The organism is Psychroflexus sp. S27 (assembly GCF_002810405.1).
Taxonomy (GTDB): domain Bacteria; phylum Bacteroidota; class Bacteroidia; order Flavobacteriales; family Flavobacteriaceae; genus Psychroflexus; species Psychroflexus halocasei_A.
Genome location: NZ_NEXQ01000024.1, coordinates 461,372 through 519,042, shown reverse-complemented (window position 1 = coordinate 519,042; position 57,671 = coordinate 461,372). Strand labels below are relative to the sequence as shown.

Here is a 57,671-nt window from a genome sequence, read left to right as displayed (position 1 = left end):
GTCCTTCCTCTAAATCATCACCAGTTGAAACCAAAACTTTTTCAATTGTTCCTGATACAGTTGCATAAATTGGAAAGCGTTTAATTGGATCATTGTTTTCTTCAATACGACGAATTTGTCTTTCACTGAGTTTTCGATTTTTCAGTTTTTGATAGATAGCCTCGTAAGATTCAGGTTTTAGTTTTTTTAAAGCAGCCGCACTTTTCAATTCCTTTTGAATTTCAATCAAATCAGACGAATAGATATAAGCGATTAAATCACCTTTTCTAATGTTTTTTCCTTTAAAATCAGCTATCAATTTTTCTAAGTGACCTTTAAAATAACTGACTTGTGTATTTTGATTTTCTCTATTAAAAACGATTTTACCAGAAAGATTCATTTCCGACTTTTCACTTGACAATGATTTTCCGACAACTATGGTTTGAATATTAGCAAGAGTCATTTCATTTTGCGAAAAGCGGAATTCATTTGTTGACGGAGTTTCATCGGCTTGATCAGCATGTGAATTTGATGCAGTTTTTTGCGAATCATCTCCAGTAGATGAGAAAATAAAATAGCCAACACCAATACCAATTAAAAGAGCGATGATGATATATATTTTGCTTTTATTCATAAGTTGTATACTCTATTAGGCTTTCAAAATTGAATATCTCTAAAGAAAAAAATCTCAAGTAACTTTTTGCTAGCTGAGTATATGAAAATTAAAATTTATTTTGAACCTCTCCACATTTCAACATTTTACTTCCAAAATATGGATTTTTAACTTCTTCATTTAAACTCAACCAAGTTGCACCACGATCATTATCATACATTGGGCAATATTGCTCATAAATTGGTTCTTTCGTTCCAACTGTCATCACATATTTTGTCATGATTTCGCTTAGATGATAAAAATGCTTTCTTTTTTCTTCAAGATTTTTACCGCTATCTATTTTCATTGCTACTTCTTTAGCATCACCCATGATAGCTTTTGTAAAATCTTTGTGTTCTTCAGCGACTTTATCGTAATCATAGTTATTGATATCAGTGATTAATCTTTCAGTGTTTTTACCAACACCATCCATATTATCATTAACGAGTTCGTCTTTAACAATCATGTAATCTTTCAAAATCGGATCAATATCTAATCGAGCCCAGTCAGTTTCGCTCATCTCGTTTCCTTTTTTATCAGATTTTTTCTTTTCTGTTTTGTCAGCTTTCTTCTCTAAGCTTTCTTCTTTTTTATCTGAGTTTTGGCAGGCAACAAGCGTTGAACCAATCATAAGCGCGCCTAAAATAAAATTTACTTTTTTCATGTGTTTTTGTTTTTTGTTAAGGTTTTGAATTAGTGCTTTTTATAAAATCTAAATTTACAAAGTAATTTAGGAAAGCGATTGCTTTATGGTAAAAAGACTTCAACTCTATTTTGATTTTGTATAGTCCACATTTAATTTGTAGCCTTAAAAAACAGTAAATTTATTTAAAAATGAAATGAACTTTATCAAATACATCATGTTTTTTATTGAATAATACATAAAAAAAACTTGGCTTCCACTTTGAGAATGCCAAGTTGATAAAATTTATAAGTCGAAAAATAGTTTAATAGTTGTGATTTAATATCTCACTTTACATGTTGACACTTGTTTTTCAGAATGTGCTTGATTATAGTTTCCTCCTAAATATTGACAAGTTTGAAGGTCTCGCATTGATTTGAAGTCAACTTGTTGCTTATCATATTTATAAGCATCGGCTAATGTTTTTGTAAAATCTTGATCACTCAAATTAATGTTAGCATCTTCCATTGTAAATTGGCATGGATGTTCATAGCCTGCAGCATGCGTAATTTCTAGCAATTCTTTCCTGAAATTTTTAAAATAAAAAAGAGCTCTGATCGATTTCTCTTCAACGTTGATTCCTTTTTCAAGCCATTTATTTTGCGTTGTAATACCTGTTGGGCAAGTGTTATTATGGCAAGATTGCGCTTGAATACAACCGATGCTCATCATCGCTTCTCTTGCAACGTTAATACAATCAACTCCCATTGAAAAAGCCATTGCTGCTTCTGATGGGAAACCCAGTTTACCACTACCGATAAAAACAACATCATCAGTTAATTCATTAGCACTAAAAATTTTATAAATATTCTTAAAGGCTTGCATCCAAGGAACAGAAACATGGTCAGCAAAACTAGGTGGTGCTGCACCTGTTCCTCCTTCACCTCCATCAATAGTGATAAAATCTGGTCCTTGTCCTGTCTCTTTCATTTGTTGAGCAAGCAGCTTCCACTGATCAATTTTACCAATTGCAGCTTTCACTCCAACAGGTAAACCCGTTTGTTCCGCAACATCTTCAATAAATTGAATCAAACTTTTAATGTCGTTAAAAGCTGTATGATAAGGCGGAGAAATCACATCTTCACCCATAGGTACATGACGAATCTCAGAAATCTCTTTCGTTATTTTAGAAGCAGGAAGGACGCCTCCTTTACCAGGCTTGGCACCTTGTGATAATTTCACTTCAATCGCTTTAATGGTCGGTGTGTTATTCACCAAATCGACAAGCTTGTCCATCGAGAAATTTCCATCTTCATCTCTGATACCAAAGTAAGCCGTCCCGATTTGCATAATTAAATCACCACCATTTTTGTGGTAAGGCGAAATACCTCCTTCACCTGTATTATGGTATGCGTTTGACAATTTCACCCCTTTATTTAATGAAGCAATAGCGCGACCAGATAAACTGCCAAAACTCATTGCTGAGACATTTATAACAGAAGCCGGACGATACGGGTAACGACGACCACGCGCGAGACCCATCACTTTTGCACATGGCACGAAGTAAGGGTCTTTTTGGTTAGGATGATGCTCAGGCAATCTGTAAGGCATCATCGCGTTATTGATAAAAATATAATTAGTTCCATCAAAATCTCTGTCAGAACCAAAACCTTCATAGTTATTTATGTTTTTGGCTGATGTATAAATCCAGTCACGCTGAATTCTATCAAAAGGAAGTTCTTCTCTATTATTAGCAACAATATATTGACGTAATTCTGGACCAATACTTTCTAACATGTATCTAAAATGTCCAACAACAGGAAAGTTTCTTGTTATAATATGGTGTTTATTAAAAAAGACATCTCTAATAGCAACAATTACAACAATTCCCAAAATCCATTGCCACCATGCAATATTTGCTATAAAGTTTAGTACTGATTCCATGTTATAGTTTTGGCGAAAAGTTAATTAAATATATTTTACAAATAAGGCTCAGGTATTAAAATTTAATAAAGCCTTGTGCTTTATGCAAGAATTAGGCCTTCATTAATTCTGAAAAAATCTCAAAAGACCTTAACCTAGCACTTTGATCATAAATGTAAGATGTTAAAATAACCTCATCCACTTGAAAGCGATTAACGAAATCTTGAGTTTGCTCTTTAACTTCATTTTTGTTACCTACAAATGCATATTTCAACATTTGATTTACACTTGGGTGATTTCGTAGTTTCTCAATTTCTGGAGTCATACCTGTTGCTTTCTGGAGGTAATCCATGTTTTGCGTCAGAACACCCAATATCATTTTATACATGCTAGTTGACAAATACTGTGCTTCTTCAGTGGTATCTGCAGCAATGACATTAATGCCTGCAATTGTATATGGTTGACTTAAAAATTGAGATGGCTGAAAGTTTTGATGGTAAATCTGAAGTGCATTTTGTAATTGTGCTGGCGCAAAATGACTTGCAAAAACATAAGGCAATCCCTTTTTAGCGGCTAAATAAGCACTGTTTGTGCTTGATCCAAGAATATAGATTGGTACATCAATACCTTCGGAAAGGTATGATCTAACTGAACTTTCTTTGTTGTTTTTTGAAAAGTAATTTTGAATTTCTTGAATATCATTAGGAAAACTATGGACTGCTGAGACGCGATCGCTTCTTATTGCATGCGCTGTTTTTTGATCGGTACCTGGCGCTCTTCCAAGTCCTAAATCTATTCTATCAGGATATAGATGTCCCAAAGTACCAAATTGTTCAGCAACAATTAAAGGTGAGTGATTTGGCAACATTATTCCGCCCGAACCTACTCTTATTTTATGTGTGCCTTGCGCTATGTAACCGATTAAAACTGAGGTTGCAGAACTTGCAATACTCTTCATATTATGATGCTCGGCTAACCAAAAGCGCTTATAGCCTAATGACTCTGCATGCTGAGCTAAACTTAAACTATTTTGAAAAACATCTGATGCTTTTAAACCTTCTCCAATTGCCGCTAATTCTAAAATAGAAAAAGCAACTTCTTTTAATTTCTTTGACATAGAATCTACTCTATTTTAACTGCGAAATTATAAAGAAGTTGCCTTAATATTGAAAATATTTTGTTAACTCACAATTTATCAGAAAGTCTTTAATTTATGAATTTGAAAGATCCTCTATTTTCTGAATTGTTTCAGAATCATCTTCGCCTAAACCTTCTTTTTGATACTTTAAAACTCCTTCTTGATCAAAAACGCTGATGATATTAGAGTGAGAAAAATCAACAGGAGATATTTGTTTGTAACTCACAGCAAGTATTGCTGCAAACTCTCGTGTATCTTCCTCTGTTCCTCTTAGAAAAACCCATTGATCAGAATCCATTTCATTCTCTTTTGCAAAAGATTTTAAACGTTTTGGTGTATCAGTTTCTGGATCAATACTCACAAAAACATATTTAACATTTTTGTTTTTTTCATCAGAGACTTTTTTCTGAATATTTCGCATATCAGCAACCAATCTCGGGCAAGCTGCTTTGCATGAAGTATAAATCATAACCACAGCAAGCACATCGCCTTTAAGATGTTCAAGCGTTATATTTTCGTTATTTTGCGTTGTCCATTCTGAAGGCAAATGATAAATAGAAAGATCTGGTAATTCTTGACTTTCAGCAGTTGCTTCTTCATTATTATTCTCAGACGATTTTTCATCTGAACTATTTTGACAAGCTGTTAAACTGACAACTATAGCGAGGATTAAATATTTATAAATTTTCATTGTTCTGATTTTTATTATCTAATGTTTGAGCACATCTAAATCCTAAAGTTCTGATATTGAAATTTGCTTTTACACTTCCTCTAAAAGCGTAACGCATAAAGGCTGCATAATTCATTAAATCTGAAGAACCAATAGCTGCACTTCCACAAAAAAGATTGTTATCTTCTGTATTATCACGACGAGACTCACCTGAAATCAACACTGAGTTAAAATCTGAAGTCCATTCCCAGACCAAACCATGCATATCATAAACACCCCAATAGTTTTTAAAAGTGCTACCGACTTCTTGATTAAAAGCTGCTGGCTTTTCATACCAACCCAAAATGAATTTATTATACGAATCTTTTTCTCTCGCATCAGGAGAAGTTTTATCAGCCATCGCTGCATATTCCCATTCATCTAAAGTTGGCAACCTTTTGCCATCACATTCGCAGTATTTTTTAGCGGCAAAATAAGAGACATTCGTCACGGGAGAATTAGGCTTTTCTCCCTTCTTGAGTTCATGATTTGCATCCCAATGTCTTAGGTAACTTTCATCAGCAAACAAAGCTTTCACATTTTCTTTCTTCCATTCTGGATGTGCTTCAACGAATTTCTGAAATTCAGCATTAGTAACAGGATAGACATCTAAAGCGAACTTTTCAACATTAACTTTAATAGAATCGCTTCCATACAAAGGCACATAAGTTCCTTTTCCAATAATTGCCATTCCGTCAATATCTTGCGCCATTGAAAACAGCGGTAGAAGAAATAATGAAAGTTTTGCTATGAATTTTATCATGATGATTTTGGATTATTTTTTATCTCAAAAATTATTTACGCAATTTTTTCACTTGGCTTTCGCTAATTTCTGTTTCATTATTATCCCAACTGTTGTAAACGTAAGTCATCACACTAGCAACTTCTTTATCAGTCAAGTTTTGAGCCGTCATCACACTGTTGTAAGTTTCACCGTTGACAACAATTTCACCTGTTTTACCATGCAAAACAATATCAATAGCACGCTTAACATCTTCATTTAAATAATCAGAATTTGCTAGAGGAGGAAAAGCTCCTGCGATACCTTGCCCTTCAGATTGGTGACAAGCAAAACATGTTTCTCCATAAACTCTTTTACCCATTTGCATTTTTTCATCAAAAGAAAGTTTTCCTTTGGGTGGTTTTGAAGCTTCAGCACGCTCTTCATCTGAAATGGGCATTTCCTGAATTGTACCACCTTCAGGTAAATAAATCCCTTCTTGGATAGTTCCTTTATAAACATCTTTCTGTTCTTTACCGCCAGCGTTAATCATACCTAAAGCGCCTTTATTAAAAGCTCTAAAGATTGAGTGATCCACTAAAATATATTCACCTGGTGCATCGATTTTAAATTCTATCATAGCTGCACCACCAGCAGGAATAAGTGTTGTTTGAACATTTTCGTTAACTAATTCTCCACCTTCTAAATTCACTTTGTCAAAAATTTCTCCAATCACGTGAAAACTAGAAACTAAATTTGGTCCACCGTTACCAACATAAAGTCTAACTGTTTCGCCAACTTCGGCAGTTAAAGCATTATCTCCAGTTAATGCGCCTACGCTACCGTTAAAGACGACGTAATCGGCATCTTCATCAATCGCTTTTTTCATATCAAAAGCTTGTAAACCTGGATCACCATAGTCTCCTTTTGTATAAAAGTCACCTTGCATGATGTAATATTCTTTATCTACTGGCTCAAGACCTTCTTCTGGCTCAACCAAAATAAGTCCATACATTCCGTTAGCAATGTGCATCCCAACTGGCGCAGTGGCGCAGTGATAAACATACAAACCTGGATTAAGTGTTTTGAAAGAAAAAACGATTTCACGACCTGGTGCTACAAAAGATGAAACTGCTCCACCGCCTGGCCCGTTAACTGCATGAAGGTCTATATTATGGGGTAATTTATTATCTGGATGATTTTTTAAGTGAAATTCGATTTCGTCACCCACTTTAGTTCTGATAAAACTTCCAGGAACTGTTCCGTCAAACGTCCAATAAACATATTCAACTCCGTCAGTCATTGTACCAACTTCTTCCAAAATTTCCATATCGACAGTCAGTCTTTTCGCTGCTCTATCTCTTGTTGATGGTGGAACATGCGGTGGCGCTGTAAGTTCAGCATCCATTCTGCCATCAACTTTTATTTTTTTGGGATTAACATAAGCTTCATCTTTCGAGTTTTTGTTATCTGAACATGAAACAATTGCAGCTGCACATAACAACAATAAAGATGTTTTGAATAAATTTTGAAATTTAGATACATTGAACATAGTATGACATTTTAGGGTTATAATTTCATCTCAAAAATAACAAGACAATCTTGTCTTAATTATGATAATTATCATAAGTTGTCAATAAAGCAAAAAATATATGCTTTAAAAAACATTTACACTAAAAAGTGCATAATATCTAAGAATTCAATATTAAAAATCCCAGCCAAAAGTTGTTTGAAAAACGTAGTCTGTTTTGCTTGCAGTTTCAACAGGTTTGTTGTCATAATTGAGCGTGATACCAAAATTGACGAAGAAATCTAAAGGCAGGTCATATTTAACATCGAGTTTATAATCAAAACGCCAACGCTCAGATTCTGTTAAACTGGGATAAACTGTAGCTGTTGTCATAAGGCTTAAATCACCGATATCATAAAGATCAAGACCGGTTCCTAAAAAAGCTTCAGCACTATTTTTTTCTTTTTTAATCCCCTCAACCTCAAAGTTTTCATTGTTATATGACGCTCCAACTTGCATTGCCCAATATGAACTATTGGTTTGAATTAAAAACTTACCAATACCTAGCTTTCCAAGTGTTCGCAAGTTGATATTTTGCTCAGTATTTGAAAGCCATGAGACCTCGGTATGTGTAAACCAGTTTTTTTTGAGATAAAACTGATAAGCTAAAGAAGCATCAAGACGTTTAACAGATTCAGCATTATCTTGACTTGATCGAATATCATTATAATTTGCATTAAGTGACCAACGTTTAGCGCGATAGCCAATCGTGCTTCTGACACTAAATTGAGAAAGGTTGTCTGCTTTTGTAAAATTATAACCAACCCCTAAACTCACTTTTATATTACTTAAAAAGTCAGTTTTTACGACGTTTAAAAAAACAACATTATTTTTTAGAACAGAAGCTAAAGTGTCTTCAGCATTTAAAATGTGAACTTTGTCACCATCAAAACTTTTAAGAGAACCATTGAAGCGTTCGCCTGATTTGATTGTAATTAAAAATTCACTTTGTGTATGAATCGTCTTCACCTCTTCCCAATCAATTTTAAAGTCACTATCACTGTAATCAGTTTCTATGGCAGCTACACCTTGCTTCATTGATTTCAGCTCGCCCACAATCACATCATTATTTGACAGTACCAAAGAATCATTTTGTGAAAATGAAAATTGTGACAGAAATAAAGTGATAAATAAAATTAGGACTTTAGGTTTGATCAAAAATTGAAGCATGATTGTGTTTTAATTTGATCGGCAAAACTAAGTAAACATTGATAACATTATTTAAAATTAAAGGTTAATATTAACTCTAAATTGAGCAAAATTTGAACAAAAAAACCCCGTGTTCTCACACAGGATTTCATTAATTATATTTTTTTGAATTATAATGAAGGGTCTAGCTTAGCATCAAACTTCATTCTTAATTTTAAATCTAAATTATAAGCGTCCTCAACACTTTTAAGTTTGATGACCAACTTCATATTTTCGGATTTTGCATAATCATCTACATATAAATCATCAGTTGTTTCTAGATCCAAAATACTTACTCCAGAAGGAATATTCTCTAAAGTTGCAACTTCTTTGTAAGGCAATTCATCAGTTCTAACACCTAAAGTCACTGACTCTATAAAATCAAAATTTTCTTGATCATCAGCACTTAAAAGTTCTATAGACATGTCTTCAAGCTCTACTTCTTTAACTTGATCTAAAGCTTCGTCACTACCCAATTCATCATCAATTAATTGGCGTAAATTTAAATTTTGCTCAATAGGAATTTCAAATAAATTGATTGGTAGATAGTCAATTGATAAATCAGCATTTGCAGGAATATCAGTGATTTTGGTTAATCGATCAATCACATCGTCATCACTACTACAAGAACTCACTAAAACTGTCAATAAAATAAACGGTAGAAATAATAAACTTTTTTTCATGATAATATATTTAGGTTTACACAAATCAACAAAAGTCTATTGATTATTTTCTGAAATGCGAGTTAAAATATAAATAGCAAACTACAATCAATCAGATTTCACATAAGAATCGTATGCTTTTTCGTGTACTCTTATTAAAATCAAGAAAAAATAAAATATATAGAAACGTATTACTTATGATCAGTCTTGTTATAAGCTTAACTCAAATATAAAAATAGAGGCTTTGCTATTAACGGGAATTAGACTAGAAGCGTCGAGGAAGCCAGGAAATCTTTTAAATAAAAAAAAGGCCTCACATTTTTGTGAAGCCTTGTCTATTCTAGTAGCGGGAACTGCCCCGAAGCGTCAGGGAAACCAAAAACTCTTCTAAATAAAAAAAGCTCCACATTTCTGTGAAGCCTTGTTTTTGCTAGTAGCGGGAACTGGACTCGAACCAGTGACCTTCGGGTTATGAGTATTTTACCATACTAAACTAATCAAGCTTAATAACACTGAAAATCAATGAATTAGTTAATACTTCATAATGATTATAGTCAAATAATATCAATTAAAAGCATAAAATGTTGTACCTATGTTGTACCTATTTTTATTATCTTCATAATCTAAAGCAATTATTATGGCAACAGTTAGAGCAGTACTCCGCAAGAAAAAGAATCCAGAAGGTTGTTATCCGATAGCTATCAGGATCACCAAAGACAGAAAAAGTTCTTATTTGGGAACTGGTCAAAATATTAAAGAAAAGTACTGGGATAAGAAAAATAGATGTGTTCGAAAATCGCATCCCAATGCCAACATCATTAATAACTTTATACTTACTAAAATTGCTGAGGCAAATAAAAAAGTTTTAGAGGCTGAAAACAATGCTGACTATCAAACCGTCGATGCGATCAAGAAAAAAATTAGGCAAAATAAAAATATTAATTTCTTTGCCGTAGCAGATGTGCATCTTGATAACCTAAAAAACAGGGAAAAGTATCATCAATACGATACTGAACTAGGTCGTCTTAAAAAGTTTAAGAGTTTTCTTAGAAAAAGTGAGTTATCGTTTAATGAGCTTAATGTTCCACTACTCAAAAAGTTCGAGACTTTCTTGCTTCACGATAAAAAACTTTCGCCGAGAACGGTAGTGAACTATCTGATTCTAATACGAACTATTTACAACCTTGCTGTATCTGAATCTTTTGTTGACCGGGGCAGATATCCATTTGGAAAAGGGAAAATTCAGATAAGAATCCCTGAATCACAAAAGATTGGACTGAACCGCAAAGAAATTCAGAAATTAGAGAATGTCAAAGACTTAACCGACGCTCAACAAAATGCAGTTCACGTATGGCTTATTAGTTTTTATTTCGCTGGTATAAGGGTAGGCGATGTTTTAAAATTAAAGTGGTCTGATTTTAATGATGGCAGATTAGTTTACCGTATGAACAAAAACAGTAAATTGGTTACACTTAAAATTCCCGACAAGGCAAGTGCGATACTTAATAGGTATCGAAGTGAATATAGTCTTGATAACGATTTAATTTTTCATTACCTTAAAGAAATCGATTTAGACGATTCGCAGAAGGTCTCTATAAGAACACAGACGATAACACGAAACCTAAACAGACACTTGAAGAAAGTTGCTACAAAACTAGACATAACCAAAAAAATGAGTATGCACATTGCTAGACATAGTTTTGGTAATATCTCTGGGGATAAAATCCCCATTCAAATGCTTCAAAAGCTTTACCGTCACTCTTCAATCACTACAACTATAAATTATCAAGCAAACTTTATACACAAAGATGCTGATGATGCTTTGGATAGTGTGGTTAATTTTTGATCATCTTTTATTTTAATAATTATTCTGGTAGCACATCTCTAAATTTATCTACAAGCAAATCCATTGGAAATTTATACTCATCCATCCTAAAACTTATTGGCGATAATTGCTTAAACATACCTTTACTTGCTTGTATTTTTGCCTCTTCAATATTTGGGTTGTTTATAACCACACGGGTTTTCATTGCCTTATGGTGTCGGTCTAGCAAATCCCTAAAATTTCTATCCTTAGCTTTAAGATGTGGTGCTAAAAAAATAAAAGTATCAATATCAATAAACGTAAGTGGTTTAATTAAGTTCGGTTTGTATTTGTCCCCTAGCCGTTCTTGCACCAATTCATTATACCTATTATTCAAAAGATAATTCATTCCTGGAATCTCAAAAATCCTATCACTAACTAAAAGTATTGGATAAATTGATAAGTTGTTTTTACTATTTACATAATCATCATAGGGAAACTGCTTATTCACTATCTGTTCAATGGAATTGATTAATTGGCCAATACCGACGTGACGGTCGCCATCGTGTATAAATTTTTTGTCTAGTAATTTTTTAATCTTCTCAATATCTGATGAGCTTTTAATGTCTGCTCTCACGAGTACATCCTTATTTTCAAATAGGTAAATTTTATTGTTATGGCGAACGTAGTAGTCTGGTTCATTATCTTTTGTTGCAGCTTCTTGACGCTTTACCAAATACTTCCAATGAAATATGTCATCGAGAACTTTCTTCATTACAACTTCTTCTGAAAACTCTGTGTTGTAGAATGCAAAAAACGACGTATCTTTTTTCTTCAACCCGTGATGCTCAATAAAAGCATCCTTCAATATGAACCTAACACTTTTAAAAAATTTATCTAATAAATAAAAGTAATCTACTATTGAGAATTGCGTATCATTTATTTTATAGAGCGGAAATTTTTTGAGATTGGTAAAATCATCCGAAACATCTATTTCAGCATTTGTAAGCGTGTTTAAGAAATTGATATGGTCGTCTCTTTCTGGTGTTAAAATATAACTATCAAGATGTTTCTTTCGCAATAACGTAGCTACTAAAAGCTTCACTTGGTATTTCAGGTCCTCCAGATTGTCTTGCCCAAATTCTTCAGCTAGAGCTATGCCCAAGAATTTATTGTCATCTTCAAAGACAAATTCCAGTAAAAATTCAAACTTAACAACCGTGGCGTAAAGTAGTTTAGCGAACTCTAAGTCATTATCTTCAAAAAGGCCTGTATCTGCTGATGAAAACGACATTGCAATGAACATCTCAGCCATACGGTCTATATTATCTAGAGCATCGCCAAAATTTTGCTTTTCATTTGCCTGAAGATTTATCAACAAGTAGGCTTTAAACAAATTCATTTCATCCTTATCCACACCCTCATTGTCATTGTCTTCTAATAAAGTTGTCCTGTTAGCAAGAATTATCTCGCTAAGCATTAGACTACTCTCGCGTGAAATAAGAACAGGTCTTTCAGGAATTTGATTTGCTCTGCCATATTCAGCTACCCTTTTATTTATATCGTTTTGAGTTTCTGAGTTACTAAAAACTCTATCATAATTTGGTTGGTTTTTAGTAGTACTAAAACCAATAATTTTTAAGAGTGTTTCTCGTGAAATATTTGATAGATATTCAAGTATTTCTTGAGGTTCTTCTTCTGGAAAAACATTTGCAAATTCAAGTCTTTGTACTGCTCTAATCATATTGAAAATTCATTAAAATGATAATGTAATAAAATTTATCAACTGAATTGAAATTTTCATCAGTTTTTGAAAAATCTATTTAAAGTCAAATAATAGCCCTATTTATTTATGCTAACTTTATATTCTCAAAAATCTAAGCCTTAATATCATAAATGAATTTTAAAATAGAACAAAACTTAAAAAAGTTAGAGCAACTATCAAAACACTATAAAAAGCAGCCATATTTTCATAAAAATCAAATTGCTGAAGATGCTGATAAACTTTGGAATGCATCGCTATTTTTTGCGAATTTACTTTTAAAAAGCAATTATTCTGAACCTGAAATTTCTGAAACAGAACTAAACAAGTTTGCAAAAGCCTACGAAAAACATAATAAAGAGTCTGTTGATTTAAAAGCATTGTTTTCAAAGTTTTGGTTGCGTAATATCTTCGGAAGCATCTATATTCCGAGTGTTGTAAGAAAGACTGCAAGTGATTATGAAGATAAAAATGAAAAGTATAATGAGCTACTTTTTATAAGGTATCTCACAGAAAATTTAAAGATTACCAAAACACCTTCCAATGAACTTGATGAGTATATAAAAATTTATCAATCTACACATAATGTTATTTTAGATAGCGAATGGCTCTATGAAGCCAAATACTTTAAAGAGACAAAAGAAGATGCTGTATTTAAAATTAATGGCGTTGACTACTATAAAAAACTGCTAGATAATTGGACGGTTTTCAAGTTTATTAATGAACTTAGGAAACACAAAGACAAACATTACAAAAAGAAGGTACTTGTCAAGAAAGTAGATTTTGATAATATTCTAATTCAACACAAATCGATCTATCCCAAAGTACCTGAAACCGATGAGCTAATTGAGAACGAAGTAATTACACAATCATTTAACGGGTATATTCTATCTCTACGTTCAGCAAATCCAAATTACCTCTTTGATTTGGCTGACAGAATTAAAGCCATCATTTGGCAAAAACTACTAGATGACAATAATTTTAAAAACGATGAGCAACGAATTTTAAATTTCCTATCGTATTCCAAATTTGATGAACATAGACACGATATTGTTCCCCACCTTTCTGCGGAAGCTAAAAAAAGATTTCAAGAAACCGCTTTAGAAATGGTGCTCAAAGAGCCAGACCTAAATATTCTTAATCAAGAATTTGATAAAGTTTTATTAGAAGATGACATTACTTCTCGAAGTTATTGGAATAATAATATTGAACAGCCAGAAAATAGCTTAAAGCAGACAGATGACGTTTATGACCTTTATAAACAGATGATTAAGGTTTCTGACAATTTCAATGGAAATCTATTTTTTAAACAACGAAGCCGAACAGACTTATCTTATCTAGTGGATGAATTACTCAATTTGGATGCTAAATATTCAAATAACAACGACTCACAAAATTTCAATTATCCACATTACCCAATTACAAAACAGCTATTATTTGAAGGTCTTCAGAAACCATACCTACTTTGGAAATCTGCCTATTTTTTGAGAAATAGAGGTCTTACTCGATTGCCTTTTTTACTTATTGAGGAAAAATTTGCAACATTATCATTTAGATTGCTTGACAATGCTTCAATTGAAGTCTTGCCTGATGAAACTGTATCGCAAGTAAGAACGAAAATGCTGAAAATCGCAATTCAGCTTGTTTTCGACCAAATCAATTCTTCTCATAGTCATGATAAAGACAAGTTTACGAACATTGTTTTCCAATTATTCAAGGAAATTAATAGAGATAAATTTCAATTAGTAAGAAACTCACGAACTATCGAAATTTATGACCAGACCATCGCCGATAAAAAAGAAAGGGAAAACATTTTATTACAGACCGTCGAGGATTATACGCAGGATGTAAACAGTTTTTCAAATAGAACTAAGCCAGCAATAATATCGAAACATCTACTATTACTTTTAGAGCACGTCCATACATATCTTCCTGTCAGAGAATTATCAAACGGCAGTTGGCATTTACCATTACAAAAACTAGATTATCTAAGTTGGCTGTCTGAGGTTGTGGTAAAATGCCAATTGAAAAATGAAAAAATCGATAGCAATATTGAACAAAAAATAGCAAAATTATTTTTAGACATTTATCTTTCTGCCATTGAGAAAACTTCGATTACAAAAACGGATTATCCAAGTTTAGAATCAAAAGATACGATACCTTCTTGGTATTTAGACAATGAACATTTGGACAATATTAATTGGATTTATCCACTTATAGTGTTGAACAGAAACAATCTATTTTCAAAATTTATTAATCCCACTATAACATTTAATTCAGACGAAAATATATACGACGATTTCAACCAATATTCAGCAAGACGTCTGCGCTCACATTTGTTTATATTGTTATCTACACAAAGTTTCATAAATAATAGAAGTTCAAATCTTTTCAGGCTACAAAAAGAAACTACGAACATTAAGAATAAACTAGAAGCGTCAATAGTTGAAATTCTAAGAGAAAATGCTGTTCAGCACAATAAAAATAGGATTGATATTCTTGATGAGTTTTTTGAAAGAAGTTATAAAAGCTCAAACAAAAGTGAATTAATACTGCAAATAGCCAATAGCATTAACTGGTTTTCCGATAAAAAAGAGATAATAAATGTCCTTACTAAAACCAGCGATTTAACAAGGCTTCTTATAATAGTAGATTGGATTACAGCTGAAGGACTAAAAAAGGAACTAATTAAAAAAATAAAGAAATCAAAAATCACAGAATTTATAAAATCAAGAAGATGGAATCCAGAAATTGAATTAATAATAAGAAAACTTACGTACCATCCTAAACTGGTTGAACAAACCAAAGAAGCTCTTGATTATTGGAAAAAGAACGCAACAGCCCATAGTAAAAAAGACCTAGAAAAGGTAAGCTATCTTGTAGCATTAATGTTAGCTTACAACAATAAGGATGAAAATGCTCTCGACGCTACCAAAATCCCAGAACATAAATCTTACAAAGTACATAAGGAATTTGATGTAGATAGTTATAAACAATTCTTTAGAGCCTTAATTCGTTTTGAAACGAATGCTAAATCCGCGTATCAAATTTTTGATAATCTGCACCATCAGTTTCCCAAGCATTCCACTATCGCTTTAAATCGTTTTGCAGCAAAAGTAAACTGGGCATCAAAAAGTAAGGATAATACGCTTTTTGAAGAAGCGTTGGACGAGTGGAAAACTATGGAAATGAGCCTGCCAGAATCTTATGTAGAACCTATAAAGGATAAAATTTGGACCAACCAACTTACAGCATATTATCATCTGGAAAATAAACACGAATTCGATAAACTTTACCTTTCCATTCCTTTTCCATATAATATGAAGGAAGATATTGTGGAATTAAGAATAGGTATACTGCTAAAATTTCAACTGCGAGAAGAAGCTAAAAAAGTATTATTTCGCGCAACTGAGTACCATAAAGATTCCGATGCAAAAATTCCAAAATTTGTTAGAAAACTTAAAACGAAACTAGATGATAAAACGGATATAAAGTTTTTACAAAACAATTTCAATGAAATATTTGCAGCTGCACCAAGAACCCTTATCCAAATATTTCCAGATAGATTAAATGCAGAAAATAGTTTAGGAAATTTTATTACTAAAGAAGTTGCACTTGCCAGCAGTAAAATGTTGGATAAAATTAATGCGATTAGAGAGGTTGGGCACGAAGATAAATATAATGATCTTATACAATTAGCGTTAGAGGCTAGGATGGCACAATGGGGATGGCTAATTCAAGGTCAAGATAGAGGCGGTTTTTCAGAAAATAAAGACAAGTACAATCCAGGGGAAAGAGATATAATGATCTGTGATGGTAATGGCGAACCATTAATCGTTTGCGAAGCATTTATTTGGTCGGATAAGCGTAAGGCTGAAAGTCACATCAAAAAGATTTTTAATTATTATCATAAACGTAAAAACTTCATAATGTTAATTTATGATAAGAGACAGCACAAGAATTTTGATTCTAGTTGGAAAAAGTACAAAGAAAATGTCTTACCAAATTTATCCTATCAATCAGGTTTCGGTTTAAAAAAATCGAAATGGAAAGAACTTACAAAAAGGTTTGACTATCAATCATCGGCCATTAAAGTCGGTTCTTCCAACCACGGAAAAGGAAAAAAAATTTTCCACATAATGGTAAATCTAAATTATAGGGTAAAATAGAATAAAGGCAATCAAAAATCAGGTTAAAAGTCAAAATGTTAATCCTTTTGCGCTGGTTTTTCATCAAAACCATCCAAAATTTATTATAATTGTGTAGCGAATTCAAATGAGGAAAAACCTTTTAACGATCGATTATAATTTCTGGCTTCGTAAGAAGCCTTTTTTTTTGGACTGAATTCTGGTATAAAACACCCAAATATCAATGATTGAAATTTTAAAAAACCATTGTAATGCAGAAAACGGATTACTTTTGTTCGACCCACCTATTATTAATTATATAATAAGCTTATAAGTTAAGTTCTCGCTTTAGGTGTTTTTCTCAAGAGTTTGATAAGATGCAACATTTCATATAAAAATTATACAGGCAATACATCATTGTATTTGTCTATAAACACATTGGGAATTTATTCTCACTCAAACAGAAGCTTATTAGCGATAACTGCTTAATCATACTTTTCTCATTTTTATCAATCTTATTTAATTATCTTTATAAGAGCAATCTTTAATGACATGTGAATATGATATACATTCTCACAACAGGCGGTACTATCGAAGGATTGGATAATACTGATAATAAAAGTGCAAAATCATCTTGCACAATTATTCAGGACTTCATAAGAAGTCCAAATGTTGAGTTTGCTTATACCATTGAAAGTGTTTTCAAAAAAGACAGTCGCGATATTACCGATAAGGATAGAGAGTTGTTAGCACGAAAGATCAAAAAATCTAATGCAGATAAATTTTTGATTACGCACGGTACTTTCACAATGGAAAACACAGCAAAATATTTGGGAAGGCTTAATTTAAATGTAACTATTGTTTTGGTTGGATCATTTATATTAGGCTCATCCTCTAATACAGATGCACCTTTTAATTTAGGATATGCAATTAGCTCATTACAATTTCTGAAACCCGATGTTTATATTACAATGAATGGACAAATTTTTCATTGGAACAATGTTTTCAAAAATTTAGAAACCAACAAATTTGAACACAGTGAATAATTTTAAAAATGTTTGGCACATCAATACATTGGACGACTTTTTTCTATCTATTAATAGATACATTCATTGTATTGCTTACGCTATACTTTTCTCGAAAGAAAACTCAAAGCAGTCTTAAACGTTTTCTATATTTAGGGTTGTTATTCATTATCTACAATGCAACAGGTGGTTTTTTACCTACTGATAGTTTTCCTGGTCCAATTATATTCCAATATATCATTACGTATGGAGTCGCAATAGCCTTATGCATTTTTATAGTTTACTATCTTTATAAAGAATACGATATTGTTGTTTTAAAGTTCAACTCATCCATTAAAAACCTTAGCATACTAGCGAGCTCTAGTTTTGTTATTCTATTTTTAGTTCCATATTTTCTAACAAATTCTCTCAAATCAGCACGATTCCTATTCACTATACCTGTATCTATTTTTGCATTTGCTTTTCTTTTTGTTTTTTATCGTCGTATTTCAAATCCAAGTAATCCAAACGCTCTTATACTAAGACGAAACAAGCTATCATTGATTAGTATGACAAGCATTACTTTGTTACCAATTTGCACAGTCATAGGTGATTATCAATGGTTAACTTTTACGGTAATGAACTCAGCTTTCTTTGCTATAACCATTATTGAAGTAGATAGATATATTTACTTTATCAAAAACAGTACTCGGATGTATGAAGTTTTTGCTCTGAAAGAAAAACAAAAAGACCAATTGATAGAACGTCAAATATTTTATAAAGATTTGACCAGAAGGGAAATTGAAATCGCTTTGTCAATCCTTAGTGATTTGAGTTATCGAAATATTTCAAAAGATTTGTTCATTGCTGAAAGTACTGTATCAAAACACGCTTCGAATATCTTCAAAAAAACAGGCGTGAAAAATAGAACTGAATTTCTAAAACAGTTTCGAAGAAAAAACAAGTAAATATTATTTCATTCAAAAAGTATATATTTAGGCTATTTTACTGTTAATCCGTAGAAAAATACGGATTATTCCGTAAACATATACGGCTGATTTCACCTCCTACAATTATCAAGTAAAGTTACTTTAACGAGAGTTCCTCAAAATAGACTAATAAGCTATAAGTCTTATGATTTTAGAAGTCATTTAATTTATTTTACAGAACTGCGATATTCCCTAATCAACTAAATTTCAAATCTATGGCACACAACTTAAAAGTATCTGATTATGAATTCGCAAAAATTATCAAAAAAACTACTCAAAGACCTAGACAAAATAAAAAATCAGAGTAACAATATTTTAGAATGCGCTTTGCACTCTATAAAAGCATGTCAAAAACTATTAAGCATCTACAAAAAAGAAATCCTCTCTAAAAAATTTCAAACTATACAAGATGAAATTAAATTCTTCAAAGAGACCAAACAGATTCCATTAACAGAACTTATTTATTATTCTGAAATATATTCTTTTGAAATTCAGCTCCCAAGAAGCGACAAAGACTCTCAACTAGAATCCATCAAAAGGAAAATCAATAAGATAAATCGGTTTTTTCTTTACAATATGGATTTTGTACGATATGTCAACTCAGGAGCAACTCATTTTGATAAAGAATATTATACTCGAGATTATCCAGATACATTTCACATAACTACCTCGAAATTTTACTTTCAGGATCCAGAATTTTGCACACCAAGAGATATGCTTTTAGGTAAAAACAAAGCCTTCGATTCTCTATTAATCTATTTCGATCAAAAAAAGTTTAGAATTACAAATGGCCTAAATGATAAATTAAACAGCTTTAAACCAATTGAAAAAATACACTGGCCATTTTCTAATACAGATTATGTAGAAATGCTTTACGCTCTCTGCTCCAAAGGTTTGGGCAAACAAGATAATCAGGGCATAAAGCAAATTTCTCGAAAATTAGAGCAATTGTTTGATATTGAACCAAAAGATGTTTATAAAACTTATCACGAAATCAAGAACAGAAAAAATAGCAGAACTCTTTTCCTCGATGAACTCTCCAAATCACTTCTGATCGAAATGAATAAAAGTGATGAATAAATCCTGAACCATTTTATTTAATTTTTCATATTTAAGATGCTTAAAAAGACCGTAGTAAGGTTGACCTACGGAAACTAACTTGCGTTTCCTTTTTTTCATAAATTTCAGTGTGATTTGATACTTTGTTTCTAAAGAAGCAGATTCAAAACTCATTAAAACACACCAGATTTTAAAACGTTAAATTTTAACCGTAGTACGGTAGTGATGGGGAATAAAACACAGTAATTCTATTCAAATTTGTAGAACGAAAGTTAAACCAAGTCAAGGACTATCAACTTAAAAGTTTAACCTTTTGATAGTCCTTTTCTTTAAAACCACATTATTATGCCAACAAGTATTATTACCACAGACGATCTTCGGGATTTCAAAATGGAATTGCTCGACGACATTAAAAACCTGTTAGCCAAACAAGCTTCAGGTAAAATTAAAAAATACCTCAAGTCTTCAGAGGTTATGGACTTATTGCAAGTAAGTCCAGGGACACTTCAAAATTTAAGAATTAATGGTACGCTTCCTTACACAAAAGTAGGTGGTATTATTTATTATGATGTTGAAGAAATTCAAAATGTGATGGATGCCAACCGTGTAAAACACGGATTAAAATCTTAGGTTATGAATTATATCAAACTCCTTAATGCGGCTTTCGAAAAATTTTTCTTCGACGATCGCTTAAACCCAACCCATATTAGCCTATACATGGCTTTGTTCCAAGAGTGGAATAGTAGTCGCTTTGCGGTTGGGTTTTACGTTAATCGCAGGGATTTAATGATGGCTTCCAAAATTGGCTCAAAATCCACTTACCATCGATGCATCACTGATCTCGATACTTGGAGATATCTTTCTTATTTCCCGTCCAATAATCCTTACAAAGGAAGTAAAATTAAGATGTCCATTTTTAGTACAAGTGAAGAGCCAGATATGGAAGGGTACGATCCTGAATTAGAACAACTTGCGGAACACTACCATCCCACCAATGGACAAGTTGAAAACCCAAACCGTCCCTTTAGTGGACAAGCGTTGGTATCAAATATAAACAATACTAAACAGGTAAAAAGTAATAAAAAGCCAAAGGGCTGGCAGGCTGTTTTTAATTTTTTTAAAGAAAAAGGTTATGATACTGTTGAAGGGAAAAAGTTCTACACGTATTATGAAACAAATGGTTGGAAAACAAGCGATGAAAAACCAATTAGAGACTGGAAAGCTTTAGCCAAAAATTGGATTGATAGAACCGAATTATTTGCTAAAAAAAATAAATCAAACAAAAATCCACAGTCCTATAAACAGGACAACTTGCGAACTACTAAAAACAAAGATTATGGACAACCCCTCTAAAATAATTGAAGACGACGTAGAATATTCGCTAGGCCAATTTGATGGAAAAAACGTGTTATACGATTTTCCTAAAATCCTGATCTATTTAAACATCAAAGGGAAATTACTTTTCGGAAATAAGTTTCGTATATATGAAGAAGATAAACCGATTATAAGAAAGCTCTGCTACTATTTTATCAAGGATAAAGTTAATTGTAAAAAATATAAAATCGATATCGAGAAAGGGATTTTACTATCTGGACCAATTGGCTGTGGAAAAACCAGTTTAATGAAACTTCTAAAACATTTAGTTCCCTTCCGACGGCCTTACGAAATGATTCCCTGTCGGAATGTTATTTTTAGTTTTAACCATCTAGGTTTTAAAACTGTAGAAGATTATGGTAACTCAAGATTCTATTGTTTTGATGATCTAGGCGTTGAACCCACTGGAAGATTTTACGGCAAGGATTTAAACGTCATGGGAGAAGTACTATTATCTCGATATGAATTATATCAGCAAACCAATAAAAAGATCAAAACTCACGCCACTACCAATCTCAATGCCGAAGAACTGGAAGAACGCTATGGCAACCGTGTACGTAGCCGGATGCGGGAATTGTTTAATTTAGTTGCTTTTGATAAAAATGCTGGAGATAAGCGGAAGTAGTAAATACTAAAAAGGTTTAAAGCATTATGCTTTAAATTAAAAGCTAGGTTATTAAGTCCATCGCTTCATTCAATGCATTTCTCAAATGACTGTGTTTTAGCATATCGTCAAAAACATCAAGGGACTTTTTTATATGTTTCCTATTTTTATTTAAGTCCATATTCAGTTTAGAGTAAATAGCTAAAATTAGTTGTACAGGTTCTTTATCGTAATAACCTCTTCGCTGTACATTAGGAACTAGACTATAATTTAGGTTTCTAATTAATTCTAAGCATTTTACAGGATTATCTTTAACACAAGTGAGAAGTAATTGCAGGAAATATATAGGTTGCGCAATGCATAATTTACTTTTAGAATATTTAAACAGAAAGCCATATGATTCCTCGAAGTTGTGAGACTTAAATTTTCTTAGCACTATACCTGAATACATTGTAGCGAAATCTTCACCACTTCTCCCTAAAAATTGATATAAAATACCGAAAGCTCTATTTGCGGTTATCTCATTGGAATTAAATAGATTCGCCTCAGCAATCCGAAGAGCACAAAGTTTAGCTTCATCACTTGATTTAATAAAATCAGTATACAATTTTTTATTAGAAATTTTATCGTTGAGCCAACTTAAAACTATAACATTCCCATCCTTGTGCAAATCTTCATTTTGAATAATCATATTAAAATAAGGAAGCATTTCCGAATGAAATTTCACATTGAAATATTGAGATGTTCTGAAAGAATTTTTTAGAACTTCAGTATCACTTTCATTTATCAATTTCATAAAAATTTTAAAACTTCTGTCCAAATTGAAATAGTTTAGGTATCCTAGTTCTTGCATTATTGCTACTCTAACTGATATTTGCGGGTCTTTTATAGCTTTTTCTACGGTACTAAAAATTATTTCTTCAGATCGCTTATGTTCATAACATTGTATCAACTTATGAATCGCAGCACCTCTAATTGTATTCAGACTATCAAATGAAGGGTCATTTTCATTCATTGGTTTACTTGGGTTAGGGTGATTCAATGCATGATTACTTAAAAATTCGACTAACTCTGTATCTATTAAATTATTCTTTATCAAATACCCTATGTTCCAAATAGCGTACATCAAGTTATTTTGGTTTAAATCTAGCTTAATAAATTTCTGATGCAGAAATTTCACTTTCTCAGGCTCATATTTTGCTTGAATTAACCCATCTATCCCTTTAGACAAATATTCTAGAGAGACTTTTTTCTCTTCAAATAGTTCTATAATAAATTCGTAATATTTATCAGGATTACCTCTCACAATATCCCCGAAAGCTCTGGAATGCTCTAGCTTGCCTCCTCTTGGCCCGTGTCCTTCTCGATAGTCATCATCAAATTTTGTCAAGCTATTTTTCCAATTCCTTAAATCCATTTTGGCATATGCTCCCTGAGAAAGGGGCGCTCCAACCGAATATGCGCCAGAAGATGATGAAGTATGAAGTGCTTTATTCGCATCTATATCCCCAAATTTTCTATAATACTCTTGATAAGCTTTTTTTAATACAGGAATACACCAAATTTCAATCTCAGGAAGTTGTTTGATAAATAGAAATTGCTTCTTGTCCTGACCATAAAAGGATATGATTTCTTTTCCCTCCGAGTCTTTATACCTATCATATTTAAAATCATACGGACTCTTAATTGACAATAAGATTTTGGAAATAGTATTCTTCCTTTCGGCTGAAAAAAAAGAAAAAGAGAAGCCTATCATTTGGCGTAGATATAGTTGTAATCTATCATCATAACTATTAAATCCATTTTTATCATTAACGATAGAAACAAGTTCAAAAATCTCATCTACATATCTCGGTTTTTCTTCTTTTAATACTAAACTTACTAAACGCAAAAGAGCGACCGAATTTGTATTTTTAAAATCGTTAAAAAAATCATCTATATATTCCTTATTACTTATTTGCGATTTTAAATGTTTGACAAAAAACTCCTCTAAAACAATATGAGCATCTTGTGAAGAGCCAAAACCATCAATGAATTTTGTGCATTCATAGAAAGGACTATCAACCTCCTCAAAATTTGAGTTGTCTTTATTTTCATTAATTATACTCTTATAAATATCCAGAGTAAATTTGAAAGTTTTTTCAGGGTTATCATCATACATCTTCTTCAATAATTCCTCTTGTTCGTGAGAGAATTCATTATAATGCCAGGAACCTCCAGAATTAAAAACATTCTTAAATATTGGTTTTACCAAACCAAAAACATAATCATTATTATGTTGAAAAATTTTTGCTAAGAATTCATAATACCAAAAGTTATCTCTTCCGTTAGATCCTTTATTAAACTTTATGTACTTTTCAAAGTATGGTAAAAGTCTTTTATCTTGCCAGTCATCGAGTCCCATTAAGACTCTCTCATTAAAGTTTTGTTTATCTGTAAAGCATTCTAATTCATCCAAATACTCCATTATTATTAGTGGAGTGAGATTAATATTATTTCTTAAGAACCTCCAAATGAGATTCCTTTGGTAATCAACAGAGGTTTTTAAATCGTATTTTTCAATAAAACCGAATCGAAATATAGACTGTTTTTGGTAAACCCTATGTACCTTATTAGCGAAGGTTTCTTTGTTGAATAAAAACTTATCAAATACTTTTTGTTGAATCAAATATTCAGTCCATTCTTTAGATACAATAGAGTGTATGAATACATCTTCGAAAAGCCTATTTCTTGATATTCTATTATAAAATATCTCTTTTTCTTGATTTGAAGGATCTTCTATAATACCAAGGTTGCTTATCACCAGAGACTTTATATGAAAACGATACTTAGAAGATTTAAGGATAGAATTTACACTCAAAATATACCGCTTATGGTCATACTCACGTAGATACTCAAAAACCATTTTGATTACAGACCTAACCTCTAGGTTCTGTTCATTTTCGGTAAGATATTTAAATATATCTTTTCCTTTCTCCACAAATTGTCTCGAAAAGCAATAATCATAGAAGGTTTGATGAAAAAATTGAATATTAAACTCCTCTTTAATTATTAATTGATTACTTAATAAATATTGAACTTCGTGATAATACTTATCTGAAAACTTATTACTAACAACTATCTGCTGATTCTCATACATTTCAACAGCAATAATATAAAGTAACTCACCTAATTTTAAGTTAGGATTAGGAGTAATTAAACTCTCCCATAGAGCATCATATAAATCTTTTAATGATGACAAAGTATCAAGATTAATTTTGTTTTTGTTGGGAAGTTTGCAAAACACTTCCAACTGATTTGGGGTTTTTAATAGCTTAAGAACTTTTTTTACGGAACAACAAACTCCAAATTTCTGAAGTGTACTTTTCACGTCCTTTTCCTTTAGAAGAGACGTTTTTATATTAGTGTACTTATTTGATTTGTAAGAACTTAAATCTGCATCATATTTTAAATCAAAACTTCTGGATGAAATAATTATTCTAATATTCTTTTCATCAATTAACTCGTTGATTAACCTGTTATATGTTTGAATGAACTCTCTATTTGACGATAATGTTTGTGACAAAGCATCTAACTGATCAATTATTACTACTAGTTGTTGTTTATGAGTATTAAGAGCCCCTATAATTCTCGAAAACGTTACATCATTATCTAAAAATATCTTACTTTCAAGTTCTTTGGGTTTATTAGCGTAGTATTTATCAGCTTTAATACCAAGCACAATGTGATTTTCCGCTAGTAGCCCTTCATAGACGTCTTTTAAAATTACAGATTTCCCCATCCCCTTATCTCCTTCTAAAACTAAAAGATTTTTTTGTCCATTTTTTAAATCGCTAGAGACCCAATCAACAATTTGCTTGGTTTCCTTTCTGGTGATATGACTCTCAGGTTTCTTTTCGAAAAAATTCTTTACTCCTAACAGGAAATGTGAGGCCTTGGTAAATGACCTTTGTAGCCTATCAAAATCTAGTGGATTGATCGTATTTATAAAAACCTCTTCTCCGCAGAATCTCTTACACCATTCAGAACCAAAAAAATCATATACTATTTGTGGGTGAGATTTAAGTATTCTATTTATAGCTGTAAAATCCCATTTTTCAACTCGTATTTCCTTCTTTTTATATTCTTTTTTCAGTTGCTCAAATCTTTTTTGCAAGTGTATATCATCAAAGTTAGCAGAGGTACAAATGAAAAATTTTTCAGATTTACTGTACCATTCTCCATTTTGGAATTCAGAGAAAATATTGTTCAAATTCGTAGTAGAAATGGACTTGTACCTTTTACATTGAAATGAATGGTACTTCCCGTTTTCTTTCAAGGCATAAATATCTATACCATCTTGCTTTTGACCTTTTCTTCCATAAATCTCACAATCTGACCTATCAAAACGTTCAACAAACTCAACCATTCTCAGACAAAGTTTTTCGAAATCTTCCCAAGACATTTGCTCTAAGGGTAAGGTTATATCATTACTTATTATAGGTGGTTCATAATTAATAAACGGTTTAGTTTTTAAATACTCAGGTCTCATAGGAATAATCTATTTTTTCGTTTGACTCACTTTTTTTCTAACCACTCTATTCAACTCCCTGACAATTTCTTGTACATTATTCTCATCTCCTATTTCTTCATAAATTTTCTCCACGTACCACATAGTTAAAAGTTTCGTGAAGTCAATTTCTAATGTTTTTGATAATTTTTTTAATTGCTCTTTCGTAGGTCTTCTATCACTATTTTCAATTTTACTTACAAGAGCGGTATCAACTTCTATCTCAGATGCGACCTCTCTTAATAAGAGACCTTTAGATTCTCGTTTTGATTTTAATAACTGAGATAATTGCTTCATTTGTCAAAAAATTTCTTGTCAAAATTTGTCTAATTCAAATATAAAAAAATTATTCATTTTTACCTTTAACCAAACAAATAACCTCTTTATAAATACTAATTAAAAACTCCCTCAAGCACTTAACAATCTCCAAATACAACTCTCTCATAACTGTCCTATTTTAGTAATTGATTCCAGTATCGCAGTCGCAATACCATTGTGTTTTTCTTTCTTAGCTAAATACTCGGTTTCATCATTTGATGATAAAAACCCCATTTCCAAAAGCACAGAAGGACAGTCGCTAATTGTGTCTCGCACCACCTGAAAATTGGCGAACTTCACACCTCTACTTTTAAAACCTAATTTCTTATTAAGCGCATCTTGCATTTGAAAAGCAAGCCAAACAGATTCGTCTAAATATTTAGATTGTGTCTCTGTCACATAGACTTCCACTCCCCTAGCATCAGGATTATCCGAATGATTACAATGCAATGAAACAAACAAATCGGCATTTAGCGTTTTGGCCAGCTTCGTTCTATCTGATAAAGAAATAAGCGTATCGCTATACCTAGTCAAATAAATATCAAGCGGCTTTTCTAACTCATTATTTTGCTTCAAAATAGCATTCGCAATATTCAAAACCACATCCTTTTCTTGAATGCCATTTATACCGATGGCACCAGTATCTTTTCCACCGTGCCCTACATCAATTACAATTCGTTTTTGGGCTGTGGTTTCCTGCCCAAAAATGAAACACATTTTTAGAAGTAAAATCACAAAACTGACGTTTTTGAGCACTTTTTTCATCTTCAAGTATTCGGTTATTCACAATTCAACTTCAAAAACTCATAAAATTTGATGCTAAATAATAGCAACGGAATTCAATTATATTTAAATAAAATTATATTCACAAATACTTGATTTTCAGTATTTTAAAAACAAATATATGTAAATTTATAGATATAAAAATCAGACAATATTTAAACTTTTACGTTATGAAAAAATCTATTTATTTAACATGTTTTTTCTTGCTGCTCTCCACTTCCCTATTTGCTCAAATTGGTGGTATTGAAAATTCTGTCGACGATGTCGCTAACACCATCAGAACAATCTTTCCTATTCTCTTAGGTGTAATATTCCTTGTTGGATTTCTATTTAACGCAGGACATTTCTTCGGTGAAAATGCTGATCTAAAAAAAGGGATTACCCGTGTTTTGGTCTTCGTACTCATTGCTGGTGCTGTAGTTGGAATCTTTACCTATTTAATCGGAATCGTAGTCTAAGTCTCTAAGAAATATTTAATCAATAAGTCGTATGAAAAAATTCGAAATCTATAGAAACATCAGGAAACGAGCGATCATTTTTGGTTTGCCCGTTTCTCTGTTTGCCTTAATGATGATTGTCGTACTGGTTTCCTTATTGGTTATCATATTCTCTTTCAGCTTTATCATTATTATTGGGCTTATTCTTGCTAACGCTGCACTATACATTGTTTTGACACGTATCTCAAACAATCCACAACTGTTTCAACTTGTCAATGCCTTTCCAAAAATTATTAGTAATAAAAGATATTCAAACCTCAATTATGAACAAGATTAACCTTTCGACATATCAACCTATCGTGAATATTCAAGGCAATATTGCCTTTGCCAATAATGGCAACGTAATACTATGCTACAAAGGCAACCTACCCGAAATCTATTCGTTATCTGAGAAAGATTTTGAGGATATGCATGGCGCTTGGTTTCAAGCCATAAAATCGCTCCCGATCGGAACCGTAGTGCATAAACAGGATATCTATCTTAAAAAATCTTATTCTGCGGAAGAGCTTCCGAATAAAAGCTTTTTAGAGAAAGCAACGCATGACTATTTTAAAGGGCGTGAATATATTGAGCATACATGTTACTTATTTTTTATTCTAACTAAGAATAAAACTTTGAATAATCCAAAGTATGTTAACCCGTTTAAAAAAGTTCCAAAAACTATTATAACAAAACTGGACGACAACATCAAAAACTTTGCGAGTTCAGTTAGTGACTCGGTTTCTTTTATCAACAACAGTCGTAAAATGAACTTTACTTCACTTAACGCTGAAGAAATTCAAAAACTGACCAATAATTATTTCAACGGTTTCAATGAAGGATTTGACACCGATATCATTTTAGATAAAAAAAGCGTCAATATTGGCGAAAACCATTTTGATGCCCTCGCTATCAACAGCGAACTGTGCTTTGGCGAAAGTGTACAAAGTAGCAAAACCAATGAGAAATTCACTTCTGACGACTTTGTATTTCATCAAGGGTTTGTTGATGGCTTAGGGCTTACGCTAAATGAAAACCACATTGTCAATCAGATTTTATATTTAGATGACAAACAGAAATGGCGAAAACTACTCGACAAGAAAGTTGAAGAGCTTAACAAAAGCTCGAATTTCGGCTCACAGAACAAAGTGGTACTTAAAAAGATTCAGCATATACTTGACCAAATTAATACCGATGATAATGCAAGAGTTATTCGTGGTCATTTGAACCTTATTTATTGGACGAAAGAAGCTGAAAAGCTCGATAAAATCACCTCAAAAATCAAAACTGAGTTTAAGGAATTAGATATTATCCCCTACTACCCACGAGGTGAAGAGCGTAAAAACTATATTTTGAATAGCTACTGTTGTTTTTCTTCTAATTTTTCAAATCAAGATTTATACGTAACAGATTTAAAGCATGCGCTGTGTTTATTCATTAACAACACCAACTACAAGTCCGATAATACTGGAATTATATTTAACGATCGTGAACATAACATACCTGTTTTAAAAGATGTTTGGGATGAAAAAAAGAAACGAATTAAGGCACGTAACTTTGCTATTTTTGCACCGACTGGTGAAGGAAAATCTTTCCTTGCCAATAATATTTTACGCCAATATTTTGAAAGTGGTGTGCGCTTAGTTATTATTGATTTAGGTGGTTCTTATACCAAATTCGCTAAACTCTATCCAGAAAAATATACTGTGCTTCGCTACGAAAGTGGAAAGAATTTGGGTATCAATCCATTTTATATAAGCGATGTAAGAGACTTGACACCTGAACGTTTGGAAGATTTATCAGTTTTCCTATTTGAACTTTTCGCTTCAGATTTAAAAGTTACCAAAGCTCAATCTGTTTCTGTCAAAAAGATATTACAGCATTATTATAATAGTGTTTCTCAAAATCATTCTTTGGATGGTTTTTATGACTTTATAGAAAAAAATCAGAATAGTCTTCTGGACACCTTAAAAATCCATCCTGATTACTTCAATATTACCAGCTTCTTGCACGTCATGTCAGAATATGTCGGTGATGGTCTATACAGTTTTCTATTTGAAGTAAGTGAGGATCAGACTTACAAAATTGAAGACAAGCGTCTCATTGTTTTTGAACTGGATGAAGTCAAAGACAATAAGGAAATCCTGTCAGTAATGTTGAAACTTATTAAATCTTCCATTCAAAGAACAATATGGAAGAACCGTGCAGAAAAAGGTATCATCCTTTTCGATGAGTTTGCCAAGCAACTGAAGTTTGACAATGTGTTGGAAAGCGTTGAATTTTACTATCAGGCCATTCGTAAACAGAATGGTGCTATTGGAATAATCCTTCAGTCCATCAATCAGCTTCCCAACAATTCTACTTCGGCAAGCATACTTGAAAACACACAGGTTATTTACAGCCTGAACAACGAGAAAGGCTACGATGAGTTAGTCAAAAGACTCAATCTATCAAGTCATGATCTTAATCAGTTAAAATCCATCAAGAATAATCTTACTGGCTCTCGAAAATACACCGAAATGTTCATCAAAATAGGTAGAGAGAGTAACATTTTTCGATTGGAAGTTCCAAAAGAAGTTTATGCAGCTTACTTAACTGATGGTAACGAAAACGAGAACATAATGGCCATTTATAAAAAGACCAATAATATGGAATTAGCAATAAAAAAATTCACCTCTAAAACATAATATTATGAAGACAAAAATCTTAATTATCGCAACTGCATTCATCTTTTTATTGCCTGCACGCGCTGCGTGCCAAGGAATGCCAACTTATGACAATACAAACTTTGTAAGTTTAGTCAAACAACTGGTAGAATCGGGTAAACAAACCGCTCAAATGATTAAGTCTGTAAAATTTCTAAAGGATGCTAAGGAAGCTATCGAGCAAGTTTCGAGCGTGGTACAACAACTGAATGCAGTGCAAAAAATTGCAGACAATAATCAACGTCTTATTCAAGTAATGCAGAACGATTTACAGGATATTTTAAATTCTCCTTATATCAAACCTAATGAAATTAATCGTGTTGCGGAATCATTTGACGCTATTGTCCAGAACTCATTAGAAACAGTAGATTTTATTGATGAAGTTCTGTCTAGTGACTACCTAAAAATGAGTGATGCCGAACGTGCTGAAATACTCAAACAAAAAGAAGAAGAATCAAAGCAAATGGTGTCCAACATCACGACCAAAACTAAACGTTATCGTGATATTATTTCCTTCAGAAAAATGCAGGACAAAGTTAATAACCGTGAAACTGAATATTAAATAGTAATGTCAATCGGATTAGAATATATCGATACGGTTTTTCAAACCGTGCAAAACAGCAGCTTTTCACAATATACAATTGCCGGTATGAAAACGCTTGCGGTTTTATTTTTCTTAATTAACGTCCTTAAAAAATATAATGAGGGTATTGCAGATAAAGATGGTTACACCTGGGGATTGAGTCCTGGTGAACTGGTAAAGAATTTTGCTATCGTCATATTAGTCATCTTCTCAACGCAAGTATTAGGGTTTTTCGATGGTATTTTAGTAGCTATTGAAGGACAATATACAAGCACAGCACCTGCATTACTTCCCTTGCAAATGCAGGACATCCCAATAGAAGAAGATGTTAACCTTATGGATGCTGCAAAAAATGCAATGACTTTACTTTACGAAGCTTTGATAACACCTCTTTATGGATTTAAAATTTTTGCCTTTATTATCAGCCTTTTCCTCTGGATTTTAGATCTGTTCATCTACCCATTATTTTTAGCAGAACGCTTCTTTCTTCTTGGTATTATGCAGGCATTTTTTCCACTGGTTATAAGTCTAGCAGTTTTCGAAAAGTTCCGATCACTGGCCTACACTTTCTTCAAATTATATGCTGCTGTTTATATGTTAGTCCCTGCATTTTTCTTGGTTAACATATTTGTAAATGCCCTTTACACAGAGCTCAATACTAATTTTTGGACTAATCTTTTTGGTGCAGATATCGGCGAAAGTTTCTTCTCACCTGTGGTTCAGTTGGGTTCCATCGGCTTTATTGTTTTTTTGAAATTTCAACTTTACAGGCGTGCCACCTCTTTTACACTGCGATTATTTACCAACTAACATAAAACATTATGAGAACACCCTATTCTAACATATACAAAATATTAAAGCTCAATCGTTTTATTGTTTTAGCGGTTATTGTTTTCGCTTTCCTCTCTAGCAGTTTTTCGATCTGGATGGCGTTTAATACGAATCAAAGAGCACTCAATAGTGCTTTTGCCATCAATACCGATGGAAGCATTATTCCCCTAAAACTCGTCACTCAAAAAGAAAACTTCAAAGTTGAAGCGCTGGCACATTTAGATTTATTTCACAGATATTTCTACAACACTGATGCGAGTAATTATGAAAGCAATCTAAAAAAGGCTCTTTGGTTAGGCAATAGTTCAGTAGACAATCTTTACCGCCAGAAAAAAGCAGACGGTGTTTACAACCGATTACTGCAATATTCCTTGGTTCAAAAGGTACTGAGCATTGATTCCGAAATCAATGAAAATGACGGCAAATATAGCTTTATCACAACAAGCATTTTTGAAATTAATCGCGGTTCCATCACTGACACTTATGAATTAGTATCCTCTGGGAAATTGATTCACGTGGACAGAAACTTTCCCAATAATCCGCACGGATTACTAATTACAGAATATTTTGAAAACACACTTAAAAAAATAAATGATGAAAATAGAAAAAAATAAAATTGTGTTTGCGACCGTATTAGTCGCAATATTCATTTTCCTAATTTCTTATTCTTTAATTGTATTGGGTGATGATGAAAGTAAAAATGATAGCCTTAAACAAACAGTCGTTCCTGAATTAAAGCAAGATCAAAAAGAATACGATTCTAAACTGGATGCCATTAATGATTTAAAAGAAGTGCGCGAAACCAATGCGCCCAGCATTTATGATGAGAAATTATTGGACTCCACGGGATTATATAATCCAAAATTACCTGAATTAGAAAAAGAACGTATTGTGGATAGCATTTATGATGCTAACAGGGTTCAATATTTTAATAAACGTTATAGTAATATTGGATCGAAGAAAATAATTCAGGAGAAAACTTCAAAAGTCGATTCATCTGAAATCAAAAAAGAACAGCAAATTCAAGTCAAGGAATTAGGTTTAGAACACCAACTCTTTTTTGCTGCTGAACCAAAAGTCAATGAATTAGCTATACTAGGAAGTACTGACAAGGCTATTTACGCAAAAGTTGATGGTGATCAAGTCGTCAAAGTAAATTCCCGATTGCGGATGCGACTTACCAAATCAGCCATTATTAACGGAAAAAAGATGTCAAAGAACAGTTTGTTATTTGGTTTTATCAGCTTTCAGCCTAACAGAGCTTTGATCGAGATTGAAAATATTCAGCATCATCCGACCAAATTAAAAGCTTTTGACCTACAAGACGGCAGCGAAGGTATTTATGTAGAAAATAACTTCCGAGCGGAAGCCACCAGTGAAGTTCTGGATGATATTATTGACGACATTAACATTCCAACAGTGCCTCAAGTAGGTGGAATAAGTAAGATTTTACGACGCAATAACCGCAATGTAAAAGTTACAGTTCTTAACAATTATGAACTCATTTTAAAACCAAAATTATGAAAACAATACTCTTAACATTAACCATTGTGGTTTCCTCTTTTATACCTAGACAAACCTTAGGGCAAATTAATAAGCTTCCACAGAAAGCATTAGATACAATTTATGCTAACGACACTAAAAATGTAGCTTTGTTTTTCCCAAAACCTATACGTCAAGGCTTAACAGGAGCTGATAATTTCGTATTTACCTTTAATCGTGAAAAAGAGCAGCATTTGGGCTTATTGCAGGCAAAACCAGGAAAAGAAAGTAATCTTTTGGTTATTAATAACAATGGCTCAGTTTTTTCGTATATTGTAATGTACAAGAAACATATTGACCGACTGAATTATTTCATTCCAACGACCAACAGTATAGGTAATGAAAGACCAAAAATAAAAGACTCTGTACGAATTAAAGCTATTGAAAAAAGGATTAACTTTAATACTTATTACCATCAAAAATTCTGTTCTTATCTTCTTGTCAGAAAGCAGCGATTAGGTCTGATTAAAAAACGAAACGAAGGTATCGTTATGAGTGTTGAGAATATTGTTTTTGATAAAAATGAACTCTACTTCGTTATCCAAATACAAAATAAATCTACCTTGGATTACGATTTAAATTTCTTGAAATTTTCGATTGAAACACGAAAAAAAGGAAAAAAGAAATCTTTACAACGCCTTTATCAAGAGCCAATTTTCACTTACAATTTACCCTCCAAAATAGCCGAAAATGAGACCATAAAATTGATTTATGTATTACCTAAATTCTCAATAAGTAATGACCGCAGAGCAATTTTAGAACTTAACGAAAAAAATGGAGAAAGAAATTTAAAATTAAAGATATCGCATAGATTTATTAATAACCCAAATTAACTTGTTATGAAAAAGCTCGTCATTTACTCCGTAATTTTAACGATTATCTCCTGCGCAGAAGTTAAGAATAATTCCCCCTCTGAAACTGCGAAGATTGTTGCAGAAAGTTTTTACTATGGTGATAAAGCCACCTTAAAAGAACATACAACAGCTTCAGGATATGCCAATTTATCAAGCATACAAGAAATGTTTACAGAGGATAAAAATTCTGAATCTAATTTTAAAGTGGTGGATAAAGTGATTAAAGGCGAAGTGGCTTGGATAAAATACTCCACAGCTTACGACTTTAAGCCTGGAGTTTTTAAGCTGGTTCAAGAAGATGGACAATGGAAAGTCACCCATAATGGGCCACGAGAAAAAGGTCCCTTTTAGTTTCTATAAGTTCAGGCCTGACTGTTGAAATTTTAAAGCGAAAACCTAGAAACGAAAACTTATTTTAATCTATCATCTCCCTATTAAATAATCTTAGTTTCACTTAGCTTTTCATTCAACTAATTTCTCAAGAAATCACTTGTTCATCTATTTATGTTCATTAAATTCGAACGTTCATTGTCACTGAACAGTTTAAAGCAATGAACAAAAAGAATTATGTATCGCAATAAGGATTTCATTTACGAAGCGACCTCTAAGTTGGAAGAACTTAGCAGAATGCAAATTCAAGTAGATAATAAAAAATCCAAAAATGATACCCTATTGAATCTAATTATCCCACAATCTATTATAGAGAGCAAATCTGCGCTTAGCACTTCTACTCAACTAATTGTATTTCTTTTAGAGAAATTAAAAAACAATGATAACTTACCTACTAGTTTAATAACCAAAAAATTTTCTAAAATTGCAGTTCTAAAACTTAAAAAACGGAATATTCACTTCTTGGATTCCGCAGATCATACTTATATAAAATACCTAAATTTAATGGTTTTTATGGAAGGTAAAAAAATACTCACGGATGAGTTACAAAATATCCAGTAAAAGTATAAATTGCTCGAATCAAATTATAGAAACACATAAATCCCTTTCCTATGAAGAAGTGCTGCAGAGCATTTAAGAAATAGTTAACGGATTAAACCAAAAATAAATGAATCAAAATTCCCACTCCAAACTTATATCTTTTATCTGGTCTATTGCAGACGACTGCCTGCGCGATGTCTATGTGCGCGGGAAATACCGTGATGTTATCCTACCAATGGTTGTTTTACGCCGCTTAGATGCCTTACTCGAACCTTCTAAAAAAGCGGTAATGGACGAAGTTCAGTTTCAGACGGTTGAAGCAGGCTTTACCGAACTAGAATCTGAAGGACTAAAAACGGCTTCTGGTTATGAGTTTTACAACACCAGTAAATGGACTTTACAGTTACTTAAAGATACCGCCTCAAATAACCAAAGTATCTTATTGGCTAACTTTGAAGATTACCTTTTAGGCTTTAGCGATAATGTGAAAGAAATTATTGCCAAGTTCACTTTGAAGCGTCAAATTAAACATATGGCAGACAAAGATGTGTTACTTGATGTTTTGGAAAAATTTACTTCGTCTAAGATTAATTTAACGCCCTTTGAAAAAGAAGATCCGGACGGCTACAAATTACCTGCACTATCCAATTTAGGAATGGGCTATGTTTTTGAAGAACTCATTCGTAAATTTAACGAAGAAAATAACGAGGAAGCCGGAGAGCATTTTACGCCACGTGAAGTGATTGAATTGATGACGCATTTGGTATTCAAATCCGTTAAAGACCAACTTCCTCCTGTAATGACTATTTACGACCCCGCTTGTGGAAGTGGTGGAATGTTGACCGAAAGTCAGAATTTTATTAAAGATGAAACTGGCGCTATTCAAGCCAAAGGAGATGTGTATTTATTCGGAAAAGAAATCAATGACGAGACTTATGCCATCTGTAAAAGTGATATGATGATTAAGGGTAACGATCCTCAAAATATACGTTTGGGATCAACGCTTTCTACTGATGAATTTTCTGGCAAAAACTTTGACTTTATGCTGTCCAATCCACCTTATGGAAAAAGTTGGGCCAGCGAACAGAAATACATCAAAGACGGGAAAGATATTATAGACCCGCGCTTTACCATTCCCCTATCCGATTATTGGGAGCAAACAGACACCGAAAAAGCCATTCCGCGAAGCAGCGATGGGCAGTTGCTGTTTCTGATGGAAATGGTGTCTAAAATGAAAAGCTTAAAGCAAAGTCCCTTGGGAACTCGTATTGCCAGTGTTCACAACGGAAGCAGTTTGTTTACAGGCGATGCTGGCAGTGGCGAAAGTAACATTAGGCGTTACTTGATTGAAAACGACTTACTGGAAGCCATTGTGCAACTGCCCAACAACCTGTTTTACAACACGGGCATTACCACCTATATTTGGTTGCTCAGCAATAACAAAACCAAAGAACGCCAAGGCAAAGTGCAACTTATTGATGCGCAACCCCTGCACCAAAAATTACGTAAAAATCTCGGGCAAAAAAATTGCGAGTTCACCCCAGCACATATTGCAGAAATCACGCAAACCTATCTCCATTCAGCGGCTTTAGAACGAGAGGAAGAAAACCAATTGGCCAGTAAGATTTTTAAGAATAGTAATTTTGGCTATTATAAAGTCACCATTGAACGTCCAAAACGTTTGCGATCTCAATTTACGGCAGAAGCCATTGAAACTTTGCGCTATCACAGCCAGTTGCAAGAGCCGATGGAATATGCCTACCAAACTTATGGCGACAAGGTTTATACAGAATTACCTAGCCTTAAAAAAGAAATCTTAGATTGGTGCGAGGCCAATGCCATTAGTTTAAGTGCTAAGAAAAAGACACAACTAACTTCTAAGAAAACTTGGGAAGACGCCAAGTTCTTGGTAGAAACCGCCACAAAATTACACCACACAATTGGAGACGATGTGTTTATGGATTTTAACCACTTTTCAAAACAAGTCAATAAAGCGCTTAAAAAACAAAACATCAAACTGAGCAGTTCTCAGAAAAAAGCCATTTTAGATGCGGTGAGCGTTTACGATGCCGAAGCGGAAAAAGTTATTAAAGCCACTAAAAAGATCACGGGTGAAAAATTGAAGAAGCTCTGTGAGCATCTCAACTGTACTCCTGCTCAACTCTATCATTATGGCTATTACCCAACTAAAAAAGAAAATACCTATATTGAATACGAAACCGAAAGCGATTTGCGCGATTATGAAAACATCCCGTTAAATGAAAACATTTACGCTTACTTTTTACGGGAGGTTGTACCACACGTAGAAGAAGCTTGGATAGATTTAGACAAGACCAAAATAGGCTATGAAATTAGCTTTAATAAATACTTTTACCAGCACAAAGCCCTACGCCCGCTAGATGAAATTGATCACGAGATACGCGAGTTAGAAAATAAAAACGAAGGTTTGATTATGGATATTTTAAACAGCGTGAACCAATGAAAAAATATCCAGCATATAAAGACAGTGGCGTAGATTGGTTGGGTGAAATTCCTGAGCATTGGGAAACCAAGAGATCTAAATTTTTGTGGTTCGAAACAACAAATTTGTCCGAAGACGGAAACGAGCAGCTTTTATCAGTATCGCAATATGACGGTGTAAAAACAAATAAAAATCAATCACGTAGTGAAAACTTGATTGGTTATAAAAAAGTTTGTAAGGACAATTTAGTTACTAATATTATGTTGGCTTGGTTAGGCGGTTTAGGCATTTCAAATTTTGACGGTGTTGTTAGTCCTGCTTATTCAATTTATCAAGCTTCAAATGAAATATTACCTCGATTTGCTCATTATTTGTATAGAACAAAGATATATTTAGATGAGTTTGCTCGCCGATCAAGTGGTGTAGTTCCTTCAAGATGGCGAATGTATACTGATGATTTTGGCGAAGTGCGTACAGTTCTCCCTCCAAAACCAGAACAAGAAGCCATCGCTCATTTTTTAGACGATACTTGCGAAAAGTTAGACAAAGTGGTCGCTCAAAAAGAAAAGATGATGGCCTTGCTCAAAGAACGCAAACAAGCCCTGATCCAAAAAGCAGTCACCCGCGGGTTGGATGAAAATGTTGACTTTAAAGATAGCGGAGTTGACTGGATTGGAGAGATTCCTGTGGGTTGGGAAGTGAAGCGGTTGAAGCACTTAACAACTAAAATAGGTAGTGGAGTTACACCTTCAGGAGGTGGTACAACTTATCTTAGTAAAGGAATTCCCTTATTAAGAAGTCAGAATATTTTATTTGATAAAATTGAATTATCAAACGTCGCCTATATTTCAAAAAAGATTCACAACTCAATGTCTAATAGCAAAGTTTATAAAGGTGACGTACTTCTTAATATTACTGGTGGATCGTTAGGTAGATGTTATTTTCATATGGGTGAAAATGAAATGAATGTGAATCAACACGTATGTATATTAAGGCCTTCTTTAAAAGTTACCACAGTTTATTTAAATGCTCTTATAGCTTCTGAAATTGGGCAAAAGCAAATTTGGTTTTTTCAACAAGGAGGAGGAAGAGAAGGTTTAAATTTTGCATCATTAAAGAATTTTTTATTTCCTGTGCCAGAAATAAAAGAACAAAATAAAATTTCGAAATATATACAAACCCAATCAAAAAAAATAGACCAAGCCGTTAGTCAGCAGGAACAAGCCATTGTAAAGTTAAGGGAATACAAGGCAAGCTTGATAGATAGTTGCGTGTTAGGGAAAATAAAGGTAACATAAGATTTAAAATGAAAAAATAAAATTAATAAAAATGGCAAATGAGATTAAATTAGAAGTTTACACCTGAAGAAAATTTTTGTTTACTTTGATTTTTATTTGACTGAGATTCGGAAAACCACTATAAACCCTTTAATTTAGGAGAGTTCTTATTTGACTGGAATTCGGAAACCAACAATATAACAGATTACCATGATTTTTTAAACTGAAAAGGACGATGAACGAACTAAATAATGATTTTTCAAGTGTGATTCAACTAATTAAAAAGTCACAGCAAAAAGCTATTCGGGCTGTCAATACAGAGCTGATAAGCTTGTATTGGGAAATTGGTTCATTCATCAGCCAAAAGGTAGAAAAAAGTGATTGGGGTAAATCGGTAGTTGAGGAATTAGCACTTTACATTCATAAAAATGAACCCAGCATTAAAGGTTTTTCAGATAAGAACCTTTGGCGTATGAAGCAGTTTTATGAGACTTATGAAGATTTTCCAAAACTCTCATCAGTGCTGAGAGAAATTAGTTGGACCCATAATTTGACCATTTTCTCACGTTGTAAAACTATGGAAGAAAGGGAGTTTTATATAAAAGTCACAAAAAAAGAAAACTACAGCACCCGAGAACTTAACCGACAAATTTCTGCGAGTCTCTTTGAGAGAACGATGATAGGGAAATCAAATCTCTCATCAACGCTGAGAGAAAATGAAGAAGTTTTTCCTGACACCATTAGGGATAGTTATGTTTTTGACTTTCTAAAGCTTCCTACAGCATATACAGAAAGTGATTTACAAAAAGGACTTGTTAAACAGATGAAAGCTTTTATTTTAGAACTAGGTAAAGATTTTCTTTTTATAAGTGAAGAATATCGCGTACAAGTTGGCAATACTGACTTTTTTATAGATCTACTTTTTTATCATCGTGGTCTTCAATGTTTGGTTGCGTTTGAGCTTAAAACCGATAAGTTTAAACCAGAACATTTAGGGCAGCTGAATTTTTATCTTGAAGCACTCGACAAAAATGTAAAAAAGGAAAACGAGAATCCAAGTATAGGTATTCTCATATGTAAAGATAAAGACCAAGAAGTTGTGGAATATGCTTTAAACAGGAGCCTCTCCCCTACAATGGTTTCAGAATACAAAACCAAATTACCTGACAAGAGATATTTGCAAGTGAAATTACAAGAACTATTTGATAATGAACCTGAAAATAAATAACAAAATTAAGACCGCTTGCGAGCTTAGCATCATCAAAATATAACTATGACAATCAAAAATAAAAAATAGGATAAAGAATAAACCCGTCTTAAGACCACATTATATGGTTTACAGATATTATTTAATGAGCATACTATTTTCAAAATAAAGTTACTTTATGAATACCCAAACCAACGAACAAGAACAAATTGTCGGATACAGCGAAACCAAATCCAAAAAAATAGATCGAGCCGTCAATCAGCAGGAACAAGCCATTGTAAAATTAAAAGAATCCAAGACAAGCTTGATAGATAGTTGTGTGTTGAGGAAAATAAAGGTAAATTGATCGCTAATTTGAAATAAGTAAATATGGAAATAAGTCTTAAAAATAATCAATCAATTATTTTGAATGCTGTTAAGAATCCATCCAATGATTCTGGAGATATTCTATTGAAAGACGAAAATGGCAAAGATTGGATAATCATTAAAGTAGAAAATAATGAAACCTCTATTATATTTCAAGATGAAGAAATCTTTGAGAAGAAAGAGGTCTTAAGAGAAAAAATAGATGCGACTTTCATTGACTTTATAGAATCTGAGCAGCAAGGAACCGAAAAAACCGATATTGACAATGAATCTGACATCCAGCCATTCGATCCAGAAGATATTAAAGTGCACGCCAAACAATTTAGTCTTCGTCTTGTTTACGATATGATTAAAGATGAGGATATTGATTTATCCCCTGATTTTCAAAGAAATGTGGTCTGGACATCTAACCAAAAATCAAGGCTCATTGAAAGTGTACTTCTAAGAATACCACTTCCAATGTTTTATTTTGCTGAAGAATCAGATGGTAGAATCACTATTGTAGATGGGCTACAGCGACTTACGACAATTAAAGAATTTATGGAAAATAAATTCCCTCTAAAAGGACTTGAATATTTAGATGAAACTTGTGGGGGTAAATATTTCACGAACGAAAGGGGCAAAAAAGGTTTAGATAAAAAATATTTTAGATGGTTTAATCAAACGCAATTTTCTGTCAATGTAATTGACCCTTCTTCTCCCCCAAAAGTAAAATATGATATATTCAGGAGAATAAATACTGGTGGAAAACCCCTGAACAACCAAGAAATTCGAAATTGTTTGGCAGGAAAAGGACTAAGACAAACCCTCCGAGACATGGCTGATTTGAAAGAGTTTAAAACTGCTACTAACTATAGTATTCGTTCTCGTAGAATGGATGATCAAGAAATTGCCTTGCGCTTTATTTTATTTAGAGAGTTATTCGATAAAAATGAAAACGTGGAAGCATATTCTGGATATATGGAAGCTTCATTAAATGATTTGACCGAAAAGGTTCGAACTACCGAACTTTCCAATTTAAAGCATCATACGGAAAATTTTAAAAAAGCGATGATAAATGCAGAGTATCTATTTGGTAGCAGGTACGCGTTTAGAAAGATTAGAACGAAAGATTTAGAGCCTGAAGCCAGAAAGCAACTGATTAATAAAGCTTTATTTGTAGCCTGTTCTGTCTTATTATCGTATAAAGACCCAAATATCATTCAACAAAAAAACGAAGAAAGTACTCTTTTAAAACCTTTAGCTAATTTGATTGAAAATGATCAAAATTTGCTAGATTCTCTTTCATATGGAACAAATTCTAGAAATAACTTAATATATGTATTTGAGAAGATTCAGGAACTTATTGACTCAAATTTAAAAAAATAATTATGACTAGTCTTAAAATAAAAAACTTTAAGTGCTTTACTGATATTTCAATCCCACTTAATCGCTTAACAGTTTTTGCTGGAGGTAATGCCAATGGTAAAAGTTCGGCTATTCAAGCATTATTATTCCTGAGAAGAACCATCGAGCATTGTGCTATTTGGACCGATGACTCCAATGATACAAATTATCATTTTAATAAGGCAAATGGTCTTTCGGTAGAATTAAATGGCTCATATGGACTTTCTTTAGGGACGAGTTCAGAAGCCGTATCCTTCAATGCTGATGAACAATGTATTAAGCTGGGGATAAATTCAGAACAATTGGAACTATTAGTTGATTATGATGTCCCAGTCGAAGATGTATTATGGCTTAAACCCGATAGTGTAATTAACAACCTTAAAAGTGATTTCTATTTATTTAAACAAGAATTTTACTATTTAAATGCTGAAAGAGTTGGACCAAGGGTAAACAATGATATTAAATTTTACGATTTTCCTAATACTGGTTATAATGGATCACTCTGTGCTCAACTACTAGGTGATTCTTCTTTTGAATATGGTTTCAAAGTAGAGAAAGATAGAAAATTTCAAAATACTAATAATTTACGCCTGGGTATACAGGTTAACAAATGGTTAGATTATATTTTACCAGGAAATGAAGTTGAAGGAATTTTCAATACCAAATTAATGTCTTCTCAAATCAGGATGAAGAACTCTTTTAGTAATAACGAATCTGTTTTAGCCACTAATATTGGTTTTGGCATAAGTTATGTATTACCTATTATTCTTACTGCTCTTATCGCTAAACGTGATACATTATTTATTGTTGAAAATCCAGAAGCTCATTTACATCCATCTGCTCAATCTCGCATCGGAAAGTTTTTAACTAAAATGGCTTCAACAGGAATTAATATAATTATTGAAACTCATAGTGATCACGTTTTAAATGGTATTCAAATAGCCGTTACAGAAAATGAGTTAGCTCCAGATCAAACTACAATTAATTATTTCTCTAAGGACAGTGAAAACCCTCAACCAAGTATTGAAAGTATCAAAATAAATAATAAAGGTGAATTATCGCAATGGCCATCAGGCTTTTTCGATCAGTCTCAAAAAGATTACGCCACTCTTCTTAAATTAAGAAAAAATGACTAAATTATTTCTATTGGAAGAGTCTGTTGACAACCTTAAATTTGAAGAATTTCAAGAAGGTTTGGATGATATAATACTAATTAAAAAAGAAGAAAATGACATTTTTTATAAGAATAATAATATTAATCAATTAGAAAATTATTCTGAATTATATCAAAACCATTCTCAAGAAAATCAATTTAGAGCAAAATTCTTAGAGCAAATTAATATATCTAATTCAAATCCAAAATCTATAGAAGAATTAAAAATGGTTTTCCCAGATACACCAATTGGGTTTATGGGAATAAATTTTCCACAATTAGAGATTGATAAAAACTTATGTGTTGAAAATGATGATAGATTTAAAGAATTTAAAAAATATCATCTTATTTTATTAAACCATTCAAATCTTTTTTTTCTTAAAGAAATTTGTTTTTCAAATATTATTTTTTGTGATAATTCAGAAGAACAGTTAAAATCCTTCGGAAATGGAAAATATTTTCATCAATGCGTAGAACAATTATCTATTCTAAATGAATATTTGCAAAACTGGAGCGAGGGTAATTTTAACTATCAAAATTTAAATGATTCTACAGAAATAACATTAAGCCCAGAATCTAAAACAACAATGAATAAACACTTTGATAAACGCGTCTTTTCGTTACCTAATGGCGGGACTGATATATTTGAATTACATATTAAATTAAGAGATATTCGCATTCACATTTTAGAAGATAATGTCTCCAAAAAAATTATGGTAGGTTATATCGGGAGACACTTACCTATTTAAGAAAAAATTATGAATACCCAAACCAACGAACAAGCTTTAGAAGCCGCCATTCAAAAATCCTTAACAGGAGTTTCTTTAGAAACCCTCAAAGATCAAGGCACCTCAGTAACAGAAGCCAATACAGCGTATAAAACAAAAAACGATTATTATACAGGCGATCGTACCCATTTTGATGCAAAATATGCAATGGATACAAAGCGGTTTTGGGATTTTCTGGAAAACACTCAAGAAGAAGAGCTCAACAAACTCAAACGTAGCAACGATTGGAAACTTAAAATTTTGCAACGTTTAGACCGCATCATTAAAAAGCAAGGCATATTGCACGTGCTCAAAAAAGGTTTAGGCGTGGATGATGCGCATTTTACCTTGTTGTTTCCGTTACCTTTAGGAAGTAGCAGTACTCGAGTTGCCAAAGATTTTGACAGCAACCAGTTTAGTGTAACCCGCCAAGTTCCCTATTCAGAAAGCAATCCGCGGGAAGAAATTGATATGGTCATTTTCGTCAATGGTTTGCCACTAATTACTTTAGAACTCAAAAATCAATGGACGGGACAAAACGCCCGTTTGCACGGTCAAAATCAGTACAAAAAACAACGCGACCCTAAAGAGACTTTACTCAATTTTGGAAGATGCCTCGTTCATATGACCGCCGATACTGATGAAGTCTTTATGACGACCAAACTTAACGGCACCAATACATTTTTCTTACCCTTTAATCAAGGTTATGAAAACGGCAAAGGCAATCCACCCAATCCATTCGGACACAAAACCGCCTATTTATGGGAAGAAGTTTTTAAACCAAAAAGCTTGGCCAATATCATTCAACATTTTGTTCGTCTAGACGGCAAATCGAAAGACCCGTTAAGCAAGCGTACGTTATTTTTTCCACGCTACCACCAAATGCGTGTGGTACGTAAAATTATTTCACACGTGAGCGAAAATGGAACAGGCTTTCGCTATCTCATTCAACATTCTGCTGGTTCAGGAAAATCCAATTCCATTACCTGGGCGGCTTATCAACTTATAGAAGCTTATCCAGAAAATGAACAAGCAGCAGGAAAAAAAGCAACAGACAAACCCATTTTTGATTCAGTGATTGTCGTGACAGACCGACGTTTATTAGATCGACAGATACGTGAGAACATCCGTAGTTTTTCAGAAGTCAAGAATATTGTAGCTCCTGCTCTTTCAAGTCGGGATTTAAAAGAAAGTTTAGAGCAAGGCAAAAAGATTATCATTACCACCATTCAAAAATTTCCTTTTATCGTGGAAGGTATTTCCGATTTAAGTGAGAAACGTTTTGCGGTTATTATTGATGAAGCGCACAGTTCACAATCGGGCACCACAGCAGATAACCTCAACCGTGCTATTGGACAAGAGACAAACGAAGAAGAAGCTGAAGATGTACAAGACAAAATTGCACAGATAATGCAGTCGCGAAAGATGCAAAGCAATGCTTCTTATTTGGCTTTTACAGCAACACCTAAAAACAGCACTTTAGAAAAATTTGGTGTCCCGCAAGAAGATGGCAGTTTTAAACCCTTCGATTTATACGCAATGAAGCAAGCGATAGAAGAAGGTTTTATTTTGGATGTACTAAATAATTACACCACGTTTAAAAGTTATTACCGTCTGACGAAATCGGCGGAAGAAAATCCAATTTTCGACACCAAAAAGGCACAAAAGAAATTAAAGGCTTTTGTCGAAAAAGACCAGCAAACCATCAATAGTAAAGCTGAAGTGATGCTGGATCACTTTATGAAACATTCCGTTCAAAAGAAAAAGCTGAAAGGAAAGGCTAAAGCGATGATTGTCACCCAAAGTATTGAATCTGCTGTTCGGTACTTCAAAGCTATTCAAAACTTGCTGGAAGAGCGTGGCAATCCTTTTGGTGCGATATGTGCATTTTCAGGAGAAAAAGAAGTGGACGGCATTTCCTTAACAGAAGAATCTATCAACAACTTACCTCCACATTTGGATACTGCAAAATCTTCTGATCCAGATTATATCCAAGATAAGATTGCTCGGTATTTTGATATGGACGATTACCGCATTTTGGTAGTTGCCGATAAATACCTCACTGGATTTGATCAACCCAAATTAACAGCGATGTACGTCGATAAAAAGCTACAAGGTGTAAAGGCCGTGCAAGCCTTATCGCGATTAAACCGTTCTGCTCCAAAGCTAGGCAAAAAAACCGAAGATATTTTTGTGCTGGACTTCTTTAATGATAAAGAAGATATTAAGGATGCTTTTGATCCATATTATACAGTGACTACTTTAAGCAGTGCTACAGATGTAAACGTATTACACGATGTCAAAATGATACTCGATGAAGAAGGTGTTTACGAATGGTCTGAAGTGGAACTGTTCAACGACCTATTCTTTTCTAATGCTGATACAGAAACCTTGGGAGCCGCTTTGAGCAAACCCCAAGCTCGTTTTGAGGTGGAGTTGCAATTGGAACAAAAACAAAAGGCAGATTATAAAATTAAAGCGCGCCAGTTTGTTAAAATTTATGGTCAAGTCGCCGCCCTCTTGGATTTTAACAATCCAGAATGGGAAATGCTGTATTGGTTTTTAAAATTCCTTATTCCAAAAATGCACGTCAAAGATCCTGACGAAGATGATTTAGACAAATTATTGGATGCTGTTGATTTGGCAACCTATGGCTTAGAACAGCGGGATAAAATAGGCGTGAAAATAGGATTGGACGATAGCGAATCGGAACTCAAACCACAAAACCCAGATATTCGCGGTGCTCACGGCGAGAATGAAGAAGATGAACTCGAAGCCATCATAAAAATTTTTAACGAACGATATTTCCACGGATGGGATGCTACACCAGAGGAGCAGCGCGTTAAAATGCTAAGCTTGCAAAAATTTGTAGAAGCTCATCCTGATTTTGAAGAGAAAGTAAAACTAAATCCAGACGAACAGAATAGCGATATTGCGTTACGCCACATTATTAAAGACGTATTGTCCAGACAACGAAGAAATGAACTGGAACTGTACAAGTTGCACACACAGGATAGCGCATTTCAACAAGCTTTTTTTGATACCTTAAAACGAATGGTTCAATTGGATGTTCGACAAAATAAATGAAATCTAAAGTAATATCACATATCGGAAAGCGAGAAACCAATCAAGACCGAATATTAGCTAAGAAAATTGATACTGATTCGTATCTTTATTTAGTTGCAGACGTAATGGGCGGTTATGATAATGGGGATATCGCTGCGGAAATGGTTATTGACAGCTTGACTACTTTTCTATCCAATAGTAGTGAATTTAACGAAAATGTCATTCAAAAAGTTATAAACAAAGCGAACTTATCTTTGCGCCAATACCAAGAACAACATCAATCAAAACTTGGATCTACACTTGGCGGAATACTCATCTCAGGAAAAACTGCGAAAACGTTTTGGGTGGGAGATGTAAAAATTCTGCATTATTCAAATGGAAAGTTGTGCTTTGAAAGCAAAGCACATAATTTGAGTAATGAGCTTTCTGAAACTGAAAATTCAAATGACAGTATCAATCTTTCTAAATACAATCATATTGTTACCCGTTCCATTCAAGGGGATGTTAAGAAATCTGTTCCCTCCTATCAAAAACTCAATTTGAATAAAGGAGACAAATTGTTTATTTATTCTGATGGTCTCCATAACATCATTGATCCCCAAACTCTACAATTCTTACTCAACAAAGGGGATTCCACCGATTCTCTCATTGCAACTATTAACCAAAGACTTCAAAAAGAAGCGAGTGATAATGCTAGTTTGATTTTGGTAGAAGATTTTGATTGAAAGCGGAATTTAGGGTTGTAAATAAAAAATTGCATTCTGGAATTAGAAAAAATAATTAATAAAGTCACTGAAAAATAGTAATATTTTTTGTGAAAATTCTCTTGACAAAACAAATTAAGGCTAGTGAGTAGGTAAATTAAGCTTATCAAATAAAATTTGATTTCTCTTTTTTGAATCCTTAACCATTTTGTCAAAACTTATTATTTCAGTATAAAGCTCGAAATTACTGTTATAAGAGAAAAACCCTTGATTATCTGGATGGGCAGTAAAACCAGCTTTTTTAGCTAAAGTTCTCAATTTCGGTGTAAGATCCGAAATTATATAGGCATAATAAGGTGTACCTTTTTGGACACTTATTGGGCGCCCATTAGTATCTAAAGCATTGTTTTCTTGTATTTCGATAACATAATTAAGAACTTGAGTAATAGGATTATCAGATTCGTTATAATCGTTCCTCATCGGTTTTTTGAATTCGACAATCACTATGGAAGAATAGTTGGCGCTTTCATTTAGCAAATGAGCTTTGTTGAATACGACCAGATCAGGTCTTTTTAAAGAAGTAGACTCTGTCCGTTCAATACTCGTAAATGGAATATCGGACGCCAAATAATCGTGAAAAGCTAATCTTTCATCTATAACCCATAAATTGTGTTCCTCTAATTGGATTTCGTCAGATGTTTTCTTCACAGGGAAAATAAGGTTGTGAATAATTTCTTCCTTCGAATATTTATCGTTCTTTGATTTTTTTAAATGCTTATTCAAGTGTTCAAGAATATAAGAGCGATGAACTACATATTCGGCAAGCTTTGAATTGCCAACTTCAATAATTTTATTATAGAGATCTGTATGAGTTTTATCAAAGGCTGCTTTATGGTCTATTTCTTTTATAGATTTTAGCATTTTATTAGCTTCCTTTTTTACGTCTCTCTCGAGTTCATTTTGAAGTTTAAATAGTTCAATTTCTAATTTTTTACCGCTAAGATTTGAGGAAATCTTTTTCAATTCGTTCAGTTTATACTTCTCCAAATACCTATACCGTGGATGCCTACTTACAAATTTTCTAATATTTTCAAGCCGGTCTTGTTCTATAGCTTCAATATATTCTTGATAAATTTCTCGAACAATTGCTACAGCTTTTTCACTAACCTCTGTTTTCTCTATTTCATCTGGAAAGAATTCGTCTGCTTTTGAAAATGATATCTCTGTTCGCTCTTCATTAACTTTATCATCAAGATAATCACTTGAAACGTAAACGGCTAAAGAAAATTTATCACCTTCATCATCAATCAATGGTTGCTTCAATTCAGGAATAAAATCAGTTAATTTATCACTCATTACTTCCCTGCGATGAGCTCTGTAATGAATTTTATTATCGGGCTTAGAGGTATACATTTTAACCACTTCAAAGTCGAACTTTTTACCTTTTATTTTAGCACTTCTTTTATCAAGAGAATTACGCGTATAGTTTTTGAAATAATCATTTACCACTATTTCATCATAATTATCCTTCAAGATTATTCTTGGGCAATCTTGCTGCCTAAAAAAACTAAAGCAATGCTCCATAATCTTAATGGCAATATCTTCCAAGTCACTATTTGTCCATTGTTGAAAACGCTCATTCAAATTTTTAAGATAAACACAGGTTCGTCTTTGAGGATTAGGTTCTTCGACTTTAAAATCTCGTGGATTTTCCACACCATCCTTACTAATTTTGAATTCAAATTGACGACGGTTATAATGGCCATTTTGAGGATAAATACTATCAATTTCGACACTACTGAAAGCTCGTAGCCAAGTTATTCTACCAATACCTTTTCCGCCTTTATTATATTTATAACTGGAATGAGCTAAATTGAAAGAATCCCAATTGTCAGGATTAAAACCGATACCATTATCCGTTATTTTAAATGCGATAATTGGTTTTTTCTTTTCAAAATCAGAATCATTTATATCGCTGCCCAAATTCTCTTGGGGCAACCTTTCAACTTCTATTTTAATAAAACCTGGATTATCGGACTTAAGTTCTTCAATAGCGTGTATAGAATTGACAAGAGCTTCAAATAGTGGTAGTAAAGCCTTATTACTAGCTAATTTCTTTTCACGAACTTTCCCTGCAATATCTATTCGCATTATTAATTTCGAAGTTTTAAATGAGTGGTACAATTTACACAAAATTTAAAAGTTTTTACAATTTTCATATACTTTCTATCCATAGGCTCAATGGCTATAATTCATTATGAATACACTTATTTTTCAAATATTGACTTCGCCTCCTCGTAAATCCGTTCAAAATTAGTTTCCAAATCAGCTTGAGTAAACCGGTTAGATTCCTGTGGTAATTCCCTTTGAATATTAGCCAACTTAAACTGAACCTTTTTATCCTTTCCATCCGCATAGGTAATAAATTCGCCTTGCTTTAATCTAAAGAAAACATCAGCTCTAATCTTTGGAATTTCCTTTTCGCCTGTTGTGATTCGCGTATCAAAATCCAGATTATGACCACGACTGATACTTTTGGTCGGGTCTTTTATGATTTCAAAAAAACGTTCGTAATACTTTGCGGTATCTGGGTCATTGACCTTCCCGAAAAACTGATAAGAAAGATTACTCAAAATAGCTTTACTAGCCTTATCGCCATACATCATATCGTTCTGTATCTTATCTTGCATTACGTAAATAGTCGCAATATCATAACTACGCAATGTTGCTGGAATGCGATGCATATTTAAGAGCCGTATAGTCGGTGCTTCTTCCATCAACAAAAATGAAGGCTTTGAGTTTCGAACGCTCATTTGTTTGGTTATTGTATGAATAATGGTAGCAATAACTGGCGAATAAGAAGTTTCAAATTTTGGATTGTTCACGATTGAAATTACCGCAGGATTTTCTTCATTATTGATATTCAACGGAACTTCATCTGCCGATAAAGTCATAAAGATTCGTTGGGTGCTTATTCGCTTTAGCGCATTGGCCAAGGTACTTTTAACTCCTGCCGTTTGCCTTTCAGAATCTTTTCCGCTAATAAATGCATCTGCCATCGCACGTGAAGTTGTATTTGATTCTAAAAACACAATAAGGCTCTTTGTGTCCAAGAATTGGTAAACTGCAATTAGGTGTGGCAAGGTACAATATTGAGGATAGGATGTTTTGAGTTTCCAGATCAATCCACCAATTAAACCTTCAGCTGCATCATTAAAAAATTTTGTTGTGCCAGTTGTGCCAGATTCACGTTGTTCCAATAAATTCTCAATCAATACCCGAGAAACTTCGTTTACGCTTTCCTCATTCTCTAAATAACGTGGCGCTATAGGATTTACCCTGTGAATGATCTTGTCGAAAGAGATAATTTTAAACGGAATATCATTATCCTTAAAAAGTGGATAAGCCATTTCAGTTAATTCAAAATCTTTATAATCATGGATAATTCCGCAGAAGCCTTCTTTTTTAAAATGTTTCAAAAATCCATACACCACACTTTCGGTTTTTCCACTTCCAGCAGATCCAATAACTGATGCACCGCGTTTCATGTTATCCAATCTAAAATTTCCTTTGCTCGTAGAAAAGTTAACTTGGTATTTCGTATTTCCATTTTGAACATTTTCAGTTTTATGAATAAATACATACAATCCTGTATTGATTAACATTAATGGACAAAATATATAAAGCATTAGCAATGCTAATTCATTACTTTCTGAAATGTAAAACACAAAGACAGAAAGCAGTAAGAAATTCAACAGAAAGGCATATCTGCTTATTCGAAACATGACATAAAAAACGATACTGGTCAAACCAATAATTATAAGAGTTGTTATGAAACTATCTATTTGCATAATCTAATATTAGATTCCGATTGAACTTGATTTTATGGCCACTTCTACTCCACGTTTCAATCTTTTAAAAACACGAAGTGCAATTTGTGCCTGACTTACTGGAATGTTCGGAACTATCGGTAAGCCTGATTTACTTATCATTTTAAAAGCCAAAGCCTTTTCGTTTGCAGGTAGCTTCATCAAAGCAGAAAAATAGAGATTCGGATTCTTAATAAAAGTCTTCTTAGCTTTATAAGTTTCAACGTAATTGCGCTTGTACCCAAATATTTTATCAAAAGTTTTTTCAGCACTTTCAAAAAATTTATCTCGATTAAAGCCACGCTTTACTCTTTTGCCGTGCATCTCAACCTCCGAAACTTTATGTTTACTTCCTGGAGAAAGGCTGACCGAATTTGAAGCATCCTTTCTGCTCACAATGATATGGATGTGGCTTTGACTTCCACCTTTCTGCATCCCTTGAATAATTCGTTTTCCATTCTGCTGGTGCGGTGCTTGACGTTCCATCTTAGCAATTTCTTTTTTCAAACTCCTTATATTTCCTTCAGCTCGTCCTTCCTGAATATTTCGGATATTAGTTTTAAGCTGAAGTATTTTTGTAGCATAAGGTTGATTTTCTTTTATCTGAAAATCCGTTCCTTTAAAAGTTCTTTGATGCTCAATTTTAGCATAGTATTTTATATCATTTATCGTGATTGGTCGTCCGTTTATTTCCCGATTAAAGCTGGCAACATAATCTTTCATCAGTTCACGAGTGTAAGTTTTTAATTCTTGACTACTACTCCTCAATTTCTGCAACTCATATTTAGAAGGACTGACAGTGATCGAATAAAATTTAGGTTCTTTCTTTTTCAATTTTGCTGTGTTTCCATCAATTTCTTTGACGACTTCTTCAGCAGAAATTTCATCGTTATATTGATTAAAAAAGTGTTCCATTTCAGCATGCTTCAATCCTTCATTCTCTTTTTCTAAATAACCCACAAAATCGGTTGAACTTTGGCTGTAATTTCCATTTAATTTTTGGGCTGTGATTGTGATGTACATCATTAAAACTTTAGAGTTCATTCTTTAAATTTCACTTCTCTTTAAAACGTACTTTTTCCTTTTCCTGATTCACTTTTTTCTCTAAAATGAGTGGTTTTTGTGGCAATTCTTCTGCTTCAAATAATGATTGAATCATTGCCATTGTAGGTTTGGTTTGTGTCTTTTCAACATCGCGCATGATAGCAATCACCGCGTTGATTCTTTTGAGCAGCTTGGCTTCGATAGTTCGTCCTGTTGGTCCTAATTTTTCTTTTGGAGAAATCTCATTATAGAAGAAAAAATCAAGAATATTTTCCATCGCTTCAGTATGCGTCTTGAAGTGTGTTTTAGAAAAATCTTGAAACCGTTTAGCAGTTTTTCGTTTAAATCGGATAGTGATGAATGAGTCCATTTTCTTTCGCTTTTTTAAGTTTTGACGTAAATCCATCCCTGTTTACAGACAATCCAAAGCTATTTGACGCAAATTGTAGAAATTTCAAAAACTTATTAAATCTTAAGTCACTATAAACCAAACAATTAAGTCGAAAATGGAAAACCTAACATCGCAAAGCGTGTTATCCTCTTGCTATTCCATTTTCGTCCGCACAGCGGACAAAAAATTTCATACAATCAAGCTGAAAAGCTGATTGCCTTATACGGAATCATTTAAATTCCGATATGTAAAAATAGATAGATATAGCTATCAGCGAAAGTCAAAATAGATAGCTATGCAAATTCATATAACTGAATATCAGCAAAGTAAAGATACACTTTTTTTTTGATACAAGATTAATGTGCTATGTAAAAACACCCCTAATATTTAGAGGTGTCATTTTAATAACAAAGTTAAGATATATCGCAACTTCTAAAGCTTAATATTCGCTTGGTAACATCAGCGTATCATTGACAAAAAACAACCGCAATTGCTCAAGTGGAAAATCAGTAGCTCGGTAGCCGTGTTTTTCCAAAATATTATCATTGCCATCCGTATAAATAATTTCAGCTGCATAACCTGTTAATTTTTGTTTATCTTCAGACAGCTTTTTAAAATCTATCGTAATAAATTCACTGCGATTCATCAGGCTTTTTGCAGTCACGGACGTGTCGGTGATGAGCCAGAAACATTCGGCTACCTCTGAGAGGTATTTTAGTCCATCGGTAAATCGTGTTTTAAGCAGCGGAATTTGATAGAACATTTCTGTTCCTGTAAAATACTGCAACCGTTTTTTAATTTCGTTAACTTGAATTTTACTCATAACTTATTGTTTTAATAGAAATCGTAAATCTTCGATTTCATTGTTTTTTTTAATGCGATTAATAAAAAGAGGACGAATTTTTGACAGTTACGCCCTCTTTCATCTTAAAATTTACTTGTCATCTTTGCTTCTAAGCAATAGGATTTCATCGGCTACAACTTCGGTAACATAGCGTTGTTCATTAGCATCTGTCGTATAACTTCGAGATTTTAATTTCCCCGATACGCCAACTTCTTTACCTTTTACGACATACTTCTCCACAATGTCAGCAGTCTTACCCCAAGCAACTATGGTATGCCAGTTTGTGTCAGTTTGCTTGTTTCCTTCTTTGTCCTTGTAATACTCATTCGTTGCGAGAGAAAAACGGGCTACTTTTTTACCGCTTTCAAGGTTCGTAATTGTTGGCTCTTGTCCAACGTTTCCAATTAACTGTACGTGATTTTTTAAAGCACTCATAATAAAAGATTTTAATGTCTGTTTTGTTACAGACTGGTTTATATTTCCCCCTCTTGATCTAAAACAGATTAAATTTTAAGGAGTGTTTGTTCTTTTCTTCTGTGCATCGCACAATGGATAGAGTGGGTTTTGTCAAGACTTTTAGCGTAAAATCAGGAGTGTCTGCTACGAAGTAAATCCGTTTTTTAAAGGGATTTCAAGGAAGTAGAAACCTTATTTTTCACTAAAACTTGTATAGTCTTGACAAGTTCCATAAGGGCATTAGCAATTCTTTTAAAGCCAGTTAAGTTTGAGCGTACGGGAAGTCAAGCGAAATGAGTGACTGGATTTAATGTAGAATTGGTTATGGCATGCTTGTTTTTCGTTGTCCCGAAAAACAGTAAAGCTCTCTCCATTATAAACCCCTTAAAATGTGCAAGGCAGCGGTTCGGTTTTTAAGTATTTTTGAGGAAGGGCTCAAGAAGACCTTGCCGAAAATTCTGTTAAGAAAACCGAAGTGATGACTTTCCGATGAAAAGCGAACGTAGCTTCTTTTGTGACCTAATGCAGCGTCCCGAGCCAGTGCAACGGATCGGGCAAGCGAAATGAAGGATTCAAAATAGGCTATGTTCAAGATTTTTGTAGCGAAGCTCTTTTCCCTAAATGCAGCTTTTAGCGAAATGAAGTGGCAATGTGCTGAGTGGGTTATGAAAACAAATTATTGTCATGAAGTAGAATTTTAAGCGGACTTAACTTCGAAGCAGGAGATTGTAAAGGAGTTTGGCCGTTTACCGATTTTTCTTGGGAATGAGCGTTCAAGTGGAATGGAAATCGGAAGCTTTGGAGTTGTGTCCAAGACTTTTTTTAATGAAGCGCTTTTACCAGAATGAAGCTTTTCGCGGAATGAAGGGAAATATGCTGAGTGGGTTATGGAAACAGATTACTCTCGTTTAGCAGGATGTTAAGCGGACTTAACTTTAAAGGTGTAGATTGAAATGAAGCGATTCTGACATTTTCTGGCAGGTTCAGCGCAATGGAAATCGGAAGCTTTGAAATTGTGCCCAAGACTTTTTTTAATGAAGCGCTTTTACCGGAATGAAGCTTTTCGCGAAATGTAGGGAAATGTGCTGAATGATATTGTAGCTATTCTCAAGGCTATCGGTAAAATATATTTTAAAAGTGATTTAACTGAGCTATCAACAATTAAAAAAATAATGAAATACTGAATAGACAACTTACCGGTTACAATTATACACTATTTCATTTTTGATCCTTTTCTTTAACAACACCCAACCATTAGGTTTAATGCTAGATAGAGCTATTTTAAAATAATTAAAAAGCATTATCTAAATACATATCGTTAAAATAATTAACATAATTAGGTTATTTAATTGTTGTTTTTTATTAATTTTAATAAATTTTTAATTAAATTAATATAATCATGAACAAAATTACAATATATTCAAATGTTAGCATGTTGCTAATGTTTGTGATGAGTATTTGCTTTGCTCAAGGCACTTTTGCTCAATCTGGTTTTACACTTCAGTGGGATTCTGAGGTAGGATGCTTAACTTACGATGATGAGGATCGTAAAGAAAAACCTCTAGAAGATCTTGACGATGGTGATTGCATCATTGCATGTGAAAATAGTACAATCAATTTTAAATTACTTTTTAATGAACAGCAACAAGATGTGGCTAGAATTGATTGGGAAAGTGATGGAGGTGTTATCTCTTCAGTATCAAGTGATGAAACAGAAGCGTCAATAGATTGGCCTACAGCCATGACTAATGGTGAAGTTACAGTGAAAATAACCATGACCAACGGTGAAGTTATTTATAACAGCTTATGTGTCAATGTCAAACCTAAACCTGTAGCTAGTTTTGAAACTGCTAATGGCAGACAATCTGGATTCTATTGTAGCCAAACAGATATTTATTTTGACAATCTATCATACACTACAGACGGATCACAAATTGTACATAGCGTTTGGAGTTTTGGTGATAATAATTATTCAAGTGAAGAAAACCCAGTTCACAGTTACAAACAGCCAGGAGAGTATAGAGTTGATTTAACAGTTTATGATGAGTGTGGATGCAGCGATACTTACACAACTCAAATTATGGTTACTGAACCTTCTTTTGAAATCAGTTGTCCCACAGTTACTTGTGAAGGCGCTACAGAAACTTATACTTTAGACATTAATCCTTATGCAGGTATTGATCAAATAAAGTGTGAAAACTACAAATGGTTTGTTGAAGGCGGTGAAATAGTAGAACAAGGCGAAGATTGGGTAGATGTTTTATGGAACAATGTTGGTGAGGATGGCTTTGGTTATTTATACTTTGATCAAATTAGTTGTGATATTAAATGTAATAATATTTTGGCTGTTCGAGTGCCTGTTGTTACAACAAAAGGGACAATTCAAGGAGGTGAAAAGGAACTCTGCAAAGGTGAACAATCCAGATATAGCATGCCTCAATGGCCAACAACAGATTTTGAATGGGATCTCTTTGATAGCTCTGGAACAATATATCCTGATGCAACCATATTAGTCGATCAGCGCAATGAAATAGCTGTGGATTCACAAGGACTGCCTGAAGGTGTTTATACGCTTAGAGCTAACTATACCAATACTTTACTTGGTTGTGGCGGACAAGCAGAATATAAAATTCATGTTTTTGAGAATTTAGAAATTGACAACCATGTTTCAAGCATTTGTGAAGGTGATCAAGTTAGTTTTTCAACAATTAATACGGCAGCCAATACAAATTGGACAATCAGCCAGAATGGTAATCAAATTCACACAGGAGCTGGTAGCTCTCTTGATTATTTATTTGCTGAACCTGGACGTTATAAAATTACAGCTGAAGCGCCTAGCTTTTGTAGTGATGTAAGCTATGTTGAAGTTTATGAAATACCATCTGTTGAACATATAGAAATTTCAGGACCTGACATAATTTGCCCAGGAGAATCTAATACCTATACCTTTACAGGTAATACTAATGGTTTTGATATCGAATGGCAGGTTAATAATGGCGTTTTTCAAGGCCCAAGTAATGGCGAGACAGTCTCGGTTGTCTTTGATGACAGCAACACAAATTATGAAGTCAGTGTCCGATTAGTTAATCCTGGCCTTACCGAATGCGTCTCAAATACTGTTGTGAAGCCTATTCAAAAATTTGAAGTTACAGACGAAATCGTAAGTCTGACACACAACTCAAGTGAACCTCAAGAGTTTTGCACCAGTAGCTTATCTGATTT

Annotated in this window: 47 protein-coding genes (2 of these 47 running past the window's edge); 28 read left to right on the top strand and 19 right to left on the bottom strand. The window is 33.3% G+C overall.

Annotated features, from left to right (window positions below; translation table 11 throughout):
* The 9 genes from CAP47_RS10170 to CAP47_RS10130 form a co-directional block, all read right to left on the bottom strand.
* Nucleotides 1-613: the 5' portion of an efflux RND transporter periplasmic adaptor subunit gene (locus CAP47_RS10170; RefSeq protein WP_100776503.1), read on the bottom strand. 551 nt of this gene lie to the left of the window's left edge; 613 of the gene's 1,164 nt are visible here — the first part of the coding sequence; the start codon lies at nucleotides 611-613; its stop codon lies beyond the left edge, outside the window.
* Between the two features lie 88 nt (nucleotides 614-701).
* A complete protein-coding gene (locus CAP47_RS10165; RefSeq protein WP_100776502.1) occupies nucleotides 702-1,295 on the bottom strand; it encodes a DUF3347 domain-containing protein in 594 nt (197 codons plus the stop codon).
* A gap of 297 nt (nucleotides 1,296-1,592) precedes the next feature.
* Nucleotides 1,593-3,197, bottom strand: a complete 1,605-nt coding sequence (locus CAP47_RS10160; protein WP_100776501.1) for an FMN-binding glutamate synthase family protein — start codon at nucleotides 3,195-3,197, stop codon at nucleotides 1,593-1,595.
* A gap of 91 nt (nucleotides 3,198-3,288) precedes the next feature.
* Complete coding sequence (locus CAP47_RS10155) at nucleotides 3,289-4,293, bottom strand: LLM class flavin-dependent oxidoreductase (RefSeq protein ID WP_100776500.1); 1,005 nt, start codon at nucleotides 4,291-4,293, stop codon at nucleotides 3,289-3,291.
* A 94-nt stretch (nucleotides 4,294-4,387) separates the two neighbouring features.
* Nucleotides 4,388-5,005, bottom strand: a complete 618-nt coding sequence (locus tag CAP47_RS10150) for an SCO family protein (protein WP_100776499.1) — start codon at nucleotides 5,003-5,005, stop codon at nucleotides 4,388-4,390.
* Complete coding sequence (locus CAP47_RS10145; RefSeq protein WP_100776498.1) at nucleotides 4,992-5,786, bottom strand: formylglycine-generating enzyme family protein; 795 nt, start codon at nucleotides 5,784-5,786, stop codon at nucleotides 4,992-4,994. Before CAP47_RS10145 ends, CAP47_RS10150 begins: the two co-directional genes overlap by 14 nt.
* 31 nt (nucleotides 5,787-5,817) lie before the next feature.
* Nucleotides 5,818-7,296, bottom strand: a complete 1,479-nt coding sequence (nirK, locus tag CAP47_RS10140) for a copper-containing nitrite reductase (protein WP_100776497.1) — start codon at nucleotides 7,294-7,296, stop codon at nucleotides 5,818-5,820.
* Nucleotides 7,297-7,449: 153 nt separating this feature from the next.
* Nucleotides 7,450-8,484: a DUF481 domain-containing protein gene (locus CAP47_RS10135; RefSeq protein WP_202820552.1), complete on the bottom strand. Its 1,035-nt coding sequence runs from the start codon at nucleotides 8,482-8,484 to the stop codon at nucleotides 7,450-7,452.
* 149 nt (nucleotides 8,485-8,633) lie between these two features.
* On the bottom strand, nucleotides 8,634-9,185 hold the full coding sequence (locus tag CAP47_RS10130) for a hypothetical protein (RefSeq protein WP_100776496.1): 552 nt from the start codon (nucleotides 9,183-9,185) through the stop codon (nucleotides 8,634-8,636).
* A 616-nt stretch (nucleotides 9,186-9,801) separates the two neighbouring features.
* On the opposite strand from CAP47_RS10130, the gene CAP47_RS10125 reads away from it, so the two are divergent.
* On the top strand, nucleotides 9,802-11,010 hold the full coding sequence (locus CAP47_RS10125) for a site-specific integrase (protein WP_100776495.1): 1,209 nt from the start codon (nucleotides 9,802-9,804) through the stop codon (nucleotides 11,008-11,010).
* A 19-nt stretch (nucleotides 11,011-11,029) separates the two neighbouring features.
* Here CAP47_RS10125 and CAP47_RS10120 read toward each other — a convergent pair whose 3' ends face one another.
* On the bottom strand, nucleotides 11,030-12,712 hold the full coding sequence (locus CAP47_RS10120) for a hypothetical protein (protein ID WP_100776494.1): 1,683 nt from the start codon (nucleotides 12,710-12,712) through the stop codon (nucleotides 11,030-11,032).
* Nucleotides 12,713-12,864: 152 nt separating this feature from the next.
* Between CAP47_RS10120 and CAP47_RS10115 the strand changes: the two genes are divergently transcribed.
* The 7 genes from CAP47_RS10115 (at nucleotide 12,865) to CAP47_RS10080 (ending at nucleotide 21,908) form a co-directional block, all read left to right on the top strand.
* The gene (locus CAP47_RS10115; protein ID WP_100776493.1) at nucleotides 12,865-16,899 is read left to right on the top strand and encodes a hypothetical protein; all 4,035 of its coding nucleotides are present in this window, start codon (nucleotides 12,865-12,867) and stop codon (nucleotides 16,897-16,899) included.
* A gap of 518 nt (nucleotides 16,900-17,417) precedes the next feature.
* On the top strand, nucleotides 17,418-17,903 hold the full coding sequence (locus tag CAP47_RS10110; protein ID WP_100776492.1) for an asparaginase domain-containing protein: 486 nt from the start codon (nucleotides 17,418-17,420) through the stop codon (nucleotides 17,901-17,903).
* Between the two features lie 8 nt (nucleotides 17,904-17,911).
* Nucleotides 17,912-18,829, top strand: a complete 918-nt coding sequence (locus CAP47_RS10105; RefSeq protein ID WP_100776491.1) for a helix-turn-helix domain-containing protein — start codon at nucleotides 17,912-17,914, stop codon at nucleotides 18,827-18,829.
* 348 nt (nucleotides 18,830-19,177) lie between these two features.
* On the top strand, nucleotides 19,178-19,930 hold the full coding sequence (locus CAP47_RS10100; RefSeq protein ID WP_238141029.1) for an RteC domain-containing protein: 753 nt from the start codon (nucleotides 19,178-19,180) through the stop codon (nucleotides 19,928-19,930).
* A 324-nt stretch (nucleotides 19,931-20,254) separates the two neighbouring features.
* The gene (locus CAP47_RS10090) at nucleotides 20,255-20,539 is read left to right on the top strand and encodes a helix-turn-helix domain-containing protein (RefSeq protein ID WP_100776488.1); all 285 of its coding nucleotides are present in this window, start codon (nucleotides 20,255-20,257) and stop codon (nucleotides 20,537-20,539) included.
* A 3-nt stretch (nucleotides 20,540-20,542) separates the two neighbouring features.
* Complete coding sequence (locus CAP47_RS10085; RefSeq protein WP_100776487.1) at nucleotides 20,543-21,262, top strand: hypothetical protein; 720 nt, start codon at nucleotides 20,543-20,545, stop codon at nucleotides 21,260-21,262.
* Nucleotides 21,246-21,908, top strand: a complete 663-nt coding sequence (locus CAP47_RS10080) for an ATPase (protein WP_100776486.1) — start codon at nucleotides 21,246-21,248, stop codon at nucleotides 21,906-21,908. The genes CAP47_RS10085 and CAP47_RS10080 overlap by 17 nt, the downstream gene beginning before the upstream one ends.
* Before the next feature lie 43 nt (nucleotides 21,909-21,951).
* On the opposite strand, the gene CAP47_RS10075 is transcribed toward CAP47_RS10080, so the two are convergent.
* From CAP47_RS10075 to CAP47_RS10065, 3 genes are all read right to left on the bottom strand, one after another.
* Nucleotides 21,952-26,418, bottom strand: a complete 4,467-nt coding sequence (locus CAP47_RS10075) for an AAA family ATPase (RefSeq protein WP_100776485.1) — start codon at nucleotides 26,416-26,418, stop codon at nucleotides 21,952-21,954.
* 9 nt (nucleotides 26,419-26,427) lie between these two features.
* Nucleotides 26,428-26,733, bottom strand: a complete 306-nt coding sequence (locus CAP47_RS10070; RefSeq protein WP_100776484.1) for a helix-turn-helix domain-containing protein — start codon at nucleotides 26,731-26,733, stop codon at nucleotides 26,428-26,430.
* A gap of 144 nt (nucleotides 26,734-26,877) precedes the next feature.
* Nucleotides 26,878-27,519 carry an N-acetylmuramoyl-L-alanine amidase gene (locus CAP47_RS10065; protein ID WP_100776483.1) on the bottom strand — a complete coding sequence of 214 codons (642 nt, stop codon included), beginning with the start codon at nucleotides 27,517-27,519 and terminating at the stop codon, nucleotides 26,878-26,880.
* Between the two features lie 188 nt (nucleotides 27,520-27,707).
* Between CAP47_RS10065 and CAP47_RS10060 the strand changes: the two genes are divergently transcribed.
* The 19 genes from CAP47_RS10060 (at nucleotide 27,708) to CAP47_RS09980 (ending at nucleotide 47,866) form a co-directional block, all read left to right on the top strand.
* Entirely contained in the window at nucleotides 27,708-27,995 is a 288-nt protein-coding gene (locus CAP47_RS10060) for a hypothetical protein (RefSeq protein WP_100776482.1), read from the top strand.
* Between the two features lie 31 nt (nucleotides 27,996-28,026).
* The gene (locus CAP47_RS12395) at nucleotides 28,027-28,311 is read left to right on the top strand and encodes a hypothetical protein (RefSeq protein ID WP_192869983.1); all 285 of its coding nucleotides are present in this window, start codon (nucleotides 28,027-28,029) and stop codon (nucleotides 28,309-28,311) included.
* On the top strand, nucleotides 28,298-30,700 hold the full coding sequence (locus tag CAP47_RS10055; RefSeq protein ID WP_100776551.1) for a TraG family conjugative transposon ATPase: 2,403 nt from the start codon (nucleotides 28,298-28,300) through the stop codon (nucleotides 30,698-30,700). The genes CAP47_RS12395 and CAP47_RS10055 overlap by 14 nt, the downstream gene beginning before the upstream one ends.
* A gap of 4 nt (nucleotides 30,701-30,704) precedes the next feature.
* A complete protein-coding gene (locus CAP47_RS10050; RefSeq protein ID WP_100776481.1) occupies nucleotides 30,705-31,280 on the top strand; it encodes a conjugal transfer protein in 576 nt (191 codons plus the stop codon).
* A gap of 6 nt (nucleotides 31,281-31,286) precedes the next feature.
* On the top strand, nucleotides 31,287-32,111 hold the full coding sequence (locus tag CAP47_RS10045; RefSeq protein WP_100776480.1) for a hypothetical protein: 825 nt from the start codon (nucleotides 31,287-31,289) through the stop codon (nucleotides 32,109-32,111).
* Between the two features lie 11 nt (nucleotides 32,112-32,122).
* On the top strand, nucleotides 32,123-32,746 hold the full coding sequence (locus CAP47_RS10040; RefSeq protein WP_100776479.1) for a conjugal transfer protein TraK: 624 nt from the start codon (nucleotides 32,123-32,125) through the stop codon (nucleotides 32,744-32,746).
* Nucleotides 32,727-33,656, top strand: a complete 930-nt coding sequence (gene traM, locus CAP47_RS10035; protein WP_100776550.1) for a conjugative transposon protein TraM — start codon at nucleotides 32,727-32,729, stop codon at nucleotides 33,654-33,656. The genes CAP47_RS10040 and traM overlap by 20 nt, the downstream gene beginning before the upstream one ends.
* Nucleotides 33,653-34,507 (top strand): DUF4138 domain-containing protein, encoded by an 855-nt coding sequence (locus tag CAP47_RS10030; protein WP_100776478.1) that lies wholly within the window; start codon nucleotides 33,653-33,655, stop codon nucleotides 34,505-34,507. Before traM ends, CAP47_RS10030 begins: the two co-directional genes overlap by 4 nt.
* Nucleotides 34,508-34,513: 6 nt before the next feature.
* Nucleotides 34,514-34,879 carry a hypothetical protein gene (locus CAP47_RS10025; RefSeq protein WP_100776477.1) on the top strand — a complete coding sequence of 122 codons (366 nt, stop codon included), beginning with the start codon at nucleotides 34,514-34,516 and terminating at the stop codon, nucleotides 34,877-34,879.
* A gap of 216 nt (nucleotides 34,880-35,095) precedes the next feature.
* Nucleotides 35,096-35,479, top strand: a complete 384-nt coding sequence (locus tag CAP47_RS10020) for a hypothetical protein (RefSeq protein WP_100776476.1) — start codon at nucleotides 35,096-35,098, stop codon at nucleotides 35,477-35,479.
* A gap of 106 nt (nucleotides 35,480-35,585) precedes the next feature.
* Nucleotides 35,586-37,940, top strand: coding sequence for a class I SAM-dependent DNA methyltransferase (locus CAP47_RS10015; RefSeq protein ID WP_100776475.1), 2,355 nt, complete (start codon nucleotides 35,586-35,588; stop codon nucleotides 37,938-37,940).
* Entirely contained in the window at nucleotides 37,937-39,217 is a 1,281-nt protein-coding gene (locus tag CAP47_RS10010) for a restriction endonuclease subunit S (RefSeq protein ID WP_100776474.1), read from the top strand. The genes CAP47_RS10015 and CAP47_RS10010 overlap by 4 nt, the downstream gene beginning before the upstream one ends.
* 214 nt (nucleotides 39,218-39,431) lie before the next feature.
* Nucleotides 39,432-40,424, top strand: coding sequence for a YhcG family protein (locus tag CAP47_RS10005; RefSeq protein WP_100776473.1), 993 nt, complete (start codon nucleotides 39,432-39,434; stop codon nucleotides 40,422-40,424).
* 157 nt (nucleotides 40,425-40,581) lie between these two features.
* Nucleotides 40,582-40,749, top strand: coding sequence for a hypothetical protein (locus tag CAP47_RS12390; RefSeq protein ID WP_192869982.1), 168 nt, complete (start codon nucleotides 40,582-40,584; stop codon nucleotides 40,747-40,749).
* A 23-nt stretch (nucleotides 40,750-40,772) separates the two neighbouring features.
* A complete protein-coding gene (locus CAP47_RS10000) occupies nucleotides 40,773-42,137 on the top strand; it encodes a DUF262 domain-containing protein (RefSeq protein WP_100776472.1) in 1,365 nt (454 codons plus the stop codon).
* A gap of 2 nt (nucleotides 42,138-42,139) precedes the next feature.
* Entirely contained in the window at nucleotides 42,140-43,291 is a 1,152-nt protein-coding gene (locus tag CAP47_RS09995; protein ID WP_100776471.1) for an AAA family ATPase, read from the top strand.
* On the top strand, nucleotides 43,284-44,057 hold the full coding sequence (locus CAP47_RS09990; protein WP_100776470.1) for a hypothetical protein: 774 nt from the start codon (nucleotides 43,284-43,286) through the stop codon (nucleotides 44,055-44,057). Before CAP47_RS09995 ends, CAP47_RS09990 begins: the two co-directional genes overlap by 8 nt.
* A 9-nt stretch (nucleotides 44,058-44,066) precedes the next feature.
* The gene (locus CAP47_RS09985; RefSeq protein WP_100776469.1) at nucleotides 44,067-47,162 is read left to right on the top strand and encodes a type I restriction endonuclease subunit R; all 3,096 of its coding nucleotides are present in this window, start codon (nucleotides 44,067-44,069) and stop codon (nucleotides 47,160-47,162) included.
* Nucleotides 47,159-47,866, top strand: coding sequence for a PP2C family protein-serine/threonine phosphatase (locus CAP47_RS09980; protein ID WP_100776468.1), 708 nt, complete (start codon nucleotides 47,159-47,161; stop codon nucleotides 47,864-47,866). The genes CAP47_RS09985 and CAP47_RS09980 overlap by 4 nt, the downstream gene beginning before the upstream one ends.
* Before the next feature lie 120 nt (nucleotides 47,867-47,986).
* Here CAP47_RS09980 and CAP47_RS09975 read toward each other — a convergent pair whose 3' ends face one another.
* The 6 genes from CAP47_RS09975 to CAP47_RS09950 form a co-directional block, all read right to left on the bottom strand.
* Nucleotides 47,987-49,996, bottom strand: coding sequence for a hypothetical protein (locus CAP47_RS09975; protein WP_100776467.1), 2,010 nt, complete (start codon nucleotides 49,994-49,996; stop codon nucleotides 47,987-47,989).
* A 116-nt stretch (nucleotides 49,997-50,112) separates the two neighbouring features.
* Nucleotides 50,113-51,696: a type IV secretory system conjugative DNA transfer family protein gene (locus CAP47_RS09970; protein WP_100776466.1), complete on the bottom strand. Its 1,584-nt coding sequence runs from the start codon at nucleotides 51,694-51,696 to the stop codon at nucleotides 50,113-50,115.
* A 9-nt stretch (nucleotides 51,697-51,705) separates the two neighbouring features.
* On the bottom strand, nucleotides 51,706-52,737 hold the full coding sequence (mobB, locus tag CAP47_RS09965) for a MobB family relaxase (protein ID WP_100776549.1): 1,032 nt from the start codon (nucleotides 52,735-52,737) through the stop codon (nucleotides 51,706-51,708).
* Between the two features lie 31 nt (nucleotides 52,738-52,768).
* Nucleotides 52,769-53,128: a BfmA/BtgA family mobilization protein gene (locus CAP47_RS09960; RefSeq protein WP_100776548.1), complete on the bottom strand. Its 360-nt coding sequence runs from the start codon at nucleotides 53,126-53,128 to the stop codon at nucleotides 52,769-52,771.
* Nucleotides 53,129-53,588: 460 nt separating this feature from the next.
* Nucleotides 53,589-53,972 carry a DUF6876 family protein gene (locus tag CAP47_RS09955; RefSeq protein WP_100776465.1) on the bottom strand — a complete coding sequence of 128 codons (384 nt, stop codon included), beginning with the start codon at nucleotides 53,970-53,972 and terminating at the stop codon, nucleotides 53,589-53,591.
* Nucleotides 53,973-54,083: 111 nt separating this feature from the next.
* Nucleotides 54,084-54,428 carry a single-stranded DNA-binding protein gene (locus CAP47_RS09950; protein ID WP_100776464.1) on the bottom strand — a complete coding sequence of 115 codons (345 nt, stop codon included), beginning with the start codon at nucleotides 54,426-54,428 and terminating at the stop codon, nucleotides 54,084-54,086.
* A gap of 1,420 nt (nucleotides 54,429-55,848) precedes the next feature.
* Between CAP47_RS09950 and CAP47_RS09945 the strand changes: the two genes are divergently transcribed.
* A protein-coding gene (locus CAP47_RS09945; protein WP_100776463.1) for a PKD domain-containing protein crosses the window boundary here: on the top strand, nucleotides 55,849-57,671 show its 5' portion. The gene runs 3,193 nt beyond the window's last position; only the first 1,823 of its 5,016 coding nucleotides appear in the window; the start codon lies at nucleotides 55,849-55,851; its stop codon lies off the right edge, out of view.

Bases quoted from the DNA above. Each gene is read 5' to 3' on its own strand.
- CAP47_RS10165 (WP_100776502.1), bottom strand. From the start codon at position 1,295: ATGAAAAAAGTAAATTTTATTTTAGGCGCGCTTATGATTGGTTCAACG.
- CAP47_RS10160 (WP_100776501.1), bottom strand. From the start codon at position 3,197: ATGGAATCAGTACTAAACTTTATAGCAAATATTGCATGGTGGCAATGG.
- CAP47_RS10155 (WP_100776500.1), bottom strand. From the start codon at position 4,293: ATGTCAAAGAAATTAAAAGAAGTTGCTTTTTCTATTTTAGAATTAGCG.
- CAP47_RS10150 (WP_100776499.1), bottom strand. From the start codon at position 5,005: ATGAAAATTTATAAATATTTAATCCTCGCTATAGTTGTCAGTTTAACA.
- CAP47_RS10145 (WP_100776498.1), bottom strand. From the start codon at position 5,786: ATGATAAAATTCATAGCAAAACTTTCATTATTTCTTCTACCGCTGTTT.
- nirK (WP_100776497.1), bottom strand. From the start codon at position 7,296: ATGTTCAATGTATCTAAATTTCAAAATTTATTCAAAACATCTTTATTG.
- CAP47_RS10135 (WP_202820552.1), bottom strand. From the start codon at position 8,484: ATGCTTCAATTTTTGATCAAACCTAAAGTCCTAATTTTATTTATCACT.
- CAP47_RS10130 (WP_100776496.1), bottom strand. From the start codon at position 9,185: ATGAAAAAAAGTTTATTATTTCTACCGTTTATTTTATTGACAGTTTTA.
- CAP47_RS10125 (WP_100776495.1), top strand. From the start codon at position 9,802: ATGGCAACAGTTAGAGCAGTACTCCGCAAGAAAAAGAATCCAGAAGGT.
- CAP47_RS10120 (WP_100776494.1), bottom strand. From the start codon at position 12,712: ATGATTAGAGCAGTACAAAGACTTGAATTTGCAAATGTTTTTCCAGAA.
- CAP47_RS10115 (WP_100776493.1), top strand. From the start codon at position 12,865: ATGAATTTTAAAATAGAACAAAACTTAAAAAAGTTAGAGCAACTATCA.
- CAP47_RS10110 (WP_100776492.1), top strand. From the start codon at position 17,418: ATGATATACATTCTCACAACAGGCGGTACTATCGAAGGATTGGATAAT.
- CAP47_RS10105 (WP_100776491.1), top strand. From the start codon at position 17,912: ATGTTTGGCACATCAATACATTGGACGACTTTTTTCTATCTATTAATA.
- CAP47_RS10090 (WP_100776488.1), top strand. From the start codon at position 20,255: ATGCCAACAAGTATTATTACCACAGACGATCTTCGGGATTTCAAAATG.
- CAP47_RS10085 (WP_100776487.1), top strand. From the start codon at position 20,543: ATGAATTATATCAAACTCCTTAATGCGGCTTTCGAAAAATTTTTCTTC.
- CAP47_RS10080 (WP_100776486.1), top strand. From the start codon at position 21,246: ATGGACAACCCCTCTAAAATAATTGAAGACGACGTAGAATATTCGCTA.
- CAP47_RS10075 (WP_100776485.1), bottom strand. From the start codon at position 26,418: ATGAGACCTGAGTATTTAAAAACTAAACCGTTTATTAATTATGAACCA.
- CAP47_RS10070 (WP_100776484.1), bottom strand. From the start codon at position 26,733: ATGAAGCAATTATCTCAGTTATTAAAATCAAAACGAGAATCTAAAGGT.
- CAP47_RS10065 (WP_100776483.1), bottom strand. From the start codon at position 27,519: ATGAAAAAAGTGCTCAAAAACGTCAGTTTTGTGATTTTACTTCTAAAA.
- CAP47_RS10060 (WP_100776482.1), top strand. From the start codon at position 27,708: ATGAAAAAATCTATTTATTTAACATGTTTTTTCTTGCTGCTCTCCACT.
- CAP47_RS12395 (WP_192869983.1), top strand. From the start codon at position 28,027: ATGAAAAAATTCGAAATCTATAGAAACATCAGGAAACGAGCGATCATT.
- CAP47_RS10055 (WP_100776551.1), top strand. From the start codon at position 28,298: ATGAACAAGATTAACCTTTCGACATATCAACCTATCGTGAATATTCAA.
- CAP47_RS10050 (WP_100776481.1), top strand. From the start codon at position 30,705: ATGAAGACAAAAATCTTAATTATCGCAACTGCATTCATCTTTTTATTG.
- CAP47_RS10045 (WP_100776480.1), top strand. From the start codon at position 31,287: ATGTCAATCGGATTAGAATATATCGATACGGTTTTTCAAACCGTGCAA.
- CAP47_RS10040 (WP_100776479.1), top strand. From the start codon at position 32,123: ATGAGAACACCCTATTCTAACATATACAAAATATTAAAGCTCAATCGT.
- traM (WP_100776550.1), top strand. From the start codon at position 32,727: ATGAAAATAGAAAAAAATAAAATTGTGTTTGCGACCGTATTAGTCGCA.
- CAP47_RS10030 (WP_100776478.1), top strand. From the start codon at position 33,653: ATGAAAACAATACTCTTAACATTAACCATTGTGGTTTCCTCTTTTATA.
- CAP47_RS10025 (WP_100776477.1), top strand. From the start codon at position 34,514: ATGAAAAAGCTCGTCATTTACTCCGTAATTTTAACGATTATCTCCTGC.
- CAP47_RS10020 (WP_100776476.1), top strand. From the start codon at position 35,096: ATGTATCGCAATAAGGATTTCATTTACGAAGCGACCTCTAAGTTGGAA.
- CAP47_RS10015 (WP_100776475.1), top strand. From the start codon at position 35,586: ATGAATCAAAATTCCCACTCCAAACTTATATCTTTTATCTGGTCTATT.
- CAP47_RS10010 (WP_100776474.1), top strand. From the start codon at position 37,937: ATGAAAAAATATCCAGCATATAAAGACAGTGGCGTAGATTGGTTGGGT.
- CAP47_RS10005 (WP_100776473.1), top strand. From the start codon at position 39,432: ATGAACGAACTAAATAATGATTTTTCAAGTGTGATTCAACTAATTAAA.
- CAP47_RS12390 (WP_192869982.1), top strand. From the start codon at position 40,582: ATGAATACCCAAACCAACGAACAAGAACAAATTGTCGGATACAGCGAA.
- CAP47_RS10000 (WP_100776472.1), top strand. From the start codon at position 40,773: ATGGAAATAAGTCTTAAAAATAATCAATCAATTATTTTGAATGCTGTT.
- CAP47_RS09995 (WP_100776471.1), top strand. From the start codon at position 42,140: ATGACTAGTCTTAAAATAAAAAACTTTAAGTGCTTTACTGATATTTCA.
- CAP47_RS09990 (WP_100776470.1), top strand. From the start codon at position 43,284: ATGACTAAATTATTTCTATTGGAAGAGTCTGTTGACAACCTTAAATTT.
- CAP47_RS09985 (WP_100776469.1), top strand. From the start codon at position 44,067: ATGAATACCCAAACCAACGAACAAGCTTTAGAAGCCGCCATTCAAAAA.
- CAP47_RS09980 (WP_100776468.1), top strand. From the start codon at position 47,159: ATGAAATCTAAAGTAATATCACATATCGGAAAGCGAGAAACCAATCAA.
- CAP47_RS09975 (WP_100776467.1), bottom strand. From the start codon at position 49,996: ATGCGAATAGATATTGCAGGGAAAGTTCGTGAAAAGAAATTAGCTAGT.
- CAP47_RS09970 (WP_100776466.1), bottom strand. From the start codon at position 51,696: ATGCAAATAGATAGTTTCATAACAACTCTTATAATTATTGGTTTGACC.
- mobB (WP_100776549.1), bottom strand. From the start codon at position 52,737: ATGTACATCACAATCACAGCCCAAAAATTAAATGGAAATTACAGCCAA.
- CAP47_RS09960 (WP_100776548.1), bottom strand. From the start codon at position 53,128: ATGGACTCATTCATCACTATCCGATTTAAACGAAAAACTGCTAAACGG.
- CAP47_RS09955 (WP_100776465.1), bottom strand. From the start codon at position 53,972: ATGAGTAAAATTCAAGTTAACGAAATTAAAAAACGGTTGCAGTATTTT.
- CAP47_RS09950 (WP_100776464.1), bottom strand. From the start codon at position 54,428: ATGAGTGCTTTAAAAAATCACGTACAGTTAATTGGAAACGTTGGACAA.